This window comes from Streptomyces sp. WM6386, assembly GCF_000972385.1.
Taxonomy (GTDB): domain Bacteria; phylum Actinomycetota; class Actinomycetes; order Streptomycetales; family Streptomycetaceae; genus Streptomyces.
The window spans coordinates 1-56,123 of the sequence record NZ_JXTE01000042.1 but is presented as its reverse complement, the minus strand read 5'-3'; the positions used below and the strand labels follow the sequence as shown (position 1 = coordinate 56,123).

Sequence of the window (56,123 nt, the reverse complement as noted above, 5' to 3'; positions counted from 1 at the left end):
GGCGTTCGTCGTCCACTACGTCGGGATCTCGCTGGTGGCGTACCAGCACGGGTAGGGCACTTCCGCTCTTCAGGGCCACGGCTTCGAGCCGTGGCCCTTTTTTTGTTGACCGGCTCTTTTATTGACAAGAACTCCCTTTTGAGAGCTACTCTCATTTCATGGACGCTTCCACTTCAGATCCGCGACGCTGGTGGGCCCTCGCCGCCCTTGTGACGAGCATGCTGACTCTCGGCTTCGACACGACGATCCTCAATGTGGCGCTGCCGACCATGGCCGGCGACCTCGGCGCCTCCACGGGCCAGCAGCAGTGGATGGCGGACGCGTACGTGGTCGTGTTCGCGGCGCTGATGCTCCCCGCCGGGCTGCTCGGCGACCGCTTCGGACGGCGGCGGATGCTGATCACCGGGCTCGGCGTCTTCCTCGCCGGTTCACTGGTGGGCGCCCTGGCCGGGGACGTGCACTGGGTCATCGCCGCCCGCGCGCTGATGGGCATCGGCGCCGCCCTGGTCACCCCGCTCGCGCTCTCCGTCCTGCCCACGCTGTTCGCCCGCGAGGAGCAGCCCAAGGCCACCGCCATCGTCTCCGCCGCCTCGGCACTCGGCCTGCCGCTCGGCCCGATCATCGGCGGCTGGCTGCTCAACCACTTCTGGTGGGGCTCGGTCTTCCTCGTCAACATCCCGATGGCCGCGATCGGCATCGCCGCCTGCGTCTTCCTGCTCCCCGAGACCCGCGACCCCGCCTCCCCCAAGGTCGACACCCTCTCCACCGCGTTCACCGCCACCGGCCTCGGCGCCCTGGTCTACGCGATCATCGAGGCACCCACCCGCGGCTGGGCCGACCCCCTGGTCCTGGCCATGCTCACGGCGGCCGTCGCCCTCATCACCGCGCTGGTCCTGCGCGAGCGCCGGGTGGAGCGCCCCATGCTCGACATGACCCTGCTCGCCCAGCGCGGCTTCCTCTTCAACACGATCGCCGCGACCCTGGTCATGTTCGTCCTGTCCGGCCTCCTGTTCGTACTGCCGCCCTACCTCCAGGCCGTCCTCCGCAACGACGCCCTCGGCACCGGCATACGGCTGCTGCCGATGATGGGCGGAATCCTGATCGCCTCCCGCACGGCCCCCCAGGCCGCCACCCGCTTCGGAGCCCGCGCCACGGTCAGCGCCGGCCTGGTGGTGCTGTCCTTCGCCGCGCTCCTCGCCAGCCGTACGACGGTCGACTCCGGCTACGGCTTCACCGCGCTGTGGCTCTCCATCACCGGCCTCGGCTTCGGCTTCTCGCTCATGCCGGCCATGGCCGGAGCCCTCGGCGCCCTGCCCCGCGACCGCGCCGGCAGCGGCTCAGGGCTGCTGATGACGCTGCGCCAGGTCGGCGGCGCGATCGGGATCGCCCTGCTCGGCAGCCTGCTGGCCGACACCTTCCGGGACCGGCTCGACGTCACCGGGCTGCCGGCGAAGGCGGCCGACACCGCCGGGGAGTCCGTGGTCGCGGCGCACCTCGTCGCCGCGAAGGCGAGCCCCGAGAAGGCGGCGGACCTGGTGGCCTCCGCGAACAGCGCCTACGTCCACGGCATGGGCGTCGTCATGCTGGTGTGCGGCGTCGCCGCCCTGGTGGCGGCACTCCTGGCGGCGGCGTTCCTGCCGGGGACACGCGAGGCCGACGAGAGCGCCGGCACCCCGGACATGGTGGCCCCGCAGACCGATGCCCGACAATGAACCCATGACGCCCGCACGCTCCCTCCCGCTCACCGACGCCCCCCAGCTGGGACTTCGCGAGCGGAAGAAGATCAAGACCCGGACGGCGATCCGCGACGCGACGTACGCCCTGATCAAGGAGCAGGGCTACGACGCCACCACCGTCGAGCAGATCGCCGAGCGCGCCGAGGTGTCGCCGTCCACGGTCTTCCGCTACTTCCCCACCAAGGAGGACATCGTCCTCACGGACGAGTACGACCCGATCATCCTGGACGAGCTGCGCAACCGGCCGGCGGACGAGGCGTGGGTCGACTCGATGCGGTACGTCATGAAGAAGGCCATCACCTTCGGGCTCGAAAGGGAACCCGAGATCACCCGTATGCGCTCGCATCTCCTGGTCCAGGTCCCCGCGGTGCGGTCCCGGATGCGGGAACACATCGCGGTCACCAGCCGCATGCTCGCCGAGGCCGTCGCCGAGCGCACCGGCTGGGACAAGGACGCCCTGGAGGTACGGGTCTACACGATGTCCCTCATCAGCGGCTTCGGGGAGATCGCCCAGTACTGGGCCGAGAGCGGCTTCCAGGACGAGCTCGTCGACCTCGTCGACCGCACCGTGGAGGTCCTGGTGCATGGCCTGCCGGTCCGGAAAACCTGAGGCCGGCGACGGCTGACATGACATCCTGACCAGGTGAACGGACCGGAGATCCACGTCGAATTCGCCCCCAGGCTGGCCCTGTTCGTCCCGCACGAACGCCGCCACGGCTCCACCACGGTCACCACCGACGGCGTCTCGACCCTCGGCCATGTCGTCGAGTCCCTCGGCGTCCCGCTGACCGAGGTCGGCACACTCCTCGTGGACGGCCGCGAGGTCCCCAGGTCGTACGTCCCCGCCGTCGGCGACTCCGTGGCCGTACGGGACGTCGAGCGCCCCCAGCGGGTGCCCGGCGCTCCGCTGCGCTTCCTCCTCGACGTCCACCTCGGCACCCTCGCCCGCCGGTTGCGCCTGCTCGGCGTGGACACGGCGTACGAGTCGACGGACATCGGCGACCCGGCCCTCGCCACCCGCTCCGCCGTCCAGCAGCGGGTCATGCTCAGCCGCGACCGGGGCCTGCTGCGCCGCCGCGAACTGTGGGCCGGCGCCTATGTCTACAGCACCCGCCCCGAGGAGCAACTCCGCGACATCCTGGGCCGGTTCCGCCCCGAGCTACGGCCCTGGACGCGCTGCACCGCCTGCAACGGCCTGCTCAGGGAGGCCACCAAGGAGGAGGTGGCGGACCAGCTGGCGGGCGGCACACACCGGTCGTACGACGTGTTCGCGCAGTGCACCCAGTGCGGGCGCGCGTACTGGAAGGGCGCGCACCACGAACAGCTGGAGGCCATCGTGGCGCGCGCCCTGGCGGACTTCCCTAACGCTTCCTGAGGTCGGCCTTCCCGCAGGCGACGCCGTCCCCGTCGCGGTCGAGCCGCAGCGGGTCGTCCTTGCCGTTGACCTTCAGCCGGCCGTAGTCGTTCTTCTTCAGCCAGTCGCAGCGGGCCTTGGTGGTGGCCTTCACGCTCGGCGGGAAGTCGGTCGGCACACAGACGTTGATCGATCCGTAGTGCCGGTCGCAGCCGGAGACGGTGACCGGCACCTTCTGCGAGGTGCGCTTCTTGCCGGGCTCGGTGACCTTGCCTTCGAGTGAGTCCGCGAAGGAGTGGACGTGCGCCGTGGCGTCCGTCGCGCTCAGCGCCGAAGGTCCTTGCAGATGGACCCACTTGGCCACCGACGGCACGCCGCCCGCGTCAACCGCGAAGAGCATGTACCAGCCGGGCGGGGCCAGGTCGGGATTGCTCGTCACATTGAGGTCGACATTGTTGCCGTCCACCGACAGCGGCAGATCGACGAACCGCTGGTTCGGGTCGGAGGAGTGCGTCACCGCGGCCGGACGGATCAGCTCGGCCTTCGCGATGGGCCGGTCGACGGTGATCCGCTGGGTGTCGCCGTAGGTCCACTCGGTGTCGATGACCGAAGTGATCGACGGGCGCGGGCCCTTGAGGAGATAGGGCGGCGTGTAGATCGACACGTTGTGGTTCCAGGTGCCGTTGCCCGGGTTGTCGCCGGTCGTCATCACCCGGCCGTCGGGGAGCAGGAACGCCGAGGAGTGGTAGCCGCGGGCCTCGGGGTCGGCGGCGACCGGGTCGAAGGTGCCGGTGTCCGGGTCGTAGAGCGACGACTCGTACACCGGGTCGGCGCGGTTGTGCAGCGCGCCGCCCGTCTCCAGGACCTTGCCGTCGGGCAGCAGGACGGCGGAGACGTACATCTTGCCCTGGTCGCCGGTCTCGGCCTGCTTGCCGTTGCCGAGGTCGACCGTGCCCTGCGGGAGCGGCGGGCCGGCGGTGTACGCCGGGCTGGCCTGCTTGAGGTCGATGACGTCGGTCAGGCCATTGGCGTCCGGGTTGGAGTCGATGTTGCCGCCGCCGATCGTGAGGACCTTCTGGTCCTGCGCGGGAGGCAGCAGCACGCTCGCCGACTGGTCCCGCTCGTCCTTGTTCCGGAGCCCCGGGACCTGGGTGACCGTGTTGGTGTCGTAGTCGTAGATCGCGCTGCCGGTGCCCGGGATGTTGTTGCCGAAGACATGGCTGCCCGAGTAGAAGAGGCGGCCGTCCTGCATCAGGATCATCGACGGGTACAGACCCCAGTACGACCAGGTCTGGTTGACTTTCCAGAGCTCCAGCCACTTCTGCTCGGCGTCCGACCACAGCTCGGCGGTCACCGACCCGGTGGAGTCCTCGCGCAGCCCGCCGAAGGAGATGACGTCACCGTTGCCGAGGATCGTCGCCGACGGGTACCAGTGGCCGTCGTTCATGTCGTTGGTCTTGCTGTACTTCTCGGTGACGGGGTCGAAGACGTACGAGTCCTTGAACCCCTCGTAGCCGTGTCCGCCCGCGACGGGGTACGCCTTGTTCCCGCTCATCACCAGCACGCGCCCGTCCTGGAGCTGGACGTGCCCGGAGCAGAACATGTCCTTCGGGGTGGGGATCACCTTGTACGTGCCGTTGACCGGGTCGTACACGGCCGAGGTGAAGGTACCCGCGTTGAACTGCTCCTCGCTGTTGCCGGAGCCCGCGATCAGCAGCACCTTGCCGTTGTTGAGGACCACGGAGTGCATGGAGCGCACCGGGTTCTGTGTGGGCAGCACGTCCCAGCGGCCGTTGGCGCACTGCTCGGCGGTGCCCGTGCACTGCGGTGCGGGGACGGGATCGGCGACCTGCTCCATGGTGTAGTCGTCGGTGGTGGCGGATCCGGTGCCGTAGACGGAGACACCCCAGGTGATGCGGTCGGTGCCGGTGGGGACCTCGGGCGTACGGACGCTCGCCTCGGTCCAACTGCCGGCGATCTGCAGGGTCTTCAGATCCGTCCAGTACTGCCAGCCGGCCGTGGCGTCGTGCCGGAACAGCGTGACCGCGGCGTCCGGGGTGGTCGACTTGTACCAGAGGTTCAGGTCGTACTGCTTGCCCACGCTGACGACGGGGGCGCACTCCGCCGACTCGGTGATCAGCGCCTTGCGGTCGCCTTCGGTCCGACGGGTCAGCTCGACCTTCATGGCCTTCGAGCCGGAGTGGGCGTCGGACGTGGTGGTGAAGGTGAAGTCGTTGTCTCCCCAGCCGGACTTCTCCCAGCAGTACGGCATGCCGCCGGTGCCGGCGGTCTCGAAGCCGGCGTTCTTGATGAGATTGGCGGCGGAGGCGGGCTGCGGTGCGGTCAGGAGCAGGCCTGCGGTCAGGGCGCCCACGGCGAGCAGGGCGGTTCTTCGTCTGCGGTTCATGCGGTGCGGCTCCTGTTTCTGCGCGGGAGGTAGACCAGCGCTTCGGTCCCGGCGAAGCGCAGGACGAACGTCGTCACCAGCGCGAGCGCGGTGGCGGACAGCGCGCCCATCTCGAACCGGTGCACGAACAGGGCGATCAGCGGGATGCGCAGCACCAGGTCGGCGTTGGCGAGCAGGGCGAACCGGCCGGCGCGGTCCCACCAGCGCCGGTGCCGGCGGCGGTCGCGGAACAGCAGATGCTCGATGAGCAGGAAGTTCCAGGCGACGCCGAGCTGGTTGGCGAGGATCTCGGCCGGTACGTAGTGCATGCCGAGGACGGTGAGGACGTACAGCCCGAGCAGGTTGGGCACGAAGCCGGTCGCGCCGATCAGGCCGAAGCCGACCATACGGGCGACCGGCGAGGCGGTGCGCAGACCGACCAGGTGACGCAGGAAGCGCAGGCCCTCCTGGGCGCTGGACTTGGACTCGCCGGCGTACCGGTCCTGGAAGACGAAGGGCACCTCGGTGACCGCGCGGGGGCGGCTGCGGACGGCGAGTTCGAGGAGGATCTTGTAGCCGAGGGGCTTGAGGACGTCGGCCGTGATGTCGCTGCGGCGGATCGCGAAGAAGCCGCTCATCGGGTCGCTGATGCCGTGCAGCCGGCGCGGGAAGAGGGACTTGGTCAGCCAGGTCGCCGCTCTGGACACGGCCACGCGGTAACTGCCCGCGAGCCCGGCGCGGCTGCCGCCCTTGATGTACCGGGAGGCGACGACGAGCCCGGCGTTCGCCCGCTCCCCCGTCGCGACCAGCTCCGGGACCAGGGACGGCGGATGCTGGCAGTCGCCGTCCATCACGACGACCCAGTCCGACCCGGCCGCCTTCATCCCCTCCACTACCGCCCCGCCGAGCCCGCCGACCGGCTCGTCGCGGTGCAGCACGGTCACCGGGAACGGGCAGTCCTTTGCGGCCTCGTAGATCACCTCGGGGGTGTCGTCGGTGGAGTCGTCGACGAAGACGACCTCGCAGGGAAGTCTGGACGGCACCGACTCGGTGATCTGGTGGAGCAGTTGGCGGATGTTCGCGGACTCGTTGTACGTCGGTACGACGATGGTGACGGCACCGGGTTCGGGGATCACCCCTTCTTGTGCCGCGGCTCGCCTCCGGGGCGCTCCAGTCGGTGTCGAGAGCCCGACGCGCCCCTTCGGCTCACTCGCGGTGGCCCGTACGTCCGGGACGGGAGCGGTGTACTCGTGGCTCATCGAACGCCTCCGGAGACGGTCTGGATCTGCCGGATCTCGATCCGGTCCGCACCGGTGCCGAAGACGGCGACCGGCGTCGAGTGCTGGATGGCGGCCCTGACGTTGGGCAGGTCCACCGCGTCGCGCCGCACCGTCGGGGAGGCGACGACGTAGTCGAGGTCCTTCCAGCCGTGCGGCATCGTCTTGGTCACCGCCGGGTCGAGGTCGGCCTTGTAGAACCAGATGGCGCCGAGCCCGGGCCGGTACCCGGCGTGCACCAGGTCAAGCCAGAGCGCGTCGTCCACGAGTACCCGCGTCTTCTCCGGCTGCTCCACCTCGGTCGCCATCCACCGGGAGGCGGCCCGGTAGGGGGCGTTGGCATCGGCGGTGACGGCGGTGCGGTCGCCGTCGTACCAGCGCGGGACGACGTAGGCGCCGGCGGCGATCGCGAGGGCGGCGGCGAGAGCGTACCGGCCGCCGTGGGGAAGCCGGTGGCTTCTGCGCAGCACGGCGTGGGCGACGGAGGCGGTGCCGCCGGCCAGGACGAGCGCGAGGAACGGCAACGCCTGGATGACGTACATCGCGGGCAGATAGCCGTTGGGGCGCAGGGCGAGCCCGGCGAGGATCGCGACCGTCAGGGCCGGTCCGGCCAGTGCGCGGGCGGTGACCGACCAGCGCCAGGTGGCCAGCAGCAGAAGCGCGCCGACGAGACCGCCGAGGGGCAGGACACGGTCGTAGTAGAGCCACGACCGCAGCACCCCGTACGAGCCGGACCCCTGGTCGAGGATGAAGCCCGAACCGGGCCTGGTCATCTGGTACTTGACCCCGTCCCACAGCGACACATGTCCGCCGCCGGGCAGCAACTCGCCCTTGAGCAGCGCGAACAGGGGGTACGCGAGGCCGATCAGCGTGCATGCCGTGATCGCGCCGGTGAGGGCGAACTTGCGGGTGTCCTTGTGGCTGTGACGCCACATGGTGAGCAGCAGCGCCGGCAGGACGACGAGCATCGTCTCCTTGGTGAGGACGGCCGTCGCGGCGGCGATGCCCGCGCCGAAGTGGTGCCAGAGGTGGCGGCTCGGGGAGGCGGCGAGGGTGAACGCGAGGAGCGTCCACATCACCGCGAGGTTGTCGAGGAAGATCTCCCGCTGGAGGACGACGGAGAGCGGGGAGAGCCCGAACAGGACCATGGCGAGCCCGGCGGCCCAGCGCGGCAGGGCGAGCCGGCGCCCGAGGAGGTACACGAGCACGGCGCTGATCCCGCTGATCAGCAGCATCGTCACCCGCATCGAGCCGACGGTCATCGACTCGGGGCTCAGCATCTTCGGTATCCAGGTGAGCAGGGCTATCTGGATCCAGCCGAGCGGCGGGTGGTCGTACCAGTAGGTGTAGTGGGCGAGGCCCTTGCCCTCCTGGACGGCCCAGGCCTGGGCGAGGTAGGTGCCCTCGTCGTCGCTGAGGGTCGGGTAGTCGGCGATGTTCCAGCCCTGGACGGTGAGGATCGCGACGAGGAGCGCACCGCAGAGGAGGAGGTCGGGGCGTATCGACGGTGCCGTTCGGCTGGTCGAACGCGTTTCAGGCGCAGGCTGCCGCTGCGCGGGGACCTGGGGAGCGGTCACCGCGGGAAGGGTGGAGGTCACGCAGGGACGTCCTCTCGGATCGCCGGTGTCTGGTTCAGATGCGCACCGACATGAGTGGTCAACTCCCAGTCGTTCCGGCCGCGTTGCTCACGCCATACGGCGCGGACGGCGGCCCCGGCGAGGAGCACCTGGTAGAAGGGGCCGCCCACGACGAGCTTGAGGTAGTGGACGAAGCGGACCCGAAGGCCGTACTGCTTGCCGAAGTCGTGCAGTCCGACCACTTCGAAGACGAAGGTGACCAGCGCGGTGACGGCCGGCAGGAAGGTGATGAAGGCGACGCCGACGGGCACGTCGAGGAAGAGCGCGATCGCGACGTTGAGCGGGATGACGACGCCGGAGAAGGCCTGAAGGAACGGCGTCATGAGGGTGTAGCGGGCGAGCAACCGCTGACCGAGACCGGGAAGTTGCTTCCAGTCCTTCTTCCGGTAGACCTGCAGGAAGCCCTGGTTCCAGCGGGTGCGCTGCTTGAGCAGCGACATGAGCGAGCCGGGGGTCTCCTCCCGGGTCACCATGTCGGAGTCGTAGGCGACGACGACCTTCTTGCCGACGCTGGAGAGCCGCACTCCCAGGTCGCAGTCCTCGGCGAGGCAGTCGGGATCCCAGCCCCCGGCTTCCGTGAGGGTGTCAGTCCGTACGAAGACGGTGTTGCCGCCGAGCGGGATGAACCCCTTCTGCGCGTGCAGGTGCAGACGCGAGCGGAACCAGAAGAAGTACTCCAGGCAGTTGCGCAGGCTGTACCAGCTGGAGTGGAAGTTGATGAGCTGCACACCGCCCTGGACGACATCCGCCCCGGTGGTCCTGAAGGCATGGTCGACATGGGCGAGGAGCTCGGGATGCACCTGGTCCTCGGCGTCGAAGACCCCGACGACATCACCGCGACAGTGCGGCAGCGCCGTGTTCATGGCCTTCGGCTTGTTCTTCTTCTCGTGGGTGTCGACGACGACGCGGACGCGCGGATCACGCGCCGCGGCCTCCTCGGCCACTCTCGTGGTCTCCGGGTCGTCGTGCCCGACGATGACGATGACCTCGAAGTCGGTGTGGCTGGATTCCAGCAGCCGCTGGATGGTGTGGTCCAGCACCGCCTGTTCGTGCCGCGCGGGCAGCAGCAGCGAGAACGACACATGCTCGCCCCCGTCCGGTCTGCTGAACCGGGTGGAGGCCAGCACCTCGGGCGTGCGCCACGCGTGCATCTGCCACCACAGGGTGAACGCCGCCATCCAGAACAAGGCGAGCGAGACAGCGGCGATGAAGACAGACGTCAGCAACAGATCCCCCCAGATCCCCAAACCCCCTGTCGCGACGGTCGGTCACATCCGTCGCGATCACTGTGGAGAGATTATGGGTGATCTGTGAACAGCGGGACCTGTTCCAATAAATAGTATGTTTCGTGGGAGTGTGGTGACTTAGGGGCGAAACCGAACACCGGATGACGCCAAGGTAAAGGCATTTCAGCCGCTCAGCGCCGCGCGCAACCGGTCCGGGTCGGTCGTCGGGGCGTCACAGGTGAAGTTACGGCAGACGTACGCGGTCGGTTCACCGCCGACGAGAGGCCGGTCGGCGAGCAGGGGCAGCTCGTCACTCCCCGTCGCCCCGACGGCCACGACGGCACCGGGAGCGGTGCCCAGAAGTGCCGTACGGTGCAAGGCCTTTGTGCCCGGGTCGTCGAGCGCGGGCCCCACGACCGCGACCTCCCGCGGCCCGTCCAGCAGCGCCTCGGCGACAGCGAGCCCCCACCCGATGAACCGCGGCACCCGCGGCCCGAGCGCCTTGACGACCCCGAGGGCCCGCTCGGCGGCGGTGCGATGGGGTTCGGCACCGGTCTGGGCGGCGTAGCTGAGCAGGGCGCCGGCGGCAGCGGTCCATCCCGAGGGAGCCGCGTTGTCGGTCGGGTCCTGAGGGCGCCGGATCAACCGCTCGGCATCGGAGGCGGTGTCGAACAGCGCGCCGGACTCCTCGTCGACGAACCGTGCCAGGACGTGGTCGAGCAGGAAGCCGGCGAACTCCAGCCAGACACCTTCACCGGTGACGGAGGCCAGGGCGAGGAATCCCTCGGCGACATCGGCGTAGTCCTCCAACACCCCCGCGTTGGCGCCGGCATGACCGTCCTTGCTGGTACGCGAGAGCCGCGCCTGCTCGTCGAGATGCAGCCGTACGAGGAGGTCGGCGGCCCCGACCGCGGCGTCGACGAGGTCGGGCCGGTCGAAGTAGGCGCCGGTCTCGGCGAGCGCGGCGATCGCCAGCCCGTTCCAGGCGGCCACGACCTTGTCGTCCCGGCCAGGAGCGGGACGCTGGCCCCGCGCCTCGAGCAGCCGGCCCTTCACGGACTCGATGTGCCCGGCGTCGAACACGCCCTCGTGCTGCGGAAGCTGAAGGACGGAGGCACCCTCTTCGAAGGTCCCCTCCTCGGTGACGCCGAAGTAGTGGGCCGCCAGTTCGGCGTCCTGGGACCCGAGGACCTCGGTGAGCTGCTCGGGCGTCCAGACGTAATAAGCCCCCTCGACATGCTTGCCGCTGCCGTCCTCACTGTCGGCATCGAGCGCGGAGGCGAACCCGCCTTCCGGAGTGCGCAGTTCACGCACCATGAAGTCGGCGGTCTCCAGGGCCACCCGGCGGGCCAGCTCGGAGCCGGTGGTGCGCCAGAGGTGGGCGTAGACGCGGCAGAGCAGGGCGTTGTCGTAGAGCATCTTCTCGAAGTGCGGCACGACCCACTCGCGGTCGACGGAGTAGCGCGCGAACCCGCCCCCGAGCTGGTCGTAAATGCCCCCGCGGGCCATCCGCTCACAGGTGTCCTGCGCCATCTGCAACGAGCCCTCGGATCCGGTCCGGGCGTGATGCCGCAGCAGGAACTCGAGGACCATGGACGGCGGGAACTTCGGCGCCCCGCCGAATCCGCCGCGCTGCGGGTCGTACTCCCGGGTCAGCCCGAGCAGCGCCTTGGCGAGCTCCTCCTCACCCGGTGCCTGTGTGTCGCCGTAACTGATCTCCCGCCCGGCGAGATCCCGCACGATCTTCCCGGCCACCTCGGCGACCTCGTCCCGCTTGTCGCTCCAGGCGCTCCGCACTCCCTCCAGGACCTGCCGGAAGGACGGCATCCCGTGCCGGGGCTCGGGCGGGAAGTACGTGCCGAAGTAGAAGGGTTCGGCGTCCGGGGTGAGGAACACGGTCATGGGCCAGCCGCCCTGGCCGGTGGCGGCCTGGACGGCTTCCATGTAGACGGCGTCCACGTCGGGGCGTTCTTCTCGGTCGACCTTGATGTTGACGAAGTGGGCGTTCATGTAGGCGGCGACTGCTTCGTCCTCGAAACTTTCCCGCGCCAGCACATGACACCAATGGCAGCTGGAGTACCCGACGCTCAGGTGTACGGGAACACCTCGCTGCCGCGCCTCCGCGAAGGCCGCCTCCGACCAGGGCCACCAGTCGACGGGGTTGTCGGCGTGCTGGAGGAGGTACGGGGATGTCTCATTGGCCAGTCGGTTCGGCATGGGTCCATCCTGCCTGAGAGCTCGGACGGACTGGGGGACGGAGTGGCCCTCCACACCGCACGGGTTCGTTTCCGTCGGCTCGTTGATCTCAAGGTCACCGCACCGGATCCATTGATCGCCGCCCTCTCGCGCTGAAGCCCCTCCCGAAGGACACTCATAGGCAAGGGAGTTGTCACCGGAGGGGGACGTGACATGCGGGACAGCCATCGGGTGGATGCCGAGCGGCTGTTGGCACGGGCCGTGGAGGAGGAGGTGCGGCGCTCCGGCGGGCGTACCGACGGGCCGGTGCTGATGGCGCGAGGGCGTGGAGCGCTGGATGCCATGGCGCAGAGCGCCGCGGAGGAGTACGAGGCCTACACGCGCGCGCTGGACGAGGCCGCGGCCGGGTCACTGACGTTCGGACAGCGGTACGCGAAGGAGGGCGGCCGAACACCGCTGGTGGTGGCGGGAGTCGCCGCGCTGACAGCCGGCGTCGCCGACCTGGCGCTCGGCACCGGCACGGGGACGGCGCTCGGTGCCGCGGTGTCCGTCGGTATCGCGGGTGCCGCGGCGACCGTGGTGAAGGTCGCCGGTACGCATCTGCCGGCCGCGCATCATCAGGCGGGCGCGGTGGGACAGCCGGGCGGGCCCGAGCAGTTGCGGCTGGCGTGGCTGACGGCACTGGAGGTACGGGGCATCCGGCCGTTCCTCGACCAGCAGCGGGTGCTGAGCGCCTCGACGGGGCCGAAGAAGACGGGGCCCCGGCTGAAGGGCGCCGACAAGAGCGCGGCGGCGCGCGGCCGGAACGTGTTGCAGCAGTCCTTCGGTCAACTCCCGGAGCCGGTGGCCGCGTTCGCGGGCCGACGGCAGGAGCTGGGGCGGATCCGACAGTGGGTGCAGGCGGCCCGGGCGAGCACGGAGACCCGGCCGACGGTGGTGGTGCTGCACGGGTCCTCGGGCAGCGGCCGCTCGGCCCTCGCGCTGCAGGCGGCCCACGATCTGAAGGACTACTTCCGCGGCGCGTGCGTCGTGGACCTGCGCGGCGACAGCCCGGAGGAGCCGCCGCTGTCGACGCGAGACGCCCTGCTGCATCTGCTGAACCGGCTGGGCGCGCCCCGCGAGCAACTCCTCTTCCGTGAGCGTTCCTCACCGGACCAGCAGGTCAAGCGGCTGGGCGAGCTGTACCACCAGCATCTGACGGGGCTGCCGGTGACGATCGTCCTGGACGACGCCTCGGACCCCGAACAGGTCCGCACCCTCGTCCCCGAGCGCTCCGACAGCCTGGTCCTGGTCACCGCCCGCACCTCCCTGGACCTGCCCGCCGATCTGCCGGCCTGGGTGCACCAGCTGCCGGTCGAGGCGCTGGACGCGGCGGGCGCGGAGGAACTGCTGGGAGCGGCGGCACAGGACGCGTCGGGCCCGTACGACGCCGATGCGTCCGACCGGGTACGGGAGTTGTGCGGCGGCCTGCCCCTGGCGCTGCGTGTCGCGGGTTCGTCCCTCGGCCCGCGCTCACCGCGCGCGCTCGCCGCGGACCTGGGGGCGTACGGTCCGGTGGAGCCGGTCGAGCGGGTGCTGTGGCTGCGCTACACCGACCAGTCGGACACGGCGCGGCGACTGCTGCGGCGCCTGGCCCTCGCCGGCCGGGCGTCCCTGGGCGCCGCGGCGGCCGCGGCACTGCTGGCCACCGACCAGGCCGAGGCCACCCGCCAGTTGGTCGCGCTGTCCCGGACGGGCCTGATCGACCACGTCCGCGGCGACCGCTACCGCCTGCACGATCTGGTCCGCGCCTTCGCCCAGGCCCGCCTCCTGGACGAGGAGGAACCGGCCGAGCGCAACTCGGCGCAGGAACGTCTCATCGTGAACTACGCCGAGCTGGCCGACTCGGTCCTGCGCCTGGTCGACGGCAACATGTCGACCCGCTCGGACCGCTTCAGCCCGCACGGCTTCACCTCCCTGGACGAGGCGCTGCGCTGGCTGGACGACGAGTCGAGCTTCATCACCTCGACCCTGCGCCACGCGGAGGGCGTGAACCAGGGCGCGGTGCTCAACCTCCTGGGCGCCCTCTGCGACTACTGCCTCCTGCGCGGCGACCTCTACCGCCTGGGCGAGATCAGCGAACTGGCGCAGGCGGTGGACCAGGGTCTGCTGCTGAGGTCGGTCCAATGGCGCACGGGCATCGCGGCCCGCCAGCTGGGCGAGCTGGACAAGGCCCGCACGACCCTGACCTCGGTGGTCGACCTCTACATGGAGGCCCATCACGACGCGGGCGCGGCCCGTGCCCTGTGCTCCCTGGGTATCACCCTGCACCACCAGGGCAACCTGACGGAGGCCGCGGCGAAGCTCCACGAGGCCCTCGACCTCCAGGCGGCCCCCGCCCTGGCCACCGACCGCGCCTGGACCATGCACGCGCTGGCGGCGGTGGAACGCGACCGGGCGCGGGTGTCGGAGGCCATGGAGCTGCTCACCCGGTCCCTGGTCCTGCACCGGGCGGGCGAGTCCGTGCACGGCGAGGCCTGGGCCCACTTCCAGCTCGGCCAGCTGGGCCTGCGCATGGGCGACGTCCCCCGCGCGGAGACCGAGCTGCGCACCGCCCTGGACCTGTACGGCCGCACCCGCGACGCCCGTGGCGAGGCCTGGGCCCTGACCCAGCTGGCCCGCGCCCGCCTGGTCGCCGGCGATCCCTCCCCCGCGGTGGACGGCCTGCGCCAGGCGGCGTCCCTGCATCGCGACAACGAGGACGCCCGTGGCGAGGCGTGGACGGTGTACTACCTGGGCCAGGCGCTGGAGGAGACGGGCAACCTGGACCTGGCGGTACGGGAGCTGGAGAGGTCGAGAACCATGTTCTCCCGGATGCGGGACGTGTACGGCCTGGCCTGCGCCCGCCACCACTCGGCCCGGGTGACGCGCGACCAGCGGGCGGCACAGACCGGCTCGCTGCGTAACTCCGGCTTCGCGCGCCAGCTCCTGGTCGACGCGCGTGCGGACTTCCAGCGCATAGGCGTCGCCCACGGCGAGGCATGGACGTGCCTGGAACTGGCCGTGGTCGACGCCGGCAACACCCGCACACAGCAGGCCCTGTCACTGTGCGACGAGGCGATCGGCCTGTTCACGTCCTACGGAGACCGCCGCGGCGAGGACTGGGCCCGCTTCCTGCGCTGCACGCTGCTGCCGTACGCGGCACCGGGCGGCGTCGAGGTCGGCACGGCGGTGGCCCAGGAGGACCTGTCCCAACTGGGCCGGACCAGCCACTCGCTACGGGACGAGAAGCTCGACGACTACGTCGAGGCGTACCAGCTCCTGCTGGAACGCGGCGTGAATCTGGAGGCCGGCTGGCAGGCCTGGCGCCTGGGCATGGTCCCGAACCGGCATGCCCGCGAGGTGATGGGGGTGGCGGTACCGGCCAGGAGCTGACCGCCGCACGCCCCCACACCTGTGGGCGTCAGCTCTGGCGGGCCTTGGGCTCGGCGGAGGGCTCCTCGGACCCGGCCTCGGGGTCCGAGGACTCCTTGAAGTCGACCTTGCCCATGTGCTTGCTCATCGACTTCATCAGCACCCACACGGCCAGGGCCATCGCCGCGAAGACGATGAAACCGAGGACGCCGGGGGTGACCTTGTCCTCGTCGACCTCCTTGGCGAAGGTCGCGAAGTGGGTCATTGCCAGGCTCACGCTTGCGCTCATGTCAGGCATTGTCCCGGATGCCCGCGAAGAGGTCGTCCTCGGGGAGGGAGGTATCGACGAAGGACTTCGCGAGCTCGTACTCCTCCGTCGGCCAGACCTCCTTCTGGACCTCCATCGGAACCCGGAACCAGCCGCCGTCGGGGTCGATCTGCGTGGCGTGCGCGATCAGCGCCTTGTCACGGATCTCATAGAAGTCGGCGCACGGGATGTGCGTGGTCAGCGTGCGCTCGGTGCGCTCGATCTCGCTCCAGCGCTTGAGCCACTCCCCGTACGGCGACTCCAGGCCGCGCTCCAGCATCGCGTTGTGCAGCGCCTCGGTGCGCTGCCGGTTGAAGCCCTGGTTGTAGTAGAGCTTCTGCGGCTGGTACGCCGGGCCGAACTCGCCCTCCGGGTACTTCTCGGTGTCCGCCGCACCCTCGAACGCCACCATCGAGATCTTGTGGGTCATGATGTGGTCGGGGTGCGGGTAGCCGCCGTTCTCGTCGTACGTCGTGATCGCCTGCGGACGGAACGAGCGGATCTTGCGCACCAGCTCGCCGGCCGCCTTGTCGACGTCCTCCAGGGCGAAGCAGCCCTCGGGCAGCGGGGGCAGCGGGTCGCCCTCGGGCAGGCCGGAGTCGACGAAGCCGAGCCACTCCTGCTTGACGCCGAGGATCTCGCGGGCCTCGTCCATCTCCTTCTTGCGTACCTCGTGGATGTGCTCCTCGATGTACTTGTCACCCTGCAGCTTCGGATTGAGGATGGAGCCGCGCTCCCCGCCCGTGCAGGTCACGACCAGCACGTCCACCCCCTCGGACACGTACTTAGCCATGGTCGCCGCGCCCTTGCTCGACTCGTCGTCGGGGTGGGCGTGGACGGCCATCAGTCGCAGCTGGTCAGTCAAGACTCAATCCTTGGTAAGTCGGCGCCCCGGTGTCTTCAGGGACGATCGGCGGCTTCTATAGTGACCGAATCGGGGGGCGAATAATTCCGGGGTCCGGCTTCCTGCCGAGAGGACGATCATGAGTACGGCGAGCACGCGACTGCCCGAGGGCCGTTACGGGCGCTCCTCGGACGAGCGCGCCGACCACAAGCTCAAGATCGCCGGTGCCGTTCTCGGGGCGCTGCTGCTCGCGCTGATGGGTTATTTCGCCTACCACTACGTCGGTCAGAACAAGATCAGCGCCGAGGTGATCAGCTTCGAGCAGGAGAAGGACGCCGTGAAGGTGCATCTGGAGGTCCGCAAGGACTCCGGTGCGAGCGGCTACTGCACCCTGCGTTCCCAGGCCGAGAGCGGTGCCGAGGTCGGCCGGGCCGACTTCCGCTTCGACGGGGACGCCACCCGCATCGACAGGGTCGTCACACTGCGTACGACGTCACCGGGCACGACCGCGGAGCTGCTCGGCTGTCACGCCGACTGACGCCGATCGACCTAGGCCGCATTACGTACTTGCTGACCTGCGTCGATGTGATTCTGATGGCTTATGTCCTCCCCCTTGGGCCGCTGAATTGTTAGGCTCGTGGTTTCGCCCATCCGTGAAGGAACATTCTTCTGGGTAGGGCGATGCTTTGTATTCCCAGTACCTACGAGGAGCACCTGTGACCCAGACCAGCGAAGACGTCACCTGGCTTACGCAGGAGGCGTACACCAAGCTCAAGGAAGAGCTGGCGTACCTGTCTGGTCCCGCGCGCGAGGAAGTCACCGCGAAGATCGCGGCCGCGCGCGAGGAGGGCGACCTGCGCGAGAACGGCGGGTACCACGCGGCCAAGGAAGAGCAGGGCAAGCAGGAGCTCCGCATCCGCCAGCTGACCCAGCTCCTGGAGAAGGCCAAGGTCGGCGAGGCTCCGGCGTCCGCTGACGGGGCGGTGGCGCCCGGCATGGTCGTGACGATCGCCTTCGACGGCGACGAGGACGATACGACGACCTTCCTGCTCGCCTCCCGCGAGTACGCCAGCTCCGACATCGAGACCTACTCGCCGCAGTCCCCGCTGGGCTCCGGCGTGCTCGGCCACAAGGTCGGCGAGGACGCGGAGTACGAGCTGCCGAACGGCAGGAAGGCCTCCGTGAAGATCCTCAAGGCCGAGCCCTACAGCGCCTGATCCCGTTACCCCGCATTGCCCCGACAGACCCCCGGCGTCTTACCGACGCCGGGGGTTTCGTCATGCCGCGTCATGCCGCCCGGCGTCTCCTCATGCGGTCGCGGACCGGTACTTGCGCACGGCCAGCGTCCTGAACAGGACGATGATCAGGATCGAGTAGATCAGCGACGCCCACACCGGGTGCTGCATGGGCCAGGCGTCGGAGGTCGAGACCCCTGGGTTGCCGAAGAGCACGCGGGAGGCCTGGACCGTGGCGCTGAACGGGTTCCAGTCGGCGACATGGCGCAGCCAGGGCGTCATCTGGCTGGAGTCCACGAACGCGTTCGAGACGAAGGTGACCGGGAAGAGCCAGATCAGCCCGCCCGAGGTGGCCGCCTCCGGGGTCCGCACGGAAAGTCCGATCAGGGCGCCGACCCAGGTGAAGGCGTACCCGAGCAGAAGCAGCAGACCGAAGGCGCCGAGCACCTCACCGATGTTGGTGTGGGTGCGCCAGCCGACCAGCAGGGCGACCATCGCCAGCACGAACAGCGTGAGTGCCGTCTGCACCAGGTCGGCGAGGGTCCGCCCGGTCAGCACCGCGCCACGCGCCATGGGCAGCGAGCGGAAGCGGTCGATGAGCCCCTTGTGCATGTCGTCGGCGATCCCGGCACCCGCGCCCGCGGTGGCGAAGGTGACGGTCTGGGCGAAGATGCCGGCCATCAGGAACTCGCGGTAGACCGAGGGCTCCGTGGTGCCGCCGATGTTCATGGAGCCGCCGAACACATAACTGAACAGCACCACGAACATGATCGGCTGGATGAGCCCGAAGATGACCATCTCGGGGATCCGGGACATGCGAATCAGGTTCCGCTTCGCGACGACCAGCGAGTCCCGGATCGACTGGCTGATCGGGTTCGTGGCGGGCGTGACGCGTACCGCGTCGGTGACGGCGCTCACTTGCCGGCCTCCTTCTTGTGGCGGCGGTCCTTGGCGTCATTGGCGGCGCTGCTCCCGCTGTTCGCACCGCTCGCGCCGTTCTCCTCCGCCTCGGCCTCGGCGTGGTGGCCGGTCAGGGAGAGGAAGACGTCGTCGAGGGTGGGGCGGCGCAGGCCGATGTCGTCTATCTCGATGCCGCGCACGTCGAGTTCGCGGATGACCTCGGCGAGGAGCTTGGCGCCGCCGGTGACGGGCACGGTGAGCTTGCGGGTGTGGTCCTCGACGGTGGTGTCGCCCTTGCCGAAGCCGGCGAGCACTTCCCGGGCGGTCGGGATGTGCTCGCGCTCGTGCACCACGACCTCGACGCGCTCGCCGCCGGTGCGGGCCTTGAGCTGGTCGGAGGTGCCGCGGGCGATGACGCGGCCGTGGTCGACGACCGCGATGTCGTGTGCGAGGTGGTCGGCCTCTTCCAGGTACTGCGTGGTCAGCAGCAGGGTCGTGCCGCCGGAGACGAGCTGCTTGATGACCTCCCACAGCTGCTGGCGGTTGCGGGGGTCCAGGCCGGTCGTCGGTTCGTCCATGAACATCACGGGCGGGGAGACGACCAGGGCGGCCGCGAGGTCGAGGCGGCGGCGCATACCTCCGGAGTAGGTCTTCGCGGGACGGTCGGCGGCGTCCGCGAGGTTGAACTGGTCGAGCAGCTCACCGGCCCGGACCTTCGCGTCCTTGGCCTTCATCTGGTAGAGCTGGCCCACCATCTGGAGGTTCTCGCGGCCGGTCAGATACTCGTCGACCGCGGCGAACTGGCCGGACAGACCGATAGAGCGCCGCACCTCGTTGGGATGCTTGAGCACGTCGAGGCCCGCGACGACCGCCTTGCCGCTGTCGGGCCGCAGCAGGGTCGTCAGACAGCGGACGGTCGTCGTCTTGCCCGCGCCGTTCGGCCCGAGCAGGCCCAGGACCGTGCCCTCCGGCACGTCGAGGTCGACGCCGTCCAGAGCCCTTACGTCACCGAAGGTCTTCACCAGGCCTTCGGCATAGATGGCGCCTGGCATATGAGTCTCCACGTCGTCGGGGATTCTTTGAAAAGCCTAGATTTGTGCGTTTTGTTCCGCCTGATGGGTGGCGGGAGGTGGCGGCGATCCGGCCACGAGACACACCATAACGCGATGTATCGCGTCTCTCAATGGACTTACCCGAACGAGTGATGGAGAAGCTCCTGAGCTGGGAGTTCGGTGCTGCGGCGGCTCAGTCGATGACCGTGTAGCCCGCGTTCCGCAGGGCCTGGCCGACCTCGGCGCAGTGCTCCGGACCCTTCGTCTCCAGGTGCAGCTCCACCTCCGCCTCCGTGAGCCCGAGCCGTGGATCGGTCCGTACGTGACTCACGTCGAGGACGTTAGCGTCCACCACTGACAACGCCCCGAGAAGCGTCGCCAGGGCACCCGGCCGGTCCGTCAGCCTGAGCCGTACGGCCAGATAGCGACCCTGCGCGGACATCCCGTGGCGCAGTACGCGTTGCAGGAGCACCGGGTCGACGTTGCCGCCGGACAGCACCGCCACGACCGGTCCCTCGAAGGCACCCGGGTCGCTCAGCAGCGCCGCGACCGGGCTCGCCCCGGCGGGCTCGACGACCAGCTTGGCCCGCTCCAGACTCAGCAGCAGCGCGGCGGACAGCTCGTCCTCCGACACCGTACGCACTTCGTCGACCAGCTCGCCGATGATTTCGAACGGCACATCGCCGGGCCGGCCGACCTTCATGCCGTCGGCCATCGTCGCCGGGTTCTCGATCGACACCGGACGCCCGGCCGCCAACGAGGGCGGGTACGCGGCCGCGCCCGCAGCCTGGACGCCGACGATCCGCACATCGGGCCTGATCGACTTCACCGCGATCGCGACACCGGCCGCGAGACCGCCGCCGCCGATGCCGAGGACGATCGTGCGCACCTCCGGGCACTGCTCCAGGATCTCCAGACCGACCGTGCCCTGACCGGCGATGATGTCGGGATGGTCGAAGGGGTGGATGAACACCGCGCCGGTCCGCTCCGCGTACTCCTGCGCGGCGGCCAGCGTCTCGTCGACCACCTGCCCGTGCAGCCGGACCTCGGCGCCGTACTCCCGGGTGGCGCTGATCTTCGGCAGCGGGGCGCCCTTCGGCATGAACACCATGGAACGCACACCGAGCAGGGACGACGCCAGCGCGACGCCCTGCGCGTGGTTGCCGGCGCTCGCGGCGACGACCCCGGCGGCCCGCTCCTCGGGCAGCAGCCCGGCGATCCGGACGTATGCGCCGCGCAGCTTGAACGAGCCCGTGCGCTGAAGGTTCTCGCACTTGAAGTGCACCGGCGAGCCCACCAGCTGGGACAGGTGCCGGCTGCCCTCCATCGCGGTCACCCGGGCCACACCCATGAGCATCTTCTGGGCGCCGCGCACATCGTCGAGGGTGACGGGCCGCAGGGAGTGCAAGGAGTCAGCCGTGCCATAGCTCATGACACAAGCATCGCAGTTCACAGGCGCAAGCGGCCGCTGTGACCAACCTCCGAGACCGGTTTCCGCAGCGCCGGTACGGCCCGCCTTCCGGCCGCGTACCCTGTCCCCCAACCCAGCACCCCTTATCTGAAGTGAGCCCCCGGCCATGCCCACAACACCTGAAATGTCGATGGACATGACGACCGTCGGTGACACCGGTCTCCTCGACACGCTGCAGCACGAGGTGGCGGTCTTCGCCCGTCGTGCCGAACAGACCCGGCTCGGCGGGGTCGGGCAGGTGCGCAACTCCATGGACCGCGCCGCATATCTGCTGCTCAACCGCCTCGACAAGGAGGGCCCGATGGGCGTCAAGGCGCTCGCCGCGAGCATGGGCATCGACTCGTCGACGGTCACCCGGCAGGTGGCTCCGCTCGTGGACACCGGGCTCGTCAAGCGCACCTCGCACCCGGAGGACGGCCGGGCGGTGGTGCTCCAGCTGTCCCCGCGCGGGCTGTCGCGGCTGGAGGAAGTGCGCTCCTCGCGGCGTCAGTTGATGGCCGAGCTGACACACGACTGGGCACCGGAGGAGCGCGAGGCGTTCTGCACGCTCCTCACGCGCTTCAACACCGCGCTCTCCTCGCGGATGGCGGCCCAGGGCCTGCCGGGCGCGGACGCACCGTCGGCGTCCTGAGCGTCCTTCACGCGCGCGTGGCGCACCCGTTCTCCGGGTGCGCGGCTCTTGAGGGGTGCGCGGCTCTTGAGGGGTGCGCGGCTCTTGACCCAAAGGCCACCCCTGGCCTCATATGAGACCGGGTCCTTAACTCGCACACGGTTGCGTATCCGGTACGTGGTGCGGGTCCCGTTCCCTCACAGGTCGCCCTCAGGCGGGAGGCGCGGTGCGACAACGGCATGCGTCCCAAGAAGCCCGTCGGGCCCGGGAGTTCAAGGCGTTCGTCGCGGGCGCCGCCGGGCGGCTGCTGCATGCCGCGACGCTTCTGACGGCGGAGGCGCCGGACGACAACCCCCGCGCGCGGCGCCTGCTGACGCTGGCGCTCGCCCACACGTACGCGTGCTGGGACGGACTGCGCGGCGAGGACCCCTACGACCGCACCCGCCAGTACCTGGCCACCCGCTTCGCCCGCGGCGCCTGGCACCAGTACGGCGGCCTGGGCGGCCACCGACCGCACCCCGCGAGCCCGTTGGCCGCGCTGGCCCCGCAGGAGCGACTCGTCCTCGTCCTGCGACTCTACGAGGGTGTCGCCGAGGAGCAGACGGCCGCCCTGCTCGGACTCGCCACGGAGCGCGTCCGCACGATCTGCGACCGGGCGACGGCGACGCTGCTGCATCCCCCGCGGGGGCCCGCTCCGGCGGTGGGAGGCGCGAAGGTGGTGGCGTCGTGAACCGACCCGAGCGCGAGGCAGCCGTGCGGCGGATCATGGATCAGACGCCGTCCTCCGTGCCACCGGAGCTCCACGACGAGGTGGTGCACCGCGGCAGCCGCATGCTGCGGCGCAGACGGGCGGCCCTGCGGCTCATGTGGTTCCTGATGTTCGCGGCCGGCGTGGCGTTCGTGGTGTGGGCGGTGATGGCCCGCCCCTGGGTGGAGCCGCCGTCGGAGACGACTCCACCGCTGACCGGCTGGTGAGCCAGCGCAGGGCCTGGCCCAGCGCCTGCTAGCCCAGCGCCTGCTGAAGGTCTTCCAGCAGGTCGTCGACGTTCTCGATGCCCACGGAGAGGCGTACGAGGTCGGCGGGGACCTCGAGGGCCGAGCCGGCGACCGACGCGTGCGTCATCCGGCCGGGGTGCTCGATCAGGGACTCCACGCCGCCCAGGGACTCGCCCAGCGTGAACACCTCGGCGCGGTTGCAGACCTCGACGGCCGCCTCCTCGCCGCCCGTGACCTGGAAGGAGATCATGCCGCCGAAGGACCGCATCTGCTTGGCGGCGACCTCGTGACCGGGGTGGTCCTCCAGGCCCGGGTAGAGCACCTTCGTCACGCGCGCGTGCCGGGTCAGCATGTCGGCGACCTTGGTCGCGTTCTCGCTGTGCCGGTCCATCCGCACCGACAGCGTCTTGGCTCCGCGCAGCACCAGCCAGGAGTCGAAGGGCCCGGCGACCGCGCCCATCGCGTTCTGGTGGTACGCCAGTTCCTCGCCGAGCGCCTCGTCGGCGGTGATCAGCGCGCCGCCGACGACGTCCGAGTGGCCGCCCATGTACTTGGTCAGGGAGTGCACGACGACGTCGGCGCCGAGCGACAGCGGCTGCTGCAGATACGGCGTGGCGAAGGTGTTGTCGACGACGAGCTTCGCGCCGGCGTCCCGGGCGATCTGCGCGACGGCGGCGATGTCGGTGATGCCGAGCAGCGGGTTGGAGGGGGTCTCCACCCACACGGCCTTGGTCTTCGGGGTGATGGCGGCCCGTACGGCGGCCAGGTCGCTGGTGTCGGCGACCGACCATTCGACGCCCCAGCGGGCGACGACCTTCGCGAAGAGCCGGAACGTGCCGCCGTAGGCGTCGTTGGGGATGACCACGTGGTCGCCGGGGCTGAGCAGCGTACGCAACAGGCAGTCCTCGGCCGCCAGTCCGGACGCGAACGCGAGGCCCCGTCGTCCGCCCTCGAGGGCGGCGAGGTTCTCCTCCAGGGCGGTACGTGTCGGGTTGGCGCTGCGGCTGTACTCGTAGCCGCCGCGCAGACCGCCGACGCCGTCCTGCTTGTAGGTCGAGACCTGGTAGATCGGCGGGACGACCGCACCGGTGAGGGGGTCCGCCGTGTTGCCCGCGTGGATGGCGAGCGTCTCGAAGTGCTGACTGATGTGCCTGTCGCTCATGGGCACCGAGCGTAGTCCGCTCGCGGGGCAGGCGTCGCACAGCGAGGCTGGAGAAGGGTTTTCCCCAGGCCGCGGAGCCGGGACGGGAGGTTTTCCCCAGGCATCCGGAGTCGGGACGGGAGGTTTTCCACAGGCCCGGGACCGGGTTGGCCAATTGTCGGCAGCGTCTGGAACGCTTGAGGCATGGAAATTCTCTGGGTCCTGATGGCGGTGGTCATGCTCGGCTTCGTGCTGCTGCCGGTCCTGCGGCGCCGCCGGGGCATGATCGAGCAGGTCCCGCCGGGCCACCCGGACGCCGCGGACCCCGCGGACTACGGCTTTGTACGGCAGGAGGAGCTGGACGTCCGCATGCCCGGCCCCGACCAGGACCTGCTGGACGTCCTGGACCTGGTGCAGCGTACCCAGGACTACCGGGCGGCCTCTCAGCTGCTGGTGGGCACCGAGGCGGCGGGCGAGCTGCGGTGGCAGCGTGTGCAGGCCTTCGCGGGCGCGGCCTCCCTGGAGCTGGCGCAGCGGCCCGGCGGGGTGGGCGAGTCGCCGGGCGGCCAGTGGCTGCGGGTGTGGCGGGCCGAGCAGCCCAAGGACGCGGGTGGTGCGGCCATCCACGCGGAGTTCCTGGTGCAGCAGGCGTGGCGGACGGCGACGCCCGGCACGGACTCGTTCCGGATCATCATGGAGGAGGCGAGGGCGGCGTGCGGCGAGGCGGCGCTGCTGGCGCCGGGTGACCCGGTCCCGTACATCGTCGAGCTGTCGGTGGCGCGTGGCCTCGCCTATCCGCGGGCGGAGTTCGAGCAGCTGTGGCTGAGGATCCTTGACCGCGCCCCGTCGCACATGGGCGCGCATCTGGCGGCGCTCCACTACTGGTGCGAGAAGTGGCACGGCTCGCGTGAGCTGGCGATGTCCTTCGCGGAGGCCGCCGCGGCCCGCGCCCCGCGGGGCTCCCTCCTCGCCGCCATGCCCCTGTTCGCGGTCTTCGAGCACCTGCCCGAGGTGAACCTGGTCAGCGGCTTCTACCAGAGCGAGACCGTCACCAAGGCGATGCACGGGGCGCTGCACGCCGTGCACTCGGCCCGCGCGGACGACCCGATGCTGGCGCATGTGCGGCACATGCTGGTCTTCTTCCTGGTCCGCGGCGAGCGCTGGCAGGAAGCCATGAACCAGCTCATACACATCGACGGCCATGTGGGCGCCCTGCCGTGGACCCTGTCCCCCGATCCGGCGGCCGAGTTCGCGGTCTACCGGGCGTTGGCGGTGGCGGGCTACGAGGCGAACGGCGGCAGCCCGGCGACGCTGCCGCACTGAGGAGCAGTCCGACCGGCGTCGCCCTGCCCCGACGGAATGCGGGGCGGCGCCGGGCCGTTGTGCGTGATGCCGCTTCCGGCCACCACCGGAGGGTCCGGCGAGAACCCCGCCTACGAAGAGGTCTGCTCAGGCCTGACCGGCCACACCGAGGTCGTCCGCGTCGTGTACGACCCCTCGCTCATCTCCTACGAGCGCCTCCTGAAGACCTTCTGGGAGTCCCACGACCCCACCCAGGGCTTCCGCCAGGGCAACGACGTCGGCACCCAGTACCGCTCCGCGATCCACACCCACACCCCCGCCCAGGCCACCACCGCCGAAACCTCCCGCGAGACCTACCAGAAGCTCCTCACCGGCACGGGCCACGGCACGATCACCACGGAGATCCTGCCGGCGGCGGGACGTACCTTCTATGCGGCCGAGGGGTATCACCAGCAGTACCTGGACAAGAACCCGGCCGGTTACTGCGGGATCGGCGGCACCGGGGTGTCGTGCCCGATCGGCGTGGCCAGGGCGGATGGCTGAGCCACTGTCACCGGAGGTCGCGGCGACTCTTCGGGCGCTGCCGTCCAGAGGGCTCCTGTTCAGCCTGGCGCTCCTCCTGTAACCAGGCATACAAGCTGGCAGCAGTGATGACCATGTGCGTTGAGTCCCCATAGGGTGCCTCCGTGACTGCCACGTTGAGTTCCACGAGGGCCCGGGCCGCGCTGCGCACATCGGCGCGGGTCTCCGGGGAGTTGCTGCTCGTACTTCTGATGCTCGCGGTGGCTCTGTGGATCCTGGGGCGGATGTGGTCGGTCGTGTGGCCGCTCGTGATCGGCCTGCTGCTGACGACGTTGACCTGGCCGCCGACTCGTTTCCTGCGGCGTCGCGGGTGGCAGCCCGCTCTCGCCGCGTCGGTCGTGACGGTGCTGTTCCTCCTGGTCGCCATGGGTGTCGTGGCGCTGATCGCGGTACCGGTGGCATCGCAGTCCGGGGACCTGAGCGACGGTGTGTTCAAGGGCATTCAGGAGTTGCGCGAGTGGGCCGCCGGGCCGCCGTTGAACATCGATGACGCGCAGATCAACAAGGCCTTCGACACCGCGGTCTCCCGTGCGCAGGACAGTCTGGGCAATGTGGCGGGCGCTGTCGTCACGGGAGTGAGCACCGTGCTGAACGGCCTGGTCACCGCTGTCCTGGCGCTCTTCCTGATGTTCTTCTTCCTCAAGGACGGCCCACGGTTCCTGCCGTGGCTGGCCCGACAGCTGCCCGGTCGGCTCGCGACCGACGTCCCGACCGTGGCCGCGCGCGGCTGGAACACCCTGGGCGCGTTCGTGCGTTCTCAGGCGGCTGTCGGCCTGATCGACGCCGTCCTGATCGGGCTGGGGTTGTGGATCCTGGGCGTACCCCTTGTGCTTCCCCTGGCGGTACTGACGTTCGTCTCCGCGTTCGTGCCGATCATCGGTGCCCTGTTCGCCGGGTTCGTCGCGGTTCTCATCGCGCTGGTCTCCAACGGCCTGACGGACGCGCTGATCGTGCTGGCGATCATCGTGGTGGTGCAGCAGCTCGAGGGCAACGTGCTCCAGCCCATGATCCAGAGCCGTGGGCTCGGCCTCCACGCGGCCGTGATCCTGCTGGCGGTGACATTGGGCGGCAGTCTGGCCGGCATCGTGGGGAGTCTGCTCGCGGTGCCGGTCGCCGCGCTGATCGCGGTGTGTTGGGACTACGTGCGTGAGCAGCTCCGCGAACCGTCCGAGGGGCCGGGGCCGGGGGCCGACGGGTCGGACACCGACGCCCCCGTCCCGTCCTAGGGATGCGAGGGCGGGTGCGGCCGGCCCCTCACCGTCTCCGCCGGCTGGTGAGGGATCCCCGCCTCCTCCGACCATGAGCAGCCAAGAGCACTCACCGGCGGTACGGCACCGCACGGCGCCGCCGCGGGATCGCCCGGTGAGCGTTTGACCTTGACACGGTGACAAGGCCTTCACTGCTTGCCGAGGAGGTGGTCGCGGTGACCATGACGGAACAGGACGCGGAGGGGACGTGGGCTCTCCAGGGTCTGGAGGACGACCGTTCGTCCGTGCGACTGCGGGCGGTTATGGCGGTCGGCACGACGCCCGAGCCGCGCTTCGTCGGCAGGCTCATCGAGCGGTGCGCGATCGAGCCGGAGTTCTTCGTCCGCGACATGCTGACGTGGGCGCTCGCCCGACACCCGGTGTCCGTGACGCTCCCCGGGCTGCTCCGCGAAGTCCGTTCGGAGCGTGCGCAGGCACGGAGCCAGGCGTTGCACACCCTGTCCAAGATCGGGGACCGGCAGGCGTGGCCGGCGATAACCCGGGCGCTGCTGTGCGACGCCGACGACGAGGTGGCGCGGAGCGCCTGGCAGGCCGCGGTCGTGCTCGTGCCGGAAGGCGAGGAGTCCGGGTTGGCCGCGGTACTGGCGACGCAGCTCGGGCGCGGTGAGCGCGAGACGCAGCTGAGTCTCAGCCGGGCACTGGTCGGGTTGGGTGAGGTCGTACTGCCGGCTCTGAGTGCCGCGACGACGGCCGCTGACCGGCGTGTGCGTACGCACGCGCTCGCCACGGAACGGCTGCTGCGCGATCCGGACGCCGGTTTCGAGTTCGCGATCGAGGAGGCGAAGCGCGTGGTGGCCCTCGGCGGGTCGGGCCGGGCGGGACAATAGGGCGTGTTGATCGGTGAGGTGGCGCGACGGTCCGGGGTCAGTGCCCGCATGCTCAGGCATTACGAGTCGCTCGGACTGCTGCGTCCCTCGGGGCGTACGGGCTCCGGCTATCGGGAGTACTCCGGCGACGACATCCGGCGGATCTTCCACATCGAGAGCCTGCGGTCGCTGGGGCTGTCGTTGCGTGAGATCGGGCGTGCGCTGGGCGATCCCGGTTTCACGCCCGCGGCGCTCGTCGACGACCTCATCCGTCAGACGCGCGAACGCATCGCGGCCGAGACCGAGCTGCTCACGCGGCTCCGCCGGATCGACGCCGCCGAGCCCGCCGGCTGGGAGGACGTCCTCCAGATCGTCGTGTTCCTCCAGGCGCTGGGGTCGAAGAGCGCTGCCGCCCGCCAGCGCGCGGCCCTTTCGCCAGCCGCCGAGATTCCGCTGGCGGCCCTGGTCGAGGCGGTGCTCAGGGAGACGGATCCGAACGTCGCCGGAGCCCTTCGCTGGGCGCTGGCGCGATCGGGCGACGGCGGCACGGCACTGCTGGCTCAGGGCCTCGGCTCACCGGTGGCCGCCGTGCGGGAACGTGCCGTTCGGTCCCTCGCCGAGCTGCCCGGTGAGGAGGCCACCGCCCGGCTGCGGGACGCCCTCGCGGACCCCGACGCCGTGGTCCGCGGCCTTGCGGCTCTGGCGCTCGGGACACGGGGCGTGGCCGACGCGGTCCCGGTCCTCGTCGACCTGATCGTGGCGGGCAGGAACGACACGGAGGCGGCCGACGCGCTGAGCATGCTGGCGGGCGACACCGCGACGGCGGACCGGATCGCCACCAGGCTCGTCGACCGCCTCACCCACGACGCCATCGGGGCGCCCGCACGCGTACGGCTGACGCAGGCGCTGGCGGACATCCCGGGGCGCACGGCTTCGGGCGCCCTCGTGGAGCTGTCCGGTGACGGGGACCGGGCCGTCGCGCTGACCGCCGCGTACCTTCTTCGGCTACGCGACGCGGGGTGACAGTTCTTCTGGGGTACCGCGTACGCGGCCCGGCCGCAGGACCTCCGCCGGGCCGCCCCTCGGTCAGCCCTCGGCGCGGGCGGGCAGCCGCCATCCCGGGCGCGGGAAGTGGCAGGTGTAGCCGTCCGGGTAACGCTGCAGGTAGTCCTGATGCTCGGGCTCGGCCTCCCAGAAGGGGCCCACCGGCTCCACCTCGGTGACCACCTTGCCCGGCCACAGGCCGGAGGCGTCCACGTCCGCGATCGTGTCCTCGGCGATCCGCTTCTGCTCGTCGTCCACGTAGTAGATCGCCGAGCGGTAGCTCAGACCGATGTCGTTGCCCTGCCGGTTCTTGGTGCTCGGGTCGTGGATCTGGAAGAAGAACTCCAGGATCGCGCGGTAGTCGGTCTTCGCGGGGTCGAAGACGATCTCGATGGCCTCCGCGTGCGTGCCGTGGTTACGGTACGTCGCGTTCGGCACGTCACCTCCGGTGTATCCCACCCGGGTCGCCGTCACGCCCGGAAGGCGGCGGACCAGCTCCTCCATCCCCCAGAAGCATCCGCCCGCCAGCACGGCCCTCTGCGTCTGCGCAGCCATTCCCGCTCCTCCCATATGTGCCATCTCGCTCACTCGGGCTGCTCGGCTCGCACAACGTCGGCATCCCAGACCCACCCTCCTCAACGCACGAGGGCTTCCACCGATTCCGTACCGGGCGAACGGCCTCGCCGGCACAAGTCCGGGCCGGTCGAAAACCACTGGTCCCACCAGCCGGACCGGCCCCACGCTGTATGCCATGGAACAGCCCCGACACCAGATCCGCGCGGCCCACACGGCAGCCACGATCACCGTCTACCAGGCGTACTCCCCTGACCTCGGCCTGCCGGCCGCCCGCGAGGGCCGTTTCCCGGCGGCGTGGAAGCGCGACCGGATGACGTGGATCAAGCCCAGCTTTCTCTGGATGATGTACCGCTGCGGCTGGGCCACGAAGGAGGGGCAGGAGACCGTGCTCGCCGTCGAGATCACCCGTGACGGCTTCGAGTGGGCGCTGCGCCACGCATGCCTGTCCGGCTACGTCCAGGGCCTGCACTCCGACCGGGCCACCTGGCAGCGCCAGTTGAAGCGGGCGCCCGCTCGTGTGCAGTGGGATCCCGAGCGGGACGTGCGTCTCCAGGCCCTGCCCCACCGCGCCCTGCAACTCGGCCTTTGCGGTGAGGCGGTTCGGCGATACGCCGATGAGTGGACGGTCGGCATTCGTGACGTGACCCCGCTCGCCCAGGAGATACACGCGCGAGTCCGCGTCGGCGATCTGGACTCCGCCGCACGGCTGTTGCCCCAGGAACATCCGTATCCCGTCGGAGACGCACTCCTCGCCCACCTGCGGGGATGAGGCCAGGACGCCCCCGCGCTACAGCTCGGGACAGCGCTCCACGTCCCCCTCGAATGTCCCGCCCGCCGCATCCGTCACCGTCACCGTCACCGTCGTCGAGTCCAGGTCCGGGCGGGTGAGCAGATACGCGCGGGCGGCGGTGCAGATGACCTGGTTCGCCGCGAGGGAGGTCATCTTGCCTGCGTAGCGCGGCAGTTCGAGGTAGATCCTGTCGGTCTGCGTCGTGAGCCGTACCGTCTCCTCGGGGAGCGGCTCGGTGGGTGACGGGGTCGGGCGGGTGGTGGGGAGCAGGTGGAGGGCCAGGTCGGTGGTCAGGTGTTTGCGTCGTTCCTGTGGGGTCGGGCCCTTGAGGAGTGACTCGACGGCCGTGACGGGTTCGCCGGCGTCGGAGATCGTGCGGGGTACCGCGACCAGGGCGCCGTCCCGGATCAGGTAGATCGGTACGGTCGGGGGGATTCCGCTCGCGGGCCCGCCCGCCTCCACCACGCCGGTCGCGGGGATGTCGCAGGCGGAGAGCAGGAGGGCCGACGCCGCGACGAGCAGCGCGGTGGCGTGGGCCGGCTTCATGAGGAACCTCCGCCCTCCGACTCGTCCCGCCGTAGCGGGAGTTCCACGGTGAAGACCGCGCCGCCCTCGGGACGGTTCGCCGCGCGGATCGTCCCGCCGTGCATCCGTACGTTCTCCTCCGTGATCGAGAGGCCCAGCCCGCTGCCCTCGGTACGGGTGCGCGCACTGTCGGACTTGTAGAAGCGCTCGAAGACGTACGGCAGTACGTCGGCCGGGATGCCGGGGCCGCTGTCCGTCACCTCGACGATCACCGAGGTGACCGTCGGTACGTCCGCCCGAACATGCGCCGGCACATCCGCCGGTACGTCCGTCGACAATCCGATCCGCACCGGCCGCGCGCCGTGCCGCAGCGCGTTCCCGACCAGGTTGGCCACGACCACGTCAAGCCGCCGAGGGTCGACCCTTCCGCGCAGTTCGTCGGGGCCCGGCAGTGCCGTCTCCACCTCGTCCGACCAGCCGCGGGAGGCGAGGGTGCGGCGGATCGACTCGGCGAGGTCGATCTCGTCCAGGTGGAGGACCGCCGCGCCCGCGTCGAAACGGGAGACCTCCATCAAGTCCTCGACCAGACGGGCGAGTTTGACCGTCTCCTCGCTGATCAGCCGTACCGCGGTGGCCGTGTCGGGATCGAGGTGGCCGGCCTCCTCGTCGAGGACGTCGGTGACCGCCGACATCGCGGCCAGCGGGGTACGCAGTTCGTGGGAGACGTCCGCCACGAAACGGCGGGCCCGCGCCTCCATTGCGCGCAGTTCGGCGACGGACTGCTCCAGGGCCGCCGCGGTCTCGTTGAACGTGTGGGACAGGTCGGCGAGTTCGTCGGAGCCGTTGACGTCGAGGCGGGTGTCGAGGTGGCCCTCGGCGATGCTGCGGGTGGCGCTGCGAAGGGCACGGACCGGACGCAGCACTCCGCGTGCGGCGAACAGGGCGAGGAGCACGGCGGCGCCGAGAGCCGGTACCATCGCCCGCTCCACCGCGGTGACCAGGGCGTCGACGGACGCCTGTTCGCCGGTCTGGGGCACGGTGAGGAAGACCTGGACACCGGACAGCACCGGAATGCCCCCGACCGGGCCGGCGAAGACGACCGACATGCCGACGAGCAGCGAGGTACGTCCGCCGTCGCGCACCCGCTGGAACACCGTGGCCGGGCTCGAGTCGACGGCCTCGCGCACGGCCGGTGTCAGCGCGCCGAAGGGGTCGCCGGGGACCGAGGTCTCGGAGATCCCCTCGTATCGGACCAACACCCGCCATGTGGCCGCCGGTTCGGCGCGGGCCACGTCCACGGCGAACTGCCGCAGTGACTGCCGGGAGGGGGGATACGCCAAGTCCGGGGCCAGGCGCCCGACCTGGGCGCGCAGTTGCGCGATCACCGTGTCCTGGCTCTGCTTGAGAACCCCGTTGCGGGCCTCCCGGAAGGCCAGGGCGCCGGTCGTCATGGTGGCCAGGGCGGCGACGAGCCCGAACGCCACGACCAGCCGCATCCGCAGACCGCCGCGCGCGATCCACGCCGGGAACCTCACCCTCGTACGCCCACTCGCCGCCGTACGACCACTCGGCGCCGTACGCCCACCCACTCCCCTACGGCCCCCCACTCCCGTACGACGTCTCACTTGGCCGCGAACCGATAGCCGAAGCCACGCACCGTCTGTATGTAGCGCGGATCCCGCGGCGGATCGCCCATCTTGGCGCGCAGCCGTTTCACGCAGGCGTCCACCAGGCGGGCGTCGCCGTGGTAGCTGTGCTCCCAGACCGCCTCCAGCAACTGCTGTCTGCTGAAGACCTGTCCGGGTGAGGCGGAGAGGGTCAGGAGGAGGCGGAGTTCGGAGGGGGCGAGGGCGACCGGGGTGCCCGCGACGGTGACAGTGAGACCGGCCCGGTCGATGGCCAGGTCGCCGTGGGTGTCGATCCTCGGCAGGCCGCCGCCGTCGGCCGCGGAGCCGCCCGCGCGGCGGAGTACCGCGCGGATACGGGCGTTCAGCACACCGGCCTGCACCGGCTTGACGACGTAGTCGTCGGCGCCCGCCTCCAGGCCTACGACGATGTCCACGTCGTCGCCCCGCGCGGTCGCCATGACGATCGGCAGGGTCTGGTCGACGGAGCGGATGCCACGGCACACGTCCAGGCCGGTCATGCCGGGCAGCATCAGATCGAGGACCACGACGTCGGGGCGGAAGGACGTGAGGTGCGCCATGCCGTCCTCGCCGGTCGCGGCGGCGGCGACGTCGTGTCCCTGGCGGCGCAGTGCCAGGGCGACCCCTTCGCGGACGGCGCGGTCGTCTTCGATCAGCAGAACTCGTGGCATGGGCTCAGTATCGGGACCGTCGGGCACGCGCCTGGACTCTGTTACCGGATGATCACACAGTCCGCGACGGACCGTTCGTTATCTTTTCGTGACCATTCGGGCCAGATCCGATCACATGGCGGCCACAACCTGGCTAACCATGACCGCCCACACCACCACACCCTCCCGTTCCCGACGCCGCCGACGCGGCGCCACGCACGCCTCCTCCGGACGGCGGCGCGGAACGGGACGCGTGTGGGCGGGTCTGGTCGCCCTGACCGTCCTCGGCGCCGCCGGGTTCGCGGCCGCCCGGTGGGCGCCGCCCGCCGACGGGGAGGCCAGGACGGACGCCGGGCACGTGACGGCCCCCGAGAGTAGAGCCACACCGACGCCGACGCCCACGGCTGATGCGCGCTCCACCCAGCGGGCCAAACCCGCCCCGTCCCGCACCACCACCCCGGCCCCCACCATCCCCGCGACCGGCCCCGGCACCTTCGTCACCGCGTCCGGCGGCAGCCCCAAGGCCGGCAGCGGCAGGACCCTGCGCTACCGCGTCGAGGTCGAGACGGGGCTCGACCTGTCCACCGCGGACGTGGCCGAGCAGGTGGACCGCGTCCTGGCCGACCCTCGGGGCTGGACGGCGGACGGCACCTCCGCGTTCCAGCGGATCTCGTCGGGGACCGCCGACTTCGTCGTCAAGGTCGCGACCCCGGGCACCGTCGACAAGATCTGCGCGACGCAGGGCCTGGACACCGGGGGTGAGTACAACTGCAGCGTGAACGACACCGTCATGGTCAACCTCAGGCGCTGGGAGCTGGCCACCCAGTACTACGCCGACGACGTACGGTCCTACCGGGCCCTGATCATCAACCACGAGGTCGGCCACTTCCTCCACCACGGCCACGTCACCTGCCCCGGTCCCGGCAAACCCGCACCGGCGATGATGCAGCAGATCAAGGGCCTGAAGGGCTGCGTCCCCAACGTCTGGCCCTACGACGCCCAGGGACGGCTCATCACCGGACCGGCCGTGCCCTGACGCCGTGCCGGCGTCACGCTCACCCGGAAGCCTCCAGCTTCTTCAGCTGCGCCTCGACGATCGCTTCCGGTACGACGGCCGGGGGCGAATCTCCCGACGCACGGGGCCGGTCGAACTCGTAGAACATGGCGACCGTGGCTCCCTGCCGGACGGCCAGCACCGCGTAGGGGACCCGGATGGGCTCCTCGTCCTCGCTGAGCGCCGCGAGCTGGGTAAGCCGCAGGGACACGGACTCGTCGCCCTGGTGCGGATCGGGCCGCACCTCCACATCGTCGTAACGGAAGCCCACCGCCACGTCCTTGAAGGTCTCGCACTCCTCTGCGGCGGTGCGAAGTTCGGCGATCACCCGCGCGGCGCCCTGACCGCTGTGCGACGACAGGATCATGGTCGCCCCGGTTGCGCTGTCCTTCTTCGAGAAGATCATCCGGCCGGCACGCGCGACGGCGCCGAAGCCGCTGCTGCCCCCCAACGCCCGGGCTACGGGGGCGCATTCGGCGGGATCGGCCGTACGCCGCGACGCGGACGTGTCGGTCACCACCTTCTCGATGTCGTAACCGCCGAGGTCCGCCTTCGTGAGCACCGCCTGTTCGAGCTCCGCCGCGCTCAACGGTTCCGCCGCCACGACGGCCACGTCCGCCGAGGCGTCCGCATCGGAACCGCATCCGGCGAGCGTCGCGCACAACGTGAGCACCGCCAGAGAAACGCCCACCCGTGACTGCCGAACCATCGTCGTCCCCACCCGTTCCCCACCAGCTCCCCACCGGAGCATCGATCAGCAGAGTAGAACGTCAGTCCCATTCCCGAAGGACCGAACCACCACCCCGGGGGAAGGTGAAGCAGGGCTCATGGATCATGGTGGGGTGAGAAACGTGGAGCAGGCCGGTGGTCACGGCGGACTGACCGCCTATCAGGTGGAGTTGCGGGACCGTATGCTCGCCGCCCCGGTCGTGCCCGCCCCCGAGCCCTGGCGGCCGGTCTTCGAGGGCTGCGCCGCCGTCGGCGGGCTGCTCGGCATCGGTTTCGCCACGCACCCGGAGAACGGCCATGACCTGGTGATGGTCGTCTCCGCTGACGGGCATGGTCTGTTCGACGCCGTCACGGGAGAGAGGATCGCCCGGGACCGTGACCCCGATCCCGACGCCGAGGAGTGCGGTCGCGAGGCGCCTCCCGGTCTGTCGTGCCCGGGGCTCGGGCCGATCGCCGGCCGCAGCGTGTACATCGCCGGGCTCCTCGGCGGCGCACTGCACACCGGCACCGGTGACGGCTGGGGCCTGGAGGTCGTGAGTCCCGACTGGCCGCACGACCGGGTCCTGCTCTCCCGCGGCAGCAGCATGCCGCACCGCGCCCCGCACGGAGAGGGGTGGTGGCACATCCTCCACTCGTACTACTCCGAGTTGCGAGCCGTCGGCTTCTCCCCCTCCGGCCGCACTCTCGCCGTGGCGACCAGCAGCGACGTGACCCTGTGGACTCGCGCGCCCGCTGACTGAGTCACCCCACGCGCCCCGCCAGGAACTCCTCCCACGTCCGCTTCCCCGTCTCCGCCCCCTGAAGCGTGAGGTTCGCGCCCGCCCGGTACGCCTTCCCCGCCTTGCCCGGAATCCGCACCGGCATCCGCAACCGGCTCCGCTCTCCCCGGAGTTCGAGGTACGGACGGGCCAGTTCGCCGATGTCGTACGTCTTCGGGCCCGCGATGTCGGGGACCAGCCTCTGAGGCTCCCCCAGCGTCAACTCGACGAGTCGTGCCGCCACTTCGGCCGAGTCCACCGGCTGAAGACGCAGCCCTCCCGGCACCGGGAGCACCGGCAGCTTCGTCATCTTCTCGATCATCGTGAGGGTCAGGTCGTGGAACTGGGCCGCCCTCAGCGTCGTCCAGGGGATGCCCGAGTCGACGATGACCCGCTCCGACTCGAGCTTGGTCCGCAGCCAGGCCAGCGGGACGCGGTCGGCGCCGATGACCGAGATATGGACGAGGTGGCGCACCTTGGCGCCGACACAGGCCCGCACCAGATTCCGGGTCGCCTCGTCGTCCCCCTTCGGCCCGCCCGCCAGATGCAGGACCGTCCCGGCACCGGCCACCGCCGCCGCCACGCCCTCCCCCGTCAGCAGGTCGGCGGTGACGTACTCGACGCCGTCCCCGCCCTCTCGGGCACCGCGGCTCAGAACCCGCACCTCGTGACCGGCCGCCCGCAGCAGCGGGACCACATGACCGCCCAGGGTGCCCGTGCCGCCGGTGACCAGGAGGGGTGCCGTCTTCGTCATGTCTGCTCCAGTTCCGCGAGGTTCAACTGCCTTCACCGGACTGACCCCGGGCGTCGGGGCGATGTGACAGACGGCGGCGGATTTCTTCTCACGGCGACCGATCTCGCGGCCCGCACCCGCGCGCCCCGCTGGAGTTCCCGGTCGGGGAAACGGTGAGGGCCCCGGAGCAGTGCGGCTCCGGGGCCCTCGGTCATGGGGGTGGCGTCAGATCGTCGCCGTGTCGATCACGAAGCGATACCGGACGTCGCTCGCCAGCACCCGCTCGTACGCCTCGTTGATCTCGTCGGCGCGGATCAGCTCGATCTCCGCACCGAAGCTGTGCTCCGCGCAGAAGTCCAGCATCTCCTGGGTCTCCGGGATGCCGCCGATGCCGGAGCCGGCGAGGGTCTTGCGGCCGGCGATCACCGAGAAGAGGTTCAGGGCCACCGGCTCCTCGGGGGCGCCGACGTTCACGAAGGCGCCGTCCGTCTTCAGCAGGGAGAGGTAGGCGTCCAGGCTCAGCGGGGCCGAGACGGTGGAGAGGATCAGGTCGAAGGTGCCCGCGAGCTCCTTGAAGGTCGTCTCGTCGCTGGTCGCGTGGTAGTGGTCGGCGCCCAGCTTCAGGCCGTCGTCCTTCTTGCGCAGGGACTGGGACAGGACGGTGACCTCGGCGCCCAGCGCGTGCGCGATCTTGACGCCCATGTGGCCGAGGCCGCCCATGCCGACGATCGCGACCTTCTTGCCGGGGCCGGCGTTCCAGTGCTTGAGCGGGGAGTACGTGGTGATGCCGGCGCACAGGAGCGGGGCGGCCACGTCGAGGGACAGGCCCTCGGGGATGCGGAGCACATAGTTCTCGTCGACGACGATCTTCTCGGCGTAGCCGCCGTAGGTGGGCTCGCCGTCCTTGCCGACGGCGTTGTACGTGCCGACGTTCCCGCCGGTGCAGTACTGCTCCAGGCCGGCCTTGCAGTTGTCGCACTCGCGGCAGGAGTCGACCAGACAGCCGACGCCCACCCGGTCGCCGACGGCGAACTTGGTGACTCCGGGGCCGACCTCGGAGACGATGCCGGCGATCTCGTGGCCCGGGACCATCGGGAAGATGGCCTCGCCCCAGCCCTCGCGGGCCTGGTGGATGTCGGAGTGGCAGATGCCGGCGAACTTGATGTCGATCAGGACGTCGAACTCGCGGACCGCGCGCCGTTCGATGGTGGTGCGCTCCAGCGGAGCCTTCGCGGCGGGGGCGGCGTACGCAGCAACGGTGGTCATGCCGGGGTTCTCCTAGCAGGGGGGTCGCACCCGGCCGCCTTCTGACCGGGTACGACACCAGCTTGCCCGAGCGTCGGGTGTTCACCCAGGTCACCGCTCTGCCTACGTTTGCTGTTCCTACTACTGGCGGGGTCAGGATGATGAGCGTACGACCGTGAATACTTGAGGCATGGACGAACGCCCCGAACCCGTACAGGAGCCCTCCGGCAGTGCGCTGGACCGGCGTGCCGAGCTGAGCGAGTTCCTGCGCACCCGGCGGGCCCGGCTGAAGCCGGAGGACGTGGGGCTGCCGGACTTCGGACGCCACCGGCGGGTGCCAGGACTGCGCCGCGAGGAGCTGGCGCAGCTGGCCGGGGTGTCCGTGGCGTACTACACGCGCCTGGAGCAGGGCAACGGACGGAACGTGTCGGCGGAGGTCCTGGACGCGATCTCCCGTGCCCTGCGGCTGAACGACGCCGAGCACGCCCATCTCACACATCTCGCGAAGCCGAAGCAGCACAAGAAGAAGCAGTCCGGACGGACCCAGCAGGTGCGCGGAGCGCTGCTCCAGCTGCTCGACTCGCTCGAGGGGGTCCCGGCCTACATCTCGGGCCGGCGCTCCGACATCCTCGCCTGGAACCGGATGGCCGCGGCGGTGTTCGGCGACTGGTCCGAACTGCCGCCGCAGGACCGCAACTGGGCCCGGATGGTGTTCCTGCGGCCCGCGTACCGAGACCTGTTCGTGGAATGGGAATCGAAGGCGACGGACATCGTCAGCTATCTGCGCATGGACGCCGGCTGCCACCCCGACGATCCGCGCCTGTCCGCCCTGGTGGGCGAGCTCTCGGTCAAGAGCGAGGAGTTCAGACGGCTGTGGGCCACCCACGACGTCAAGGAGAAGGGCTACGGCGTCAAGCACTTCCGTCACCCCCTGGTGGGCGACCTCTCCCTGTCCTTCGAGTCCTTCCGCCTGTCCGACGACAGCGAACAGACGCTGATCACCTACCACGCCGAACCCGGCTCGCCCTCGGCGGAGGCCCTGCGCCTGCTGGCCAGCTGGGGCACGGACGCGACCCGGGCGGGCGAGGACTCGGCGGCCCCGCAGACCTGACCGGGCGCCTCAGGACGCGACCCCGAGGTCCTCGCGCATCAGCCGCCGCATCTCGGACAGCCGGGGCTCGGCCTCCTTCAGGTCGAGCAACGCCTGCACGGCGCTCTCCCCGTCCCGGGCCCGCTCCCGGTCGAGCCGTTTCACCACGGCGTCGATGCCCGCGAGCACCTGGTTCACGGTCCGCGAGGCCTGGAGGATCCGCTCCGGGACGACCATCTGCGCCTCGGCGTACCGGTCCCGGTACTCCCGCCGCACCTCCTCCAGCTGTTCACGGTCGTGATCCGTGTAGACGTCGTCGCGCAGCCGGTGCAGAGCGTCCTTGAGGAGGATGTGGAACTGACGCGAGGCCTGGGGGTCTGGGGGTGCCCCCCAGAAGGCACAGCATCGCCGTATTGGCGGTCCGCCGGTCCTCGAACAGCCGCCTGCGCTCGGCGAGTTCGACCTCCTCCGCCCGCTGTCGCGAGGTCAGCCGTTGGCTGAGGACAGGGGCGAAGAGAGTGCCGAGGACACCGACCACAGCGGTGATCATGGCGGTCACGGCAGCGGTCATGCGCGGGCCCTACGTCACCCCTGGTACGGCGGCATCACCCCCCACCCCCACTTCGGCACCGGCTGCTCCGCCGGGGGCTTGGCGTCCGGGCCGGAGAAGTACACCGCGAGCCGGGTGCCCCACTCGATGTAGGCGAGGAAAGCCGAGCGGAACTCGGCGTCGGTGGGCAGGCCGGCCTCGTCGGCGGCGTCCTGGATGAGGCTGACCCAGCGGCGGCGCTGGGGCTCGGTGATCCCCCGGCCCAGGTGCTTGGCGACCATGTGGCCGTGGCCGCCCTGGGTCTCGGAGTACCCGGGCGGGCCGCCGAAGACCTCCACCAGCCAGAGGGACACGTGCTCGGCGTGCTCGGGGGCCAGGCCGTCGAACACCGGGGCCAGCAGGTCGTCCTTGAGGACCTTGCCGTAGAAGACCGACGTCAGCCGGGCGAAGGCCTCCGCGCCACCCGCCCACTCGTACAGCGTGGGCACGGCCGAGCCCGCGCCGCGTACCGTCGTCGGTTTGTAGTGCCGCATCTCCTCGATGTCGGCGATGTACGGACGGATCTCGGCGAGGAAGTCGGGGAAGAGTTCCGACTTGCGGAAGCCCTCGATGTGGTCCTCCGTCGAGGTCCACGTGATGCGCAGGACGAAGTGCGCGAAGTCCTCCTCGCAGCGCGCCAGTTCGTAGTCCACGCACTGCGGCGCCGCCGCCAGCTGGGCGGCGGCGCGGGTGTAGGCGGCCAGGAACTCCGCCGAGCGGGCTTCCGGGATGTGGTACCGGACGTATTCCACGGTGTGGGCGGTCATGAGGCCACACAAACACGGAAGCCCCACCGGAGGCTGCTCCTCCGGTGGGGCTTTCGCTCATGGCCTACCGCGGCGGACTACTTTCCGTAGTACGCGTTGTAGATCGAGATCGTCGACTTGTTGCCCTTCTTGTCGGCGATCTTGGCGTGGAAGGAGATGCCCTTCCCCTTCTCCGGGTTCTTCACGGTGATCTTGCCGCCCGTGACCGTGACCTTCTTCCAGGTCTTGCCGTAGTCGTAGGACACGTACACCGACAGCGACTTCAGGTTGGAACCCTTGGCCGCACCCTCGACGACGACCGGGATCTTCACCGTCTCGCCGGCCTTGACGCGGCTGTCGAGCCCCGTCTTGGCGTTGAAGCGAGCCGTGGAGACCGGCAGCGAGACCAGGTCCGCGGAGGACTTCTTCGAGCGGAACGTGAAGCTCGCGTCGATCCGCGTCGAAGCCGCCGCCACCTTGACGCTCCGCTTCACGGACGTCGTCAGCTTGTACGCGGCGTCGGCCGCGGGAACCTTGAAGGCCTCCTCGCCGAAGAACGGGTCCGTGTTGGAACCGACCTTGGTGCCGTTGCGGTACAGCTCCGTCTTCACCGAGGAGAAGACGGACGAGCCCGCGTGGGTGGCGCCGTCCGCGAACAGCGGCAGGTAGCCGTAGAGGTTGTTGCCCTCACGGAACACGCCGTAGTTCTTGTTCAGGTGCGGACCGAAGACCGCGGTGTTGAAGGTCTTCGTGTACTTCTGACCCGCCTTGAAGGTCTGCGGGTCGCCCAGCGTGTAGTAGGCCTCCGTGATCGGGAAGCCGTCCGCGTCCTTGCCGTTGTACTGCTCGAAGTCCAGCGTCCACTGGATCTTGTCGGACGTCGAGAAGTACACCGTGCGGCTGCCCGGCAGCGGCTGCTCCACGGGGGAACCGATGACGACGTCCGTGGGGAAGAAGCCCCAGGCGGTGAGCCCACCGGTCTTGCCTGCCGCGGCCGCGCCGAGGTTGTTCTTCACCGTGGCGAGCTCGGACGCCTTGAAGTGGCGGACCTTGTCGCCCTGGATCTTCGTGACCTTGGCGGTGGTGGCCACGTCGTACTCGGCCTTGTCACCCTTGGTCCACTGACCGCTCCAGGTCTGGCTCAGACCGGTCGCGACCTGCCCCCCGAGGTGCGCCATCCGCAGGTCGGCGAAGGACGGCAGTCCCACACCGATGCCGATGCCCGCCGGCTCGTACATGTAGCTGACCATGCCGAAGAGCTGCTTGGCCCCGGCGTCCGGCACCGTGATGTCGGCCGACTTGGTGGTACGGGCGTCGATCGTCACCGAGCTGTTCTTGGTGACGCTCAGCTTCGGCTGGACCACCCAGTCCAGGCCGCCCTCCAGGTTCACCCAGTCCTTGGCGATCCACGCGTCCAGCAGATACGTGCCCTTCGGCAGACGCATCTTGGTGGTGCCGGACTCGTCGATCGTCACCTGGTAGCCACGGTTCGCGGCCAGACCGGTGTAGCCGAGCAGGACGGTGTTGTAGTCCTTGGCCGGCTGACCGTCCTTGCCGATGTGCTTGACGGTGAGGTCGTACGACTCCAGCTCACGCTGTACGGCCGCGGCCGTACGGACCGTCTGGCCGCCGCCCGTCGCGGTCACGTACGCGGAGTACGCGCCGTCGACCGTGCCGCCCAGCTTGGTGTTGGCGGTGAAGTCGACGGAGGCCGTGCCTCCCGCCGGGACCGTCACCTTCGTCTTGGCGAGCTTGAAGAAGCCCGCCGGAGCCGCCGCGCCCTTGGGGTTGGTGGCCTTCGACGACAGCGTCAGCGTGACGTCCTTGTCACCGAGGTTGCGGTAGGTCAGCTTCTTGGTGACCGGCTTGTCATCGGTGTGCGGCCACAGCTGCGTACCGAAGCTCACCGACACCGGGTCGGCGATCACGGTCTGCTTGATGGCCTTGTCGACCTGGATCCGGCCCGAACCCTGCTCGAACGGGGTGTACTTGCCGCCCTTGGTGGAGGCGGTCAGCGCGCCCTTCAGTTCGGTGTAGGTCCACTCCGGGTGCTGCTGCTTCAGGATCGCCGCGGCGCCCGCGACATGCGGGGTCGCCATCGACGTACCGGAGATGGTCAGGTAGCCGGCCGGCTTCTCGCCGACTTCCTGCTCGATGACGCTGCCCTTGGCCGAGGCGGCCGTGATGTCCACGCCCGGCGCGGTCACGTCCGGCTTGATGGCCCCGTCGCCGACCCGCGGGCCGGTGGAGGAGAACTCCGCCAGCTTGTCCTTGTCGTCGACGGCGCCGACGGTGAGCGCGGCGTCCGCGCTGCCCGGCGAACCGACCGACTCCGGACCGGAGTTGCCCGCCGCGATCGCGAAGAGCGTGCCCTTCTCGGCGGAGAACTTGTTGACCGCCGCCTCCAGCGGGTCGATCTCCGGGGTGTCCATGCCGCCGAGGCTGAGGTTGACGACGTCGGCGCCCTGCGCGACGGCCCACTCCATGCCGGCGAGGATTCCGGAGTCGTCGCCCGAGCCGTTGTCGTCGAGGACCTTGCCGTTGAGGAGCTTGGCGCCGGGCGCCACGCCCTTGTACTTGCCGCCCGACTTGGCGCCGGTGCCCGCCGCGATGGACGCGACGTGCGTGCCGTGGCCGAAGTGGTCGGTGGCGTCGGCGGCCGTGGAGAAGTTCTTGGCGTCGATCACCTGATCCTTGAGGTCCGGGTGAGTGGCATCGACGCCGGTGTCCAGGACGGCGATCTTGACGCCCTTGCCGTTGTAGCCGGCGGCCCACGCCTTGGGGGCGCCGATCTGCGGCACGGACTTGTCGAGGCTGGCCTTGCGGACACCGTCGAGCCAGACGTGCGCGATGCCGGAGGCCGTCTTGTCGCCGTTGGTGACCGCGTCCCACAGCTCGGGCGCGTCGGCGGTCGTGGTCTGCACCGCGTCGGCGTTCAGCGACTTCAGGGCCACACGGAGCGTGCCCGCGTCCCGGACGTCGTCCTTCGCGGCGGTCGCGGCGCCCTTGTAGCCGACGATCACCTTCAGGCCCTTGGCCTGCGACTTGCGGGTCGCGGACTTGTTGAGCTCGGTGATGTCGAACAGCCGCTGGTCCAGCTTGCCGGTGGCGACCAGCTGGGCCGCGTCGGCGGGTATGACCAGGGTGTGCCCGTCGGCCTTGCGGACCTGGAACGGTATGCGCTCCCGCCCCTTGGCCCGCTCGACGCTGACGACGTTGCCCTTGGCGTCGACGGCGACCCGGTCACCCGTGATCAGGGTGATGCGATGGTGTGCCTTGAGTGAGGAGGAGGCTGCCGGTGAGGCTGCCGCCCGCTGCTCCGGCTGCGCCGCCGCGGGGCTGGTCATGCCCGCCGCGAGGGCTACCGCTGCTCCCGTGGCCACGGTGGCAGCACAAACTCTTTTCACTTGTCTGCGCAAGTTTCCCCCTTGCAGAAGGTCCGGGCGAATTTCCCCGTTCACCCGGCCGGGGGTGGTCCGTACGCATGCGCTTGCACCCCCCGGATTACGCAGTATGCCGGGGGGTGATCAGACACCTCAATAGACAGGAACCCCACAGGGGGGCACTGTTACGTGTTGCTCATATTCACGCGCCCGCGTTCTCCTTGACCGTGATCCTCCCCTTGCGAATGGTCGCGATCCGCGGGGCCTTCCTCGCGATCGCCGAGTCGTGCGTGACCATGATGAAAGTGAGCCCGAGCTCCTTCCACATGCGTTCGAGTACGTCCATGATCTCGTCGCGCATCGACTCGTCGAGGTTGCCGGTGGGCTCGTCGGCGAGCAGCACCTTGGGGTTCTTGACGAGGGCGCGGGCGATCGCGACGCGCTGCTGCTGTCCTCCGGACATCTCGCCGGGCAGGTGTCCGAGGCGTTCCCCGAGGCCTACGGACTTCAGCGCCTCGGCGGCCCGTTCGCGGCGCTCCTTCACCTTGGTGCCGAGGGGGACGAGGGCGGTTTCCACGTTCTCCTGTGCGGTGAGCGTGGGGATGAGGTTGAAGGACTGGAAGACGAAGCCGATGTTCTCGCTGCGGACCCTGGTGAGTTTGGCCTCGGAGAGTCTCGCCAGGTCGGTGCCGTCCAGGACGACTTCTCCTTCGGTGGGCTTGTCCAGGCCGCCGAGCATCTGGAGGAGGGTGGACTTGCCGCCACCGGTGGGACCTTGGATGACGAGGCGGTCCCCGTCGGCGATGGTGAGGTCGACGCCGGCGAGGGCGTCGACCGTTTCCTTGCCTCGGGTGTAGCGCTTGGTGACGCTTCTGAGTTCGTACATGGGTGGCTCCTGGGTGGGTTCGGGGTGGTGCGTGTCGGTTGTCGGCTGCAGGTGCGTCGTGGCTGGTCGCGCTCACGCGGCGGAGCCGCACATCGATGCAGCCCCGCGCCCCTCGGTGGGTCAAGTCCCGTCGGCCGCAAAGGACCCCGCGCTACTCGACTCGCCTCAGCGCGTCCGCCGGGCGCAGCCTGGACGCTCGCCAGCCGCCGAACGCGCCCGCGATCAGGCCGCCCGCCACCGCGAGGCCCACCGCGATCGCCACTGTCGTCATGCTCACCGGGGCCGTGAGGGCCACATCGAGCGTCTTGGCAGCCGTCTGCCTACCGGGGCCGCCGCCGAAGCCACCGCCACCAGGACCGCCGCCCGTACCGCCGCCCAACTGCGCCTGCAGCGTCGGGCTGATGGCCGTCACGACGTACGCGCCCGCCAGGCCCAGCGCGATGCCCAGCGCACCGCCGAGCAGCCCGTTGACCATCGCCTCGCCGACGACCTGCCGGGTCACCCGGCCCGAGCGCCAGCCCAGGGCCTTGAGCGTGCCGAACTCGCGGACCCGGCGGGAGACCGCCGAGGAGGTCAGCAGACCGGCGACGAGGAACGCGGCGATGAGGACCGCGATGGAGAGCCACTTGCCGACGCTGGTGGCGAGGTCGGAGGCGGTGGAGAGGGAGCCGGAGACGGTGTCCGCGAGGTCGGCGGAGGTCGTCACGGTCGTACCCGAGATGTTCTTCTGGATGGTCGACTTGACGGCGTCGATCTGCTGGGAGTCCGTCGCCTTGACGTAGATCGTGGTGACCTTGTTCTTCTGGTCGCTGATCGTCTGCGCCTGCTTGAGCGGGATGTACAGGTTGGCCGCCGCGTCACCGCTGTCCGCGGTCGCGACGCCGATCACCTTGAACTTGACCTTCTTGATGGTGACCGTGGAGCCGACCTTGAGCTCCTTCTCCTTGGCGTACGCCGAGTCGACGACGGCGACCTTTGCGTCGGTCTCCGTCGACTTGAAGGTACGGCCGCTGGTGATCTTGGAGGAGGTCAGCGGGCCGGCGCCGGACTGGGTGACGTCGGTGCCGTAGACGGAGTAGTTGTTGACGTCGAAGTTGGCGCCGCCGCCCCGTACTTCGCCCTGTGGCTGGCCGGTGCCGCCGCCGTTCCCACTCGGGCCGCCCTGCTGGCGGCCGCCGTTGTCGTTCTGCTGGAACTGGCCGCGGGTGAACTGGCCGTCGACCTTGATGACCTGGAGGCTCAGACCGCCGACCGCGTCCGAGACCCCGTTCTGCGAGCCGACCTTGGTGACGGTGGTGGCGGCCAGCGTCTGGAAGCCCTGGGGCATGACGATGTCGCTGCTCTGGTCCGCGTCGGAGTCGCTGTCCTGCGCGTCGAACTCGAAGCGGGGGCGCTGCTGGGCGTTGTCGCCCGACTGTGCCGGGGCGGCCTTGGTGACCGTCATGTCCGTGCCGAGACCGTAGAGCGACTCGAGGACCTTGTCCTGGGCCTTGCCCATGCCGGAGGACACGGAGTTGACCACGATGACCAGCGCGATACCGAGCGCGAGCCCGGAGGCGACGACGAGGGCCGCCTTTCTGCGGCGGCGCAGTTCGCGCCTCAGGTAGGTGAAGAACATGCGCCGCAAGCTAGGTACGGCGCGTGATGACTGGATAAGGCCTATATAAGAGATGCATGAGAAGGCTGTGGTGCGGCCCGGAAACACCGATGCCGCCCCTGGGGGCGGCATCGGAAAGCTGTGAGCTGACCCTGGATCAGGCGGCGGAGCCGGCCTTCCAGTCGGCCCAGCTCAGGTTCCAGCCGTTGAGGCCGTTGTCCGGGGAGACCGTCTTGTCGCCGGTGTTCTGGACGATCACGACGTCGCCGACGATCGAGTTGTTGTAGAACCAGTAGCCCGCGGTGCCCTTGTCGTTGGCGCCCTTGGTGTCCGAGAGGCCGACGCAGCCGTGGCTGGTGTTCACGCTGCCGAAGATGGACTTCGCGCCCCAGTAGTTGCCGTGCACGAAGGTGCCGGAGTTGGTGAGGCGGATGGCGTGCGGCACGTCCTTGATGTCGTACTCGCCCTTGCCGTCGTCGTCGGTGAAGCCCACGGTCGCGCCGTTCATGCGCGTCTCCTTGAACTTCTCGGACATCACCATGATGCCCTCGTACGTCTTGTTCTCCGGGGAGCCGGCCGAGATCGGGATCGTCTTGACCGTCTTGCCGTCCTGCGTGACCTTCATCTGCTTGGTCTTCGCGTCGACGTACGTGACCTGGTTGCGGCCGATCTTGAAGGTGACCGCCTTCTGCTGGACGCCGTAGACACCGTCCGCGCCCTCGACGCCGTCGAGCGCGAGCTTCAGCGTGACGGTGGAGTTCTCGGTCCAGTAGTCGTCGGGGCGGAAGTCGATGCGGTTGGCGTTGAACCAGTGTCCGACGACCTCCTGGCCGCTGGACGAGGAGACGGTGATGCCCTTCTGTACAGCCGACTTGTTGGTGATCGCCTTGTCGAAGTTGATCGACACCGGCATGCCCACGCCGACGGTGGAACCGTCCTCCGGCGTGAAGTTGCCTATGAAGCTGTTGGTCGGGGAGACCGTGGTGAACGACGCGTTCTCGTGGGCCACGCGGCCGTCGGAGTCCTTGGCCTCGGCGGCCAGCTTGTAGGTGGTGGAGCGCTCCAGCTGGGCGCTCGGCTTCCAGCTGGTCTTGTCGGCGGACAGCGCGCCCGCGACCTCGGCGCCGTCGGCGGTCGTCATGGAGACGTCCGTGAGCGTGCCCTTGCTCACGGTGACGGCGGCCGAGTTGTTGATGGAGGCGTTGTCCGAGCCGTCCTTGGGCGTGATCTTGATGTCGGCCTCGGACGTCTTCTTGGCGGCCGCCTCGTCGGCCTTGGCCTGCGAGGTGTCGTTGCTGCTGCCAGAGGCATCGTTGTCGCCGCTGGAACAGGCCGACAGTACGAGCACACCACCGAGCAGTGCGGACGCGACCGTCAGCCCCCTGCGCCGCTTACTGACCGTCATCACACGCTTCTCCATCGTTGCCGAATCCCCAAAACCCCGAGAGTCCCCGTTAATGAATCTCTTCAACGCTACGACCGGTTCGTCCCGTTCCACATTCTTCGAAGGTGTGGGGCACACCACGTCCGCCGTGACGGGTGGTGCGATCTCGGTCCGTGCGCCCCCTGAGACGAGTAAACCCCGGGCGGCGGTTGCCGTCCGGGGTCACGATTTTCCCAAGACTGCTCAGCCGGCCACCGCTGCCGCTTCTTCTTCGTCGTCCTCGGTCACATCATCGTCGTCGAGGTCCCACTCCGGCGAATCCGGGTCGTAGTCGATCTGCTCGCTCGACCAGGAGGCCTGGACGAGTTCGACCCCGGGTACCTCGCTGACCAGGTCGAACGGATCGACGAGATACGCGAGGGCCTCCGCGGTGTCTTCCGTCACAGCGCTCTCGGCGTGGGCCTGCTCGTCGGCCGGCAGCTCGGAATCGCCGGCGATCCGCTCCAACGCGGCCCTCGTCACGGCCTCCTCGTCGCCGACCTCGACGACGAGTTCCACGCGAAGGCGGACAAAACGTGATGTCTCTGAAGTGCTCATGTCCCGGAGAGTACGGCCCTTCGCCCCCGTGACTTTCCCGTGACCCGCCCCTTTCATTAACATCGCCCCACACGGCCAATTCGCCAGCGCCACAAGGGGATCGATATTCCGTGTCACCCGCTCGCCGTTCGTTGCTGACCGCCACCGCCGCGGGCACCCTCCTGGGCGCCCTGTGGTTCGTCCCTTCCGCCAACGCGTCCCAGGACGAACCGGCGAGAACTCAGGTCACGCAGCAGGCCAGGGCCACGACCGCCGAGTCGGCCCAGGACACGCAGGACGGCGCCCGGCTCGCCGACACCGGCAGCTTCGACACCACGCCGTACGTCGTCGGCGGCACGGCCTTCCTCGGGCTCGGTGCCGGTTTCGTCGTCTATTCGGTGCGCCGGGAACGTCTCGGATTTTGAATCGACTTGACGCGCGTTTGACCAAAACCTCATAGTCCGCTCATGAAGAGATCATCGGGGGCGCGCATAGGCGCCACGCTCGCCGTGAGCGCGCTGTCACTCGCCCTCATCACGGGCTGTTCGGACGAGGGTTCGGACGACGCCAAGGAGACGGGGTCGGGTTCCTCCTCGTCGGCCCCGGCCGGGAAGACGTACACCGCGGCCGAACTGAAGAAGCTGATCCTCGCCCAGGGGGATGTGGACGGCTACAAGGTCGCCAAGACCCTCGGGGCTCCGGAGACCAAGGACGAGGTCACGACCTCCGACGAGAAGTGCCGGCCGCTCGCCTTCGCCATGTCGGCCCAGGCGCCCGGCGACGCGGCCGCGGAGGCCAGCGTCCAGGCCACTCAGGAGAAGAACCCCACCGACACCGCCTCCAAGTCCGTGGAGGACCTGGCGGAGGGCGAGTTGGAGGACACCCTCACGGACGCGATGAGCGTCAACGTGACGATCGTCGGCCTCTCGTCCTACGAAGGCGACGGCGCGGCCGAGACCTTCAAGTCCGTCTCGGACGCCGTCAAGAGCTGCTCCGGCGGCTTCACGGTCACCTCGGAAGGTGAGAAGCAGAAGCTCACCAAGATCACCGCGGAGAAGGGCTCGGGCGGCGGCGACGAGTCGATCGCCTTCGCCTCCGAGGGCGAGATGGAGGACTCGGCCGACACGGGCACCGTCCACGCCGAGGTCGTCCGGCACGGCAACACCATCGCCACGTACTACACGATCAACCTCGGCGCGCTGATGACCCAGAAGCCCTACACGGTCGACGCCACCGTCGTCACCGCACAGGCGAAGAAGATCAAGTAAGCACGCCGAAGGGGGCCCTGTCGTGTGACAGGGCCCCCTTCGTACTGCCTACTGAAGCGGACCGGTGACCGTCTCGGCCGCCGCCACCAGCTGCCCGCTCCGCACGAACGCGTCCGCCGCGGCCAGGTCGGGCGCGAGGAACCGGTCCGGGCCCGGACCCTGGACGCCCGCCTTCCGTACGGCCTCGATGACCGCCTGCGACGCCGGCGCCGGGGACAACCCCTCGCGCAGCTCGACGGCGCGCGTGGCGGCGTACAGCTCGACGGCGACGACCCGGGTGAGGTTGTCGACGGCCGTCCGCAGCTTGCGCGCCGCCGACCAGCCCATGGAGACGTGGTCCTCCTGCATCGCGGAGGACGGGATCGAGTCCGCCGACGCCGGCACGGCCAGCCGCTTCATCTCGCTCACCAGCGCGGCCTGCGTGTACTGGGCGATCATCAGCCCCGAGTCGACGCCCGCGTCGTCCGCGAGGAACGGCGGCAGACCGTGGCTGCGGTTCTTGTCGAGCAGCCGGTCGGTACGCCGCTCCGCGATGGACGCGAGGTCGGCGGCGGCGATGGCCAGGAAGTCCAGGACATAGGCGACGGGTGCGCCATGGAAGTTGCCGTTGGACTCGACGCGCCCGTCGGGCAGCACGACGGGGTTGTCGACGGCGGACGCCAGCTCGCGCTCGGCGACCAGCCGCGCATGCGCCATGGTGTCCCGGCCGGCGCCCGCGACCTGCGGGGCGCAGCGCACCGAGTAGGCGTCCTGGACGCGCGGCGCGTCGTCCTGGTGGTGCCCGGTGAGCTGCGAACCCTTCAGCACGGCCAGCATGTTGGCGGCGCTGGCGCCCTGCCCCGGGTGGGGGCGGATGGCGTGCAGTTCGGGGGCGAGGACCTTGTCGGTGCCGAGCAGGCCCTCCATCGACAGGGCGGCCGTGATGTCGGCCGACTTGTAGAGCATGTCGAGGTCGGCGAGGGCCATGACCAGCATGCCGAGCATGCCGTCGGTGCCGTTGAGAAGGGCGAGGCCCTCCTTCTCGCGCAGCTCGACGGGGGCGATGCCGTGCGTGGCGAGCAGCTCACCGGCGGGCCGCAGAACCCCGTCCGGTCCCTCGGCGTCCCCCTCGCCCATGAGCGTGAGGGCGCAGTGGGACAGGGGCGCGAGGTCTCCGGAGCAGCCGAGGGAGCCGTACTCGTGGACGACCGGGGTGATCCCGGCGTTCAGGACGTCGGCCATGGTCTGCGCGACCTCGGGACGGACACCGGTGTGCCCCGAGCAGACGGTCTTCAGCCGCAGGAACATCAGCGCCCGTACGACCTCGCGCTCCACCCGCGGGCCCATGCCGGCGGCGTGCGAGCGCACGATGTTGCGCTGGAGCTGGGCACGGAGCTCGGTGCTGATGTGCCGGGTCGCCAGTGCGCCGAAGCCGGTGCTCACGCCGTAGACGGGGTCGGGCTTGGCGGCCAGCGCCTCCACGATCTCGCGGGCGGCGGCGAGCGCCGTGACCGCCTCGGCGGAGAGCTCGACCCGGGCGCCGTCGCGCGCCACGGCGAGAACGTCGGACGCGGTCACCCCGGACGTCCCCACCACCACAGTGTGCATATCCATATTCAGGAGCGTACGCACTGAAGACGAGGATGTCACGAGTGGGGTCGGGGTTTGCCCCTTACCCGCGCGTACGTCACAGACGCCGCCCCCGGAACCGCCGACGCTCCGCCCGCCCCTCCCCGGAGGGCTCGTCGGCCAGTCGTACGACGGGATCGTCGGGCCCCTCCCGCCCCGCGACGACCGGCTTGGCGGCGTGTTCGGCCTTCGCCTGGTACTGCGCGGCGTCGGCGAGCCGGAACAGTCGGCGGGCCGAACGGACGGGCCCGATGGGATCCTCCGTCGACGCGACACCGCAGGCCACACCGTCCCCCAGCTCCAGCTCGGCGGCCCGGCGGCACAGTTCGTCGGCGGCCTTCACCACCTCGTCGGCACCGGGCCCGACGACGAGCAGACAGAACTCGTCCCCGCCGAGCCGCGCGGCGAGCGCCCCCGGCAGCATGGCGCCACAGAGGGAGAGGACGGACCCGAACCGCTCCAGAAGCCGGTCCCCGACGGCGTGCCCCTGGGTGTCGTTGACCCGCTTGAGCCCGTTCAGATCGCAGACGACGAGACTGACGACGACACCCTCCCGCTTGTGCCGCTCCACCGCTTCGTCAAGGCGTACGTCGACGGCACGACGGTTCGCGAGCCCGGTGAGCGCGTCGGTGAACGCCAGCCGCCTCGCCTCCTCCAGCCGCTCGGTCTGGGCGATCCCGGCGGCGACGACGGAGGCGAGGACGGTGGCGAAGTCGGCGTCGGCGCGATCGAAGACGGGCTGCCCGGCGGGACGGGCGACGTAGAGCTCGCCCCAGGCGCGGCCGTTGAGCACGATGGGCGCGACGACGCAGCAGCCGCGGCCCCTTCTGCGGAGGGCGGCGACTCGCTGGTGGACGTATCCGGGCCGGCGCCCGGCGGCGGGTCCCTCGGCCGTCTCCACCCAGGCGTTGGGCTCGCCGCCCCCGGCCCACCGCTCGTGCAGGAACTCGGTGATCTCGGGGAACTGGTGGACGGGGTACGCCTCGCCGTCGGGGAACTCCTCCTCGTCGGGCGCCCGCTCCCCGACGTTGACGAGGACCCTGAGTCGCCCGAGCTCCCGCTCCCACACGGACAGCGCGGCGAAGCTCCCACCGAGGGCACGGCAGGCACCGGTCGCCGCGGCGCGCCACGCCTCGCGTGAACCATGGGCTGCCGCCATGCCCTGAGCCAACGCGACGACGGCCGCGAGCCGCTTGTCCTCACCCATCACTCCAGGCTAGGGAGGTTTGGGGCGAACAGGGACATTGATGCGCCGAACAGGTGTTGGGGGCGCCGGAAGCGTGGGGGGTGGCTGAGCGGTTCGGCGGAGTGCGGGTGCGTGGGGCTGGTGCGCCGAGAGGTTCGGGGGCGGCTGAGCGGTTCGGCGGAGCGCGGGCCGGTGGGGGCTGGTCGCGCCCGCGCGGCGGAGCCGCAAATCGACACTGCCCCGCGCCCCTCAGGTGCGTGCAGCTGACGTCAGCCGTACGTCGCCGTAGCTGCGGGCAGTCGTGCCGCCTCGGGCGGCTCCCGACGCAAAGAAGGGCGGCACCCCGCCGACGCGGGCGAGCGAGACCCACCCCGCTCAGAGTCTCCACCCCGCTCAACTCACTCCCCCGGCCACTGCGGCGGCCTCTTCTCGTTGAACGCCCGCACTCCCTCCGCCCGGTCCCCCGAGAACGCCACCGACCTCCACGCCGCGTCCTCGACCTCGAGGCCCGCCCTCAGGTCCAGCCCGTGCCCGAGCCGCAACGCCTTCTTCGCGGCTCTCAACCCCACCGGGGAATTCGCGGCGATCCGCGCCCCCAACCCCAGCGCCTCCTCCCGGTCCCGCCCCTCCTCCACCAGCAGATCCACGAGCCCCAGCTCGCGGGCCTCCCCGGCCTCCACCCGCCGCGCAGTGAAGATCAGTTCCGCGGCCCGGGCAGCCCCCACCCGACGCGGCAGCAACTGCGTGCCCCCACCGCCCGGAATCACCCCGACCGAGACCTCCGGCAACCCCACCACCGCCGTACGGTCCGCCACGATCACGTCGCACGACAGGGCCAGCTCGAAGCCGCCGCCCAGGGCGAACCCGTGCACCGCCGCGATCGTCGGCACCGGAAGGTCCAGCACCCCGGTGTACGCACCGCGAGCCAGCGGCCGCTGGCGCACCAGGTCGGCGTCACTGAAGGAGTTCCGTTCCTTCAGGTCCGCCCCGACACAGAACGCCCGCTCGTGCGTCGACGTCAGCACGACCACCCGTACGCCCTTGTCGTCCCCCAGCGCCACGCAGGCCGCCGCCAGCGACCGGGCCATCTCCGTCGACACGGCGTTCATGGCCTTCGGCCGGTCGAGGGTGAGCTCCGCGACGTGCCCGTGCCGCCGCACCAGCACGAACTCCCCGAACCGTTCCTCGCTCATGACACCCTCCGGTTAACGCGGGTTAACAACATCCGTCCCGATCATCGCAGCCCGGCCCCCAGCGCGAAAGGGCAGCCGGTACGGGCGGTTCCCGCATCCCCGCCCGACTCCCCGTTCGAGTGACATCCCGCCCAACTCGGATCCCACCGCCCACAGGAGCGCATAGCGTGCGCTCCGGCGCGGCGCACCGGGGGCGCGAGCGCATGGGGAGGGATCGCGATGACGACGATGACGGACACCGCACCACGGCTGGACGCGGCCTTCGCGCAGGCTCCGCAGATCGCACCGCCCAGCCTCTTCGCGGCCCCCCGTGGCCGGCACCGCCGTCCCCGCCCCCGCAAGATCCTCCTCGCCGCCGGCGGGCTCGCCCTGGCCGCCGGAGCGCTGGGCCTCGTACGACTGGCGTCCGAGCCGGGCCTCGGCGGCGGCCTGGGCACCGGCACCACGGAGGCCGAACCCCGCTTCGAGGACCCGGGCACCGGCACGGACCGGGCGACCAACGCCGCCGCGACCGTAGGTCCGGTACCGAAGGTGAGCCCGTCGGCGACCGCCACGATGGGCGGGCCCGGCGCGACACCGACGGCGGCCGGCACCGTCGTACCGCTCCCGTCCGCGACGACCGCCGCACCGGCGGGCTCCGCGGTCCCCGCGGCCGTCGCCACGACCATCCCCGACGCCCCGAACACGCCGGCACCCGCGACCACACCCCCGGCAGCGGCCCCGAGCAGCTCGGCCCCGCAGCCGGCGCCCGCTCCGACCCCGAGTCAGAGCACGCCGTCGCCGGAACCGCAGCAGCCCGGAGGAGTGTGCGTGCCCGTCATCGGGCTGTGCGTGGGCCCGCTGGGCCGCTGAGCAGCGGTTACACCGGCCCGCCGCCGCGCCGCGTCAGCAGCCACGGCTCCACCACACCCAGCCCACGTACCGGCCGCTGCCACATCGGCTGGAGCGCGAAGCGGTACGTCGGCGGCTCCTCGCCCTCCTTCTCGGCGGTGGCCGCGGCCTCGGCGGCCTCCGCCTCGGAGGCGGGGGCCTCGGTGGTGCGGATCAGCTCCTCGGCGAACGCGGCGTCGACCAGCACGGCGTCCCGGGGAGCTATCGAGGTCAGCCGGGAGGCGAGGTTCACCGTCGTCCCGAAGACATCGCCCATACGAGTGGTCACCGTGCCGAAGGCGATGCCGACGCGCAGCTCCGGCATGGTCTCGTCGTTCGCCATCGTCTCGATGAGCCGCAGCGCGATCTCGGCGGCGACGCCCGCGTCGTCGGCGGCGTACAGCACCTCGTCGCCGAGGGTCTTGATGAGCCGGCCGCCGTGCGCGGCGACCAGGTCGGCGGCGGTGGTCTCGAAGGCCTCGACGAGCTCGCCGAGTTCCTCCTCCTCCATACGACGGGTCAGCCGCGTGAACCCGACGAGGTCGGCGAACCCGACCGCGAGCCGCCGGTCCACCATCTCCTCGTCGTCGGCGGCCTGCACGACCCGGCCCGCCGAGGCGGCGAGCTGGCGCCGCCAGACATAGACGAGGAACTCCTCCAGCTCGGGCAGGAGCAGCTCGATGATCGGATACGTCACCTCGGTACGGGTCATCCCCGGCTCGGGCGGCTCGGTCAGGCCCTCCAGGAAGGAGTCGATCTGCCACTCCGCGAGCCGGGCGGTGGTCTGCCCGGTGGACCTGGCCACCTGCACGGCCATCGCCTCGCTCAGCAGCCCCGCCTCGACCAGACCGGCGAGGCGCCGCAGCGCGAGGACATCCGCTTCCGTGAACGCCTTGGCCTGACCGACGTCCGCGAAGCCCATCGCCCGCCAGAAACGGGTGGCCAGCTCCATCGAGACACCGGCGGTACGGGCCGCCTGGAAGGGCGTGTAGCGCCGCTCGGCGCCGAGGATCAGCGCCTCCAGACGCACGGCGAGCGGGTGCGGGTCCCCTCCGGGGGTGGCGTCGTTCGTGTCCGCGCCGGAACCCGTGTCGTCGACGGTCACGCCTGCTGCCCTTCCGATCTGCCGCGGTCAGGTATCGACCGGCCTTTACTTTACGTCAGGTGTGCCGTAGCTCACTCCCGTGGAGCCGAGAGAAGGGGTGGCTTGTGTCGCCGGTCGCGTGCGGGCCGGTGGGGGCTGGTCACGCAGGTCGCAAGTGGACGATGTCTCCCGCCCCCACCGGTTCCTGTACCCCCTCCTCCGTCGCGATCACCAGACGGCCGTCGCCGTCCACCGCCACCGCCTCGCCAGTGATCGAACGATCACCCGGGAGCTCGGCCCGCACCACTCGCCCCAGCGTCGCGCAGTCCGCCGCGTACGTCTCCTGCAAACCACTCGCCGCCGGGTCTCCCCCTGCCTCGCGCCAGCGGCCGTACCACTCCTCAAGCGACCGCAGCACGGCCCGCAGCAGCGGGTCACGGTCCGTGGTGATCGCCCCGGCCAGCAGCAGCGAACCCGCCTGCGGCACCGGAAGCTCCTCCTCACGCAACGTGACATTGATGCCGACACCGACGACGACCCCGTCCTCCCCGGCCCGCTCCGCGAGGATCCCGCCGACCTTGCGTTCCTCGCCGCCGATGGAAACCAGCAGGTCGTTGGGCCACTTGAGTGCCGTGTCGATGCCCGCGGCCCGCGACAGCCCGGTCGCGACAGCCACGCCCGTCAGCAACGGCAGCCAGCCCCAGCGCGCCACCGGCACCTCGGCCGGCTTCAGCAGAACGGAGAAGAAGAGCCCGGAGCGCGCCGGTGCCGTCCACTGCCGGTCCAGCCGCCCCCGCCCCGCCGTCTGCTCCTCGGCGACGAGAACCGCGCCCTCCTCGGCCTCCCCCTTCACGGCGAGGCCCACCAGGTCGTTGTTGGTGGACCCGGTGCGCTGCACGACGTCCACATCGCAGTACAGCCCCCCGTCCCGCACCAGCCCTCGCCGCAGCGCGGCCCCGTTGAGCGGCGGACGATCGAGGTCGGACCAACGGCTGTCGTCTGAAGCATCTCTCGGCGTCATGCAAGCCACCCTAGGTTTGAATCCTCCCCTGCTGGAACAGGAGGGGATCCCTGGCTCAGGCAGCCGCCCGGGGCGGCGCCCCGGTTGGTCTTACGCCCGCGGCACCAGCCGGGTCGAGACCAGCCCGGACGAGCATCACGCCGTCATGCTGTCACCCCCTGCCCCCTGCCCCC

General features: G+C 70.2%; 51 protein-coding genes and 1 pseudogene (1 of these 52 running past the window's edge). 22 read left to right on the top strand and 30 right to left on the bottom strand.

The genetic code is table 11. From position 1 onward, the window contains the following. From trhA to TN53_RS24765, 4 genes are all read left to right on the top strand, one after another. Window positions 1-55, top strand: partial view of a PAQR family membrane homeostasis protein TrhA gene (gene trhA, locus TN53_RS24780; RefSeq protein WP_095046709.1) — the end only. Its footprint begins 659 nt before the window's first position; the window shows 55 of its 714 coding nt (coding positions 660-714); the start codon falls outside the window, past its left edge; the stop codon is at window positions 53-55. 103 nt (window positions 56-158) lie between these two features. Then, complete coding sequence (locus tag TN53_RS24775) at window positions 159-1,712, top strand: DHA2 family efflux MFS transporter permease subunit (protein WP_046260834.1); 1,554 nt, start codon at window positions 159-161, stop codon at window positions 1,710-1,712. A 4-nt stretch (window positions 1,713-1,716) separates the two neighbouring features. After that, a complete protein-coding gene (locus tag TN53_RS24770; protein ID WP_046260833.1) occupies window positions 1,717-2,346 on the top strand; it encodes a TetR/AcrR family transcriptional regulator in 630 nt (209 codons plus the stop codon). A gap of 33 nt (window positions 2,347-2,379) precedes the next feature. Then, window positions 2,380-3,111 carry a Mut7-C RNAse domain-containing protein gene (locus tag TN53_RS24765; RefSeq protein WP_046260832.1) on the top strand — a complete coding sequence of 244 codons (732 nt, stop codon included), beginning with the start codon at window positions 2,380-2,382 and terminating at the stop codon, window positions 3,109-3,111. Here the strand turns inward: TN53_RS24765 and TN53_RS24760 are convergent. The 5 genes from TN53_RS24760 to TN53_RS24740 all read right to left on the bottom strand — a co-directional run bounded on the left by TN53_RS24760 (window position 3,098) and on the right by TN53_RS24740 (window position 11,833). Next, window positions 3,098-5,497, bottom strand: coding sequence for a galactose oxidase-like domain-containing protein (locus tag TN53_RS24760; RefSeq protein WP_046260831.1), 2,400 nt, complete (start codon window positions 5,495-5,497; stop codon window positions 3,098-3,100). The two genes, TN53_RS24765 and TN53_RS24760, sit on opposite strands and share 14 nt — an antisense overlap. Then, the gene (locus TN53_RS24755) at window positions 5,494-6,735 is read right to left on the bottom strand and encodes a glycosyltransferase (RefSeq protein WP_234441696.1); all 1,242 of its coding nucleotides are present in this window, start codon (window positions 6,733-6,735) and stop codon (window positions 5,494-5,496) included. The genes TN53_RS24760 and TN53_RS24755 overlap by 4 nt, the downstream gene beginning before the upstream one ends. Then, window positions 6,732-8,351, bottom strand: a complete 1,620-nt coding sequence (locus TN53_RS24750) for an ArnT family glycosyltransferase (RefSeq protein ID WP_046260829.1) — start codon at window positions 8,349-8,351, stop codon at window positions 6,732-6,734. Before TN53_RS24750 ends, TN53_RS24755 begins: the two co-directional genes overlap by 4 nt. Then, window positions 8,348-9,616 carry a glycosyltransferase gene (locus TN53_RS24745; protein WP_046260855.1) on the bottom strand — a complete coding sequence of 423 codons (1,269 nt, stop codon included), beginning with the start codon at window positions 9,614-9,616 and terminating at the stop codon, window positions 8,348-8,350. The genes TN53_RS24750 and TN53_RS24745 overlap by 4 nt, the downstream gene beginning before the upstream one ends. A 183-nt stretch (window positions 9,617-9,799) precedes the next feature. Then, window positions 9,800-11,833, bottom strand: coding sequence for a thioredoxin domain-containing protein (locus tag TN53_RS24740; RefSeq protein ID WP_046260828.1), 2,034 nt, complete (start codon window positions 11,831-11,833; stop codon window positions 9,800-9,802). Window positions 11,834-12,025: 192 nt separating this feature from the next. Here TN53_RS24740 and TN53_RS24735 point away from each other — a divergent pair, with 192 nt between their 5' ends. Further along, window positions 12,026-15,226, top strand: a complete 3,201-nt coding sequence (locus TN53_RS24735; RefSeq protein ID WP_046260827.1) for an ATP-binding protein — start codon at window positions 12,026-12,028, stop codon at window positions 15,224-15,226. Window positions 15,227-15,254: 28 nt separating this feature from the next. Here the strand turns inward: TN53_RS24735 and TN53_RS24730 are convergent, their stop codons facing one another. Both TN53_RS24730 and mca read right to left on the bottom strand, forming a co-directional pair. Beyond that, the gene (locus tag TN53_RS24730; protein ID WP_046260826.1) at window positions 15,255-15,503 is read right to left on the bottom strand and encodes a hypothetical protein; all 249 of its coding nucleotides are present in this window, start codon (window positions 15,501-15,503) and stop codon (window positions 15,255-15,257) included. Beyond that, window positions 15,496-16,356, bottom strand: a complete 861-nt coding sequence (gene mca, locus TN53_RS24725; RefSeq protein WP_046260825.1) for a mycothiol conjugate amidase Mca — start codon at window positions 16,354-16,356, stop codon at window positions 15,496-15,498. Before mca ends, TN53_RS24730 begins: the two co-directional genes overlap by 8 nt. A gap of 139 nt (window positions 16,357-16,495) precedes the next feature. Between mca and TN53_RS24720 the strand changes: the two genes are divergently transcribed. Together TN53_RS24720 and greA are read left to right on the top strand one after the other, a co-directional pair. Then, window positions 16,496-16,894: a DUF4307 domain-containing protein gene (locus tag TN53_RS24720; RefSeq protein ID WP_046260824.1), complete on the top strand. Its 399-nt coding sequence runs from the start codon at window positions 16,496-16,498 to the stop codon at window positions 16,892-16,894. A 178-nt stretch (window positions 16,895-17,072) separates the two neighbouring features. Beyond that, window positions 17,073-17,573, top strand: a complete 501-nt coding sequence (gene greA / locus TN53_RS24715; RefSeq protein ID WP_046260823.1) for a transcription elongation factor GreA — start codon at window positions 17,073-17,075, stop codon at window positions 17,571-17,573. A gap of 90 nt (window positions 17,574-17,663) precedes the next feature. On the opposite strand, the gene TN53_RS24710 is transcribed toward greA, so the two are convergent. The 3 genes from TN53_RS24710 to ilvA all read right to left on the bottom strand — a co-directional run bounded on the left by TN53_RS24710 (window position 17,664) and on the right by ilvA (window position 20,975). Further along, a complete protein-coding gene (locus TN53_RS24710) occupies window positions 17,664-18,509 on the bottom strand; it encodes an ABC transporter permease (RefSeq protein ID WP_046260822.1) in 846 nt (281 codons plus the stop codon). Next, window positions 18,506-19,543, bottom strand: a complete 1,038-nt coding sequence (locus TN53_RS24705; RefSeq protein ID WP_046260821.1) for a daunorubicin resistance protein DrrA family ABC transporter ATP-binding protein — start codon at window positions 19,541-19,543, stop codon at window positions 18,506-18,508. Before TN53_RS24705 ends, TN53_RS24710 begins: the two co-directional genes overlap by 4 nt. Before the next feature lie 193 nt (window positions 19,544-19,736). After that, window positions 19,737-20,975 carry a threonine ammonia-lyase gene (ilvA, locus tag TN53_RS24700; RefSeq protein ID WP_046260820.1) on the bottom strand — a complete coding sequence of 413 codons (1,239 nt, stop codon included), beginning with the start codon at window positions 20,973-20,975 and terminating at the stop codon, window positions 19,737-19,739. Between the two features lie 163 nt (window positions 20,976-21,138). On the opposite strand from ilvA, the gene TN53_RS24695 reads away from it, so the two are divergent. The 3 genes from TN53_RS24695 to TN53_RS24685 all read left to right on the top strand — a co-directional run bounded on the left by TN53_RS24695 (window position 21,139) and on the right by TN53_RS24685 (window position 22,599). Continuing rightward, window positions 21,139-21,645 carry a MarR family winged helix-turn-helix transcriptional regulator gene (locus TN53_RS24695; RefSeq protein WP_171142677.1) on the top strand — a complete coding sequence of 169 codons (507 nt, stop codon included), beginning with the start codon at window positions 21,139-21,141 and terminating at the stop codon, window positions 21,643-21,645. Window positions 21,646-21,850: 205 nt separating this feature from the next. After that, on the top strand, window positions 21,851-22,354 hold the full coding sequence (locus tag TN53_RS24690; protein ID WP_046260819.1) for a sigma factor-like helix-turn-helix DNA-binding protein: 504 nt from the start codon (window positions 21,851-21,853) through the stop codon (window positions 22,352-22,354). After that, window positions 22,351-22,599: a hypothetical protein gene (locus tag TN53_RS24685; RefSeq protein WP_046260818.1), complete on the top strand. Its 249-nt coding sequence runs from the start codon at window positions 22,351-22,353 to the stop codon at window positions 22,597-22,599. The genes TN53_RS24690 and TN53_RS24685 overlap by 4 nt, the downstream gene beginning before the upstream one ends. A 28-nt stretch (window positions 22,600-22,627) precedes the next feature. Here the strand turns inward: TN53_RS24685 and TN53_RS24680 are convergent, their stop codons facing one another. Beyond that, on the bottom strand, window positions 22,628-23,782 hold the full coding sequence (locus TN53_RS24680; RefSeq protein WP_046260817.1) for a cystathionine gamma-synthase: 1,155 nt from the start codon (window positions 23,780-23,782) through the stop codon (window positions 22,628-22,630). A gap of 183 nt (window positions 23,783-23,965) precedes the next feature. On the opposite strand from TN53_RS24680, the gene TN53_RS24675 reads away from it, so the two are divergent. The 5 genes and pseudogenes from TN53_RS24675 (at window position 23,966) to TN53_RS24655 (ending at window position 28,742) form a co-directional block, all read left to right on the top strand. After that, the gene (locus TN53_RS24675; RefSeq protein WP_046260816.1) at window positions 23,966-25,084 is read left to right on the top strand and encodes a hypothetical protein; all 1,119 of its coding nucleotides are present in this window, start codon (window positions 23,966-23,968) and stop codon (window positions 25,082-25,084) included. A gap of 87 nt (window positions 25,085-25,171) precedes the next feature. Further along, window positions 25,172-25,606: pseudogene (gene msrA / locus TN53_RS24670) on the top strand (peptide-methionine (S)-S-oxide reductase MsrA); the annotation flags it as partial. Window positions 25,607-25,749: 143 nt separating this feature from the next. Beyond that, window positions 25,750-26,871, top strand: a complete 1,122-nt coding sequence (locus TN53_RS24665; RefSeq protein WP_046260815.1) for an AI-2E family transporter — start codon at window positions 25,750-25,752, stop codon at window positions 26,869-26,871. Between the two features lie 203 nt (window positions 26,872-27,074). Beyond that, window positions 27,075-27,740: a HEAT repeat domain-containing protein gene (locus TN53_RS24660; RefSeq protein ID WP_095046710.1), complete on the top strand. Its 666-nt coding sequence runs from the start codon at window positions 27,075-27,077 to the stop codon at window positions 27,738-27,740. Window positions 27,741-27,743: 3 nt separating this feature from the next. Continuing rightward, window positions 27,744-28,742: a MerR family transcriptional regulator gene (locus tag TN53_RS24655; RefSeq protein WP_046260814.1), complete on the top strand. Its 999-nt coding sequence runs from the start codon at window positions 27,744-27,746 to the stop codon at window positions 28,740-28,742. A gap of 63 nt (window positions 28,743-28,805) precedes the next feature. Here TN53_RS24655 and msrA (TN53_RS24650) read toward each other — a convergent pair whose 3' ends face one another. After that, window positions 28,806-29,318 (bottom strand): peptide-methionine (S)-S-oxide reductase MsrA, encoded by a 513-nt coding sequence (msrA, locus tag TN53_RS24650; protein ID WP_046260813.1) that lies wholly within the window; start codon window positions 29,316-29,318, stop codon window positions 28,806-28,808. Between the two features lie 196 nt (window positions 29,319-29,514). Here msrA (TN53_RS24650) and TN53_RS24645 point away from each other — a divergent pair, with 196 nt between their 5' ends. After that, window positions 29,515-30,108 (top strand): DUF4291 domain-containing protein, encoded by a 594-nt coding sequence (locus TN53_RS24645; protein WP_046260812.1) that lies wholly within the window; start codon window positions 29,515-29,517, stop codon window positions 30,106-30,108. Window positions 30,109-30,126: 18 nt separating this feature from the next. Here the strand turns inward: TN53_RS24645 and TN53_RS24640 are convergent, their stop codons facing one another. From TN53_RS24640 to TN53_RS24630, 3 genes are all read right to left on the bottom strand, one after another. Further along, on the bottom strand, window positions 30,127-30,675 hold the full coding sequence (locus TN53_RS24640) for a hypothetical protein (protein WP_046260811.1): 549 nt from the start codon (window positions 30,673-30,675) through the stop codon (window positions 30,127-30,129). Further along, window positions 30,672-32,150: a sensor histidine kinase gene (locus TN53_RS24635; protein WP_046260810.1), complete on the bottom strand. Its 1,479-nt coding sequence runs from the start codon at window positions 32,148-32,150 to the stop codon at window positions 30,672-30,674. The genes TN53_RS24640 and TN53_RS24635 overlap by 4 nt, the downstream gene beginning before the upstream one ends. Window positions 32,151-32,275: 125 nt before the next feature. Continuing rightward, entirely contained in the window at window positions 32,276-32,971 is a 696-nt protein-coding gene (locus TN53_RS24630; RefSeq protein ID WP_046260809.1) for a response regulator transcription factor, read from the bottom strand. A gap of 139 nt (window positions 32,972-33,110) precedes the next feature. Between TN53_RS24630 and TN53_RS24625 the strand changes: the two genes are divergently transcribed. Beyond that, a complete protein-coding gene (locus tag TN53_RS24625; RefSeq protein ID WP_046260808.1) occupies window positions 33,111-33,986 on the top strand; it encodes a DUF3152 domain-containing protein in 876 nt (291 codons plus the stop codon). Window positions 33,987-34,005: 19 nt separating this feature from the next. Here TN53_RS24625 and TN53_RS24620 read toward each other — a convergent pair whose 3' ends face one another. Next, window positions 34,006-34,695, bottom strand: a complete 690-nt coding sequence (locus TN53_RS24620; RefSeq protein ID WP_046260807.1) for a hypothetical protein — start codon at window positions 34,693-34,695, stop codon at window positions 34,006-34,008. A 220-nt stretch (window positions 34,696-34,915) separates the two neighbouring features. On the opposite strand from TN53_RS24620, the gene TN53_RS24615 reads away from it, so the two are divergent. Continuing rightward, complete coding sequence (locus TN53_RS24615) at window positions 34,916-35,473, top strand: hypothetical protein (RefSeq protein WP_234441699.1); 558 nt, start codon at window positions 34,916-34,918, stop codon at window positions 35,471-35,473. Between the two features lies 1 nt (window position 35,474). Here the strand turns inward: TN53_RS24615 and TN53_RS24610 are convergent, their stop codons facing one another. After that, complete coding sequence (locus TN53_RS24610) at window positions 35,475-36,245, bottom strand: SDR family oxidoreductase (RefSeq protein ID WP_046260805.1); 771 nt, start codon at window positions 36,243-36,245, stop codon at window positions 35,475-35,477. A gap of 204 nt (window positions 36,246-36,449) precedes the next feature. Beyond that, window positions 36,450-37,490, bottom strand: coding sequence for an NAD(P)-dependent alcohol dehydrogenase (locus TN53_RS24605; protein ID WP_046260804.1), 1,041 nt, complete (start codon window positions 37,488-37,490; stop codon window positions 36,450-36,452). A 169-nt stretch (window positions 37,491-37,659) separates the two neighbouring features. On the opposite strand from TN53_RS24605, the gene TN53_RS24600 reads away from it, so the two are divergent. Next, entirely contained in the window at window positions 37,660-38,580 is a 921-nt protein-coding gene (locus TN53_RS24600; RefSeq protein WP_046260803.1) for a helix-turn-helix domain-containing protein, read from the top strand. Between the two features lie 9 nt (window positions 38,581-38,589). On the opposite strand, the gene TN53_RS48475 is transcribed toward TN53_RS24600, so the two are convergent. The 7 genes from TN53_RS48475 to TN53_RS24565 form a co-directional block, all read right to left on the bottom strand. Then, window positions 38,590-38,835, bottom strand: coding sequence for a hypothetical protein (locus TN53_RS48475; protein ID WP_234441695.1), 246 nt, complete (start codon window positions 38,833-38,835; stop codon window positions 38,590-38,592). Between the two features lie 309 nt (window positions 38,836-39,144). After that, window positions 39,145-39,915: a group II truncated hemoglobin gene (locus TN53_RS24590; protein ID WP_046260802.1), complete on the bottom strand. Its 771-nt coding sequence runs from the start codon at window positions 39,913-39,915 to the stop codon at window positions 39,145-39,147. 77 nt (window positions 39,916-39,992) lie between these two features. Further along, a complete protein-coding gene (locus tag TN53_RS24585; protein WP_234441698.1) occupies window positions 39,993-43,241 on the bottom strand; it encodes a S8 family peptidase in 3,249 nt (1,082 codons plus the stop codon). Window positions 43,242-43,479: 238 nt separating this feature from the next. Beyond that, on the bottom strand, window positions 43,480-44,163 hold the full coding sequence (locus tag TN53_RS24580) for an ABC transporter ATP-binding protein (protein ID WP_046260800.1): 684 nt from the start codon (window positions 44,161-44,163) through the stop codon (window positions 43,480-43,482). A 151-nt stretch (window positions 44,164-44,314) separates the two neighbouring features. Next, window positions 44,315-45,781 (bottom strand): ABC transporter permease, encoded by a 1,467-nt coding sequence (locus tag TN53_RS24575; RefSeq protein ID WP_046260799.1) that lies wholly within the window; start codon window positions 45,779-45,781, stop codon window positions 44,315-44,317. A 136-nt stretch (window positions 45,782-45,917) separates the two neighbouring features. Next, the gene (locus tag TN53_RS24570; protein WP_046260798.1) at window positions 45,918-47,180 is read right to left on the bottom strand and encodes a L,D-transpeptidase; all 1,263 of its coding nucleotides are present in this window, start codon (window positions 47,178-47,180) and stop codon (window positions 45,918-45,920) included. 207 nt (window positions 47,181-47,387) lie between these two features. Then, window positions 47,388-47,741, bottom strand: a complete 354-nt coding sequence (locus tag TN53_RS24565) for a hypothetical protein (protein WP_046260797.1) — start codon at window positions 47,739-47,741, stop codon at window positions 47,388-47,390. A 110-nt stretch (window positions 47,742-47,851) separates the two neighbouring features. Between TN53_RS24565 and TN53_RS24560 the strand changes: the two genes are divergently transcribed. Both TN53_RS24560 and TN53_RS24555 read left to right on the top strand, forming a co-directional pair. Continuing rightward, window positions 47,852-48,145, top strand: a complete 294-nt coding sequence (locus TN53_RS24560) for an LPXTG cell wall anchor domain-containing protein (protein WP_234441694.1) — start codon at window positions 47,852-47,854, stop codon at window positions 48,143-48,145. Between the two features lie 42 nt (window positions 48,146-48,187). Beyond that, window positions 48,188-48,988: a hypothetical protein gene (locus TN53_RS24555; protein ID WP_046260795.1), complete on the top strand. Its 801-nt coding sequence runs from the start codon at window positions 48,188-48,190 to the stop codon at window positions 48,986-48,988. A gap of 48 nt (window positions 48,989-49,036) precedes the next feature. Here the strand turns inward: TN53_RS24555 and hutH are convergent, their stop codons facing one another. The 3 genes from hutH to TN53_RS24540 form a co-directional block, all read right to left on the bottom strand. Continuing rightward, entirely contained in the window at window positions 49,037-50,575 is a 1,539-nt protein-coding gene (gene hutH, locus TN53_RS24550) for a histidine ammonia-lyase (RefSeq protein ID WP_046260794.1), read from the bottom strand. A 79-nt stretch (window positions 50,576-50,654) separates the two neighbouring features. After that, the gene (locus TN53_RS24545) at window positions 50,655-51,803 is read right to left on the bottom strand and encodes a sensor domain-containing diguanylate cyclase (RefSeq protein ID WP_046260793.1); all 1,149 of its coding nucleotides are present in this window, start codon (window positions 51,801-51,803) and stop codon (window positions 50,655-50,657) included. Between the two features lie 377 nt (window positions 51,804-52,180). Then, a complete protein-coding gene (locus tag TN53_RS24540) occupies window positions 52,181-52,975 on the bottom strand; it encodes an enoyl-CoA hydratase/isomerase family protein (RefSeq protein ID WP_046260792.1) in 795 nt (264 codons plus the stop codon). Window positions 52,976-53,194: 219 nt separating this feature from the next. On the opposite strand from TN53_RS24540, the gene TN53_RS24535 reads away from it, so the two are divergent. Further along, a complete protein-coding gene (locus TN53_RS24535) occupies window positions 53,195-53,827 on the top strand; it encodes a hypothetical protein (RefSeq protein WP_234441693.1) in 633 nt (210 codons plus the stop codon). 7 nt (window positions 53,828-53,834) lie between these two features. Here TN53_RS24535 and TN53_RS24530 read toward each other — a convergent pair whose 3' ends face one another. Next, window positions 53,835-54,950 (bottom strand): adenylate/guanylate cyclase domain-containing protein, encoded by a 1,116-nt coding sequence (locus TN53_RS24530; protein ID WP_046260791.1) that lies wholly within the window; start codon window positions 54,948-54,950, stop codon window positions 53,835-53,837. 139 nt (window positions 54,951-55,089) lie between these two features. Continuing rightward, on the bottom strand, window positions 55,090-55,950 hold the full coding sequence (locus tag TN53_RS24525; RefSeq protein ID WP_046260790.1) for a biotin--[acetyl-CoA-carboxylase] ligase: 861 nt from the start codon (window positions 55,948-55,950) through the stop codon (window positions 55,090-55,092). Window positions 55,951-56,123: the final 173 nt, after the last annotated feature.

Excerpts from the sequence above, each read along its gene's own strand:
- msrA (WP_046260813.1), bottom strand. The coding sequence starts at position 29,318 with ATGGCTGCGCAGACGCAGAGGGCCGTGCTGGCGGGCGGATGCTTCTGG.
- TN53_RS24630 (WP_046260809.1), bottom strand. The coding sequence starts at position 32,971 with ATGCCACGAGTTCTGCTGATCGAAGACGACCGCGCCGTCCGCGAAGGG.
- TN53_RS24735 (WP_046260827.1), top strand. The coding sequence starts at position 12,026 with ATGCGGGACAGCCATCGGGTGGATGCCGAGCGGCTGTTGGCACGGGCC.
- TN53_RS24635 (WP_046260810.1), bottom strand. The coding sequence starts at position 32,150 with ATGCGGCTGGTCGTGGCGTTCGGGCTCGTCGCCGCCCTGGCCACCATG.
- TN53_RS24570 (WP_046260798.1), bottom strand. The coding sequence starts at position 47,180 with ATGGAGAAGCGTGTGATGACGGTCAGTAAGCGGCGCAGGGGGCTGACG.
- TN53_RS24615 (WP_234441699.1), top strand. The coding sequence starts at position 34,916 with ATGCTCGCCGCCCCGGTCGTGCCCGCCCCCGAGCCCTGGCGGCCGGTC.
- TN53_RS24645 (WP_046260812.1), top strand. The coding sequence starts at position 29,515 with ATGGAACAGCCCCGACACCAGATCCGCGCGGCCCACACGGCAGCCACG.
- TN53_RS24590 (WP_046260802.1), bottom strand. The coding sequence starts at position 39,915 with ATGACCGCCCACACCGTGGAATACGTCCGGTACCACATCCCGGAAGCC.
- TN53_RS24555 (WP_046260795.1), top strand. The coding sequence starts at position 48,188 with ATGAAGAGATCATCGGGGGCGCGCATAGGCGCCACGCTCGCCGTGAGC.
- TN53_RS24660 (WP_095046710.1), top strand. The coding sequence starts at position 27,075 with ATGACGGAACAGGACGCGGAGGGGACGTGGGCTCTCCAGGGTCTGGAG.
- TN53_RS24770 (WP_046260833.1), top strand. The coding sequence starts at position 1,717 with ATGACGCCCGCACGCTCCCTCCCGCTCACCGACGCCCCCCAGCTGGGA.
- TN53_RS24565 (WP_046260797.1), bottom strand. The coding sequence starts at position 47,741 with ATGAGCACTTCAGAGACATCACGTTTTGTCCGCCTTCGCGTGGAACTC.
- TN53_RS24730 (WP_046260826.1), bottom strand. The coding sequence starts at position 15,503 with ATGCCTGACATGAGCGCAAGCGTGAGCCTGGCAATGACCCACTTCGCG.
- TN53_RS24740 (WP_046260828.1), bottom strand. The coding sequence starts at position 11,833 with ATGCCGAACCGACTGGCCAATGAGACATCCCCGTACCTCCTCCAGCAC.
- TN53_RS24625 (WP_046260808.1), top strand. The coding sequence starts at position 33,111 with ATGACCGCCCACACCACCACACCCTCCCGTTCCCGACGCCGCCGACGC.
- TN53_RS24705 (WP_046260821.1), bottom strand. The coding sequence starts at position 19,543 with ATGCCAGGCGCCATCTATGCCGAAGGCCTGGTGAAGACCTTCGGTGAC.
- TN53_RS24775 (WP_046260834.1), top strand. The coding sequence starts at position 159 with ATGGACGCTTCCACTTCAGATCCGCGACGCTGGTGGGCCCTCGCCGCC.
- TN53_RS24545 (WP_046260793.1), bottom strand. The coding sequence starts at position 51,803 with ATGGGTGAGGACAAGCGGCTCGCGGCCGTCGTCGCGTTGGCTCAGGGC.
- TN53_RS24600 (WP_046260803.1), top strand. The coding sequence starts at position 37,660 with ATGGACGAACGCCCCGAACCCGTACAGGAGCCCTCCGGCAGTGCGCTG.
- TN53_RS24720 (WP_046260824.1), top strand. The coding sequence starts at position 16,496 with ATGAGTACGGCGAGCACGCGACTGCCCGAGGGCCGTTACGGGCGCTCC.
- TN53_RS24680 (WP_046260817.1), bottom strand. The coding sequence starts at position 23,782 with ATGAGCGACAGGCACATCAGTCAGCACTTCGAGACGCTCGCCATCCAC.
- TN53_RS24760 (WP_046260831.1), bottom strand. The coding sequence starts at position 5,497 with ATGAACCGCAGACGAAGAACCGCCCTGCTCGCCGTGGGCGCCCTGACC.
- TN53_RS24585 (WP_234441698.1), bottom strand. The coding sequence starts at position 43,241 with ATGACCAGCCCCGCGGCGGCGCAGCCGGAGCAGCGGGCGGCAGCCTCA.
- ilvA (WP_046260820.1), bottom strand. The coding sequence starts at position 20,975 with ATGAGCTATGGCACGGCTGACTCCTTGCACTCCCTGCGGCCCGTCACC.
- TN53_RS24610 (WP_046260805.1), bottom strand. The coding sequence starts at position 36,245 with ATGACGAAGACGGCACCCCTCCTGGTCACCGGCGGCACGGGCACCCTG.
- TN53_RS24605 (WP_046260804.1), bottom strand. The coding sequence starts at position 37,490 with ATGACCACCGTTGCTGCGTACGCCGCCCCCGCCGCGAAGGCTCCGCTG.
- TN53_RS24540 (WP_046260792.1), bottom strand. The coding sequence starts at position 52,975 with ATGAGCGAGGAACGGTTCGGGGAGTTCGTGCTGGTGCGGCGGCACGGG.
- mca (WP_046260825.1), bottom strand. The coding sequence starts at position 16,356 with ATGGCCGTCCACGCCCACCCCGACGACGAGTCGAGCAAGGGCGCGGCG.
- TN53_RS24580 (WP_046260800.1), bottom strand. The coding sequence starts at position 44,163 with ATGTACGAACTCAGAAGCGTCACCAAGCGCTACACCCGAGGCAAGGAA.
- TN53_RS24755 (WP_234441696.1), bottom strand. The coding sequence starts at position 6,735 with ATGAGCCACGAGTACACCGCTCCCGTCCCGGACGTACGGGCCACCGCG.
- TN53_RS24535 (WP_234441693.1), top strand. The coding sequence starts at position 53,195 with ATGACGACGATGACGGACACCGCACCACGGCTGGACGCGGCCTTCGCG.
- hutH (WP_046260794.1), bottom strand. The coding sequence starts at position 50,575 with ATGCACACTGTGGTGGTGGGGACGTCCGGGGTGACCGCGTCCGACGTT.
- TN53_RS24575 (WP_046260799.1), bottom strand. The coding sequence starts at position 45,781 with ATGTTCTTCACCTACCTGAGGCGCGAACTGCGCCGCCGCAGAAAGGCG.
- TN53_RS24695 (WP_171142677.1), top strand. The coding sequence starts at position 21,139 with ATGTCGATGGACATGACGACCGTCGGTGACACCGGTCTCCTCGACACG.
- TN53_RS24675 (WP_046260816.1), top strand. The coding sequence starts at position 23,966 with ATGGAAATTCTCTGGGTCCTGATGGCGGTGGTCATGCTCGGCTTCGTG.
- TN53_RS24525 (WP_046260790.1), bottom strand. The coding sequence starts at position 55,950 with ATGACGCCGAGAGATGCTTCAGACGACAGCCGTTGGTCCGACCTCGAT.
- TN53_RS24640 (WP_046260811.1), bottom strand. The coding sequence starts at position 30,675 with ATGAAGCCGGCCCACGCCACCGCGCTGCTCGTCGCGGCGTCGGCCCTC.